The sequence below is a fragment of the Nocardia sp. FDAARGOS_372 genome (genome assembly GCF_002554515.1).
In the GTDB taxonomy this organism is placed as follows: domain Bacteria; phylum Actinomycetota; class Actinomycetes; order Mycobacteriales; family Mycobacteriaceae; genus Nocardia; species Nocardia farcinica.
In genome coordinates, this window is the sequence record NZ_PDDW01000001.1 from 1 (window position 1) to 50704 (window position 50704).

At 67.8% G+C, this 50704-nt stretch carries 91 protein-coding genes (1 of these 91 cut by a window edge); 81 read left to right on the forward strand and 10 right to left on the reverse strand.

Annotation, left to right across the window (positions count from 1 at the left end):
• The coding region (locus tag CRM89_RS30225) for a hypothetical protein (protein WP_216641949.1) at positions 1–470 on the forward strand (470 nt) is incomplete at its 5' end.
• A 389-nt stretch (positions 471–859) separates the two neighbouring features.
• Here the strand turns inward: CRM89_RS30225 and CRM89_RS30230 are convergent.
• Positions 860–1207, reverse strand: a complete 348-nt coding sequence (locus tag CRM89_RS30230) for a hypothetical protein (RefSeq protein ID WP_127515991.1) — start codon at positions 1205–1207, stop codon at positions 860–862.
• Here CRM89_RS30230 and CRM89_RS00005 point away from each other — a divergent pair.
• The 18 genes from CRM89_RS00005 (at position 1206) to CRM89_RS00070 (ending at position 10156) form a co-directional block, all read left to right on the forward strand.
• Positions 1206–1463, forward strand: a complete 258-nt coding sequence (locus CRM89_RS00005; RefSeq protein WP_098082915.1) for a hypothetical protein — start codon at positions 1206–1208, stop codon at positions 1461–1463. The genes CRM89_RS30230 and CRM89_RS00005 overlap by 2 nt on opposite strands.
• Before the next feature lie 416 nt (positions 1464–1879).
• Positions 1880–2056, forward strand: coding sequence for a hypothetical protein (locus CRM89_RS30635; protein WP_172964413.1), 177 nt, complete (start codon positions 1880–1882; stop codon positions 2054–2056).
• 164 nt (positions 2057–2220) lie between these two features.
• Positions 2221–2613 carry a hypothetical protein gene (locus CRM89_RS31465; RefSeq protein ID WP_253805068.1) on the forward strand — a complete coding sequence of 131 codons (393 nt, stop codon included), beginning with the start codon at positions 2221–2223 and terminating at the stop codon, positions 2611–2613.
• A 400-nt stretch (positions 2614–3013) separates the two neighbouring features.
• On the forward strand, positions 3014–3505 hold the full coding sequence (locus tag CRM89_RS31470) for a hypothetical protein (RefSeq protein ID WP_253805069.1): 492 nt from the start codon (positions 3014–3016) through the stop codon (positions 3503–3505).
• 273 nt (positions 3506–3778) lie between these two features.
• Positions 3779–4363, forward strand: coding sequence for a DUF2744 domain-containing protein (locus CRM89_RS00015; protein ID WP_098082916.1), 585 nt, complete (start codon positions 3779–3781; stop codon positions 4361–4363).
• Complete coding sequence (locus tag CRM89_RS31475; RefSeq protein WP_253805070.1) at positions 4363–4656, forward strand: hypothetical protein; 294 nt, start codon at positions 4363–4365, stop codon at positions 4654–4656. The genes CRM89_RS00015 and CRM89_RS31475 overlap by 1 nt, the downstream gene beginning before the upstream one ends.
• Positions 4656–4916 carry a hypothetical protein gene (locus tag CRM89_RS31480; RefSeq protein ID WP_253805071.1) on the forward strand — a complete coding sequence of 87 codons (261 nt, stop codon included), beginning with the start codon at positions 4656–4658 and terminating at the stop codon, positions 4914–4916. The genes CRM89_RS31475 and CRM89_RS31480 overlap by 1 nt, the downstream gene beginning before the upstream one ends.
• Positions 4916–5239 carry a hypothetical protein gene (locus CRM89_RS00025; protein WP_098082917.1) on the forward strand — a complete coding sequence of 108 codons (324 nt, stop codon included), beginning with the start codon at positions 4916–4918 and terminating at the stop codon, positions 5237–5239. Before CRM89_RS31480 ends, CRM89_RS00025 begins: the two co-directional genes overlap by 1 nt.
• Positions 5187–5846: a hypothetical protein gene (locus CRM89_RS00030; RefSeq protein ID WP_172964414.1), complete on the forward strand. Its 660-nt coding sequence runs from the start codon at positions 5187–5189 to the stop codon at positions 5844–5846. The genes CRM89_RS00025 and CRM89_RS00030 overlap by 53 nt, the downstream gene beginning before the upstream one ends.
• The gene (locus CRM89_RS00035; protein ID WP_098082919.1) at positions 5843–6088 is read left to right on the forward strand and encodes a hypothetical protein; all 246 of its coding nucleotides are present in this window, start codon (positions 5843–5845) and stop codon (positions 6086–6088) included. Before CRM89_RS00030 ends, CRM89_RS00035 begins: the two co-directional genes overlap by 4 nt.
• On the forward strand, positions 6085–6378 hold the full coding sequence (locus CRM89_RS00040) for a hypothetical protein (protein ID WP_011208075.1): 294 nt from the start codon (positions 6085–6087) through the stop codon (positions 6376–6378). Before CRM89_RS00035 ends, CRM89_RS00040 begins: the two co-directional genes overlap by 4 nt.
• Positions 6356–6568 carry a hypothetical protein gene (locus CRM89_RS30235; protein ID WP_011208076.1) on the forward strand — a complete coding sequence of 71 codons (213 nt, stop codon included), beginning with the start codon at positions 6356–6358 and terminating at the stop codon, positions 6566–6568. Before CRM89_RS00040 ends, CRM89_RS30235 begins: the two co-directional genes overlap by 23 nt.
• Positions 6565–6933: a hypothetical protein gene (locus CRM89_RS00045; RefSeq protein WP_098082920.1), complete on the forward strand. Its 369-nt coding sequence runs from the start codon at positions 6565–6567 to the stop codon at positions 6931–6933. Before CRM89_RS30235 ends, CRM89_RS00045 begins: the two co-directional genes overlap by 4 nt.
• Positions 6930–7928: a hypothetical protein gene (locus tag CRM89_RS00050; RefSeq protein WP_098082921.1), complete on the forward strand. Its 999-nt coding sequence runs from the start codon at positions 6930–6932 to the stop codon at positions 7926–7928. Before CRM89_RS00045 ends, CRM89_RS00050 begins: the two co-directional genes overlap by 4 nt.
• 205 nt (positions 7929–8133) lie before the next feature.
• Positions 8134–9174 (forward strand): hypothetical protein, encoded by a 1041-nt coding sequence (locus CRM89_RS00055; RefSeq protein ID WP_098082922.1) that lies wholly within the window; start codon positions 8134–8136, stop codon positions 9172–9174.
• Entirely contained in the window at positions 9171–9488 is a 318-nt protein-coding gene (locus CRM89_RS00060; protein WP_098082923.1) for a hypothetical protein, read from the forward strand. Before CRM89_RS00055 ends, CRM89_RS00060 begins: the two co-directional genes overlap by 4 nt.
• Positions 9489–9498: 10 nt before the next feature.
• Positions 9499–9882, forward strand: a complete 384-nt coding sequence (locus CRM89_RS00065; RefSeq protein WP_216641950.1) for a hypothetical protein — start codon at positions 9499–9501, stop codon at positions 9880–9882.
• Between the two features lie 40 nt (positions 9883–9922).
• Positions 9923–10156: a hypothetical protein gene (locus CRM89_RS00070; RefSeq protein WP_127515995.1), complete on the forward strand. Its 234-nt coding sequence runs from the start codon at positions 9923–9925 to the stop codon at positions 10154–10156.
• On the opposite strand, the gene CRM89_RS30240 is transcribed toward CRM89_RS00070, so the two are convergent.
• A complete protein-coding gene (locus CRM89_RS30240) occupies positions 10148–10765 on the reverse strand; it encodes a hypothetical protein (RefSeq protein WP_127515997.1) in 618 nt (205 codons plus the stop codon). The genes CRM89_RS00070 and CRM89_RS30240 overlap by 9 nt on opposite strands.
• A gap of 71 nt (positions 10766–10836) precedes the next feature.
• Here CRM89_RS30240 and CRM89_RS30640 point away from each other — a divergent pair, with 71 nt between their 5' ends.
• Together CRM89_RS30640 and CRM89_RS00080 are read left to right on the forward strand one after the other, a co-directional pair.
• Positions 10837–11013 (forward strand): hypothetical protein, encoded by a 177-nt coding sequence (locus CRM89_RS30640; protein ID WP_172964415.1) that lies wholly within the window; start codon positions 10837–10839, stop codon positions 11011–11013.
• 11 nt (positions 11014–11024) lie between these two features.
• Positions 11025–11345: a hypothetical protein gene (locus CRM89_RS00080; protein WP_011208084.1), complete on the forward strand. Its 321-nt coding sequence runs from the start codon at positions 11025–11027 to the stop codon at positions 11343–11345.
• Here the strand turns inward: CRM89_RS00080 and CRM89_RS00085 are convergent.
• On the reverse strand, positions 11342–11674 hold the full coding sequence (locus tag CRM89_RS00085; RefSeq protein WP_127515999.1) for a hypothetical protein: 333 nt from the start codon (positions 11672–11674) through the stop codon (positions 11342–11344). The genes CRM89_RS00080 and CRM89_RS00085 overlap by 4 nt on opposite strands.
• A 158-nt stretch (positions 11675–11832) precedes the next feature.
• On the opposite strand from CRM89_RS00085, the gene CRM89_RS30245 reads away from it, so the two are divergent.
• Positions 11833–12012 (forward strand): hypothetical protein, encoded by a 180-nt coding sequence (locus tag CRM89_RS30245; protein WP_127516001.1) that lies wholly within the window; start codon positions 11833–11835, stop codon positions 12010–12012.
• 110 nt (positions 12013–12122) lie between these two features.
• Here the strand turns inward: CRM89_RS30245 and CRM89_RS00090 are convergent, their stop codons facing one another.
• Both CRM89_RS00090 and CRM89_RS00095 read right to left on the reverse strand, forming a co-directional pair.
• Complete coding sequence (locus tag CRM89_RS00090; protein ID WP_098082927.1) at positions 12123–12371, reverse strand: hypothetical protein; 249 nt, start codon at positions 12369–12371, stop codon at positions 12123–12125.
• Between the two features lie 159 nt (positions 12372–12530).
• Positions 12531–13706: a helix-turn-helix domain-containing protein gene (locus CRM89_RS00095; protein ID WP_098082928.1), complete on the reverse strand. Its 1176-nt coding sequence runs from the start codon at positions 13704–13706 to the stop codon at positions 12531–12533.
• Positions 13707–13908: 202 nt separating this feature from the next.
• On the opposite strand from CRM89_RS00095, the gene CRM89_RS00100 reads away from it, so the two are divergent.
• On the forward strand, positions 13909–15534 hold the full coding sequence (locus CRM89_RS00100) for a recombinase family protein (RefSeq protein WP_098082929.1): 1626 nt from the start codon (positions 13909–13911) through the stop codon (positions 15532–15534).
• An 11-nt stretch (positions 15535–15545) separates the two neighbouring features.
• Here the strand turns inward: CRM89_RS00100 and CRM89_RS00105 are convergent, their stop codons facing one another.
• The 5 genes from CRM89_RS00105 to CRM89_RS30250 all read right to left on the reverse strand — a co-directional run bounded on the left by CRM89_RS00105 (position 15546) and on the right by CRM89_RS30250 (position 18211).
• Positions 15546–16010 carry a hypothetical protein gene (locus tag CRM89_RS00105; RefSeq protein WP_253805073.1) on the reverse strand — a complete coding sequence of 155 codons (465 nt, stop codon included), beginning with the start codon at positions 16008–16010 and terminating at the stop codon, positions 15546–15548.
• A gap of 62 nt (positions 16011–16072) precedes the next feature.
• Positions 16073–16306, reverse strand: coding sequence for a hypothetical protein (locus CRM89_RS00110; RefSeq protein ID WP_127516003.1), 234 nt, complete (start codon positions 16304–16306; stop codon positions 16073–16075).
• 23 nt (positions 16307–16329) lie between these two features.
• Complete coding sequence (locus CRM89_RS00115; protein ID WP_098082931.1) at positions 16330–16869, reverse strand: hypothetical protein; 540 nt, start codon at positions 16867–16869, stop codon at positions 16330–16332.
• An 11-nt stretch (positions 16870–16880) separates the two neighbouring features.
• On the reverse strand, positions 16881–17657 hold the full coding sequence (locus CRM89_RS00120; RefSeq protein WP_098082932.1) for a hypothetical protein: 777 nt from the start codon (positions 17655–17657) through the stop codon (positions 16881–16883).
• Positions 17654–18211 carry a hypothetical protein gene (locus CRM89_RS30250; RefSeq protein ID WP_153053911.1) on the reverse strand — a complete coding sequence of 186 codons (558 nt, stop codon included), beginning with the start codon at positions 18209–18211 and terminating at the stop codon, positions 17654–17656. The genes CRM89_RS00120 and CRM89_RS30250 overlap by 4 nt, the downstream gene beginning before the upstream one ends.
• 269 nt (positions 18212–18480) lie before the next feature.
• On the opposite strand from CRM89_RS30250, the gene CRM89_RS00130 reads away from it, so the two are divergent.
• From CRM89_RS00130 to CRM89_RS31485, 58 genes are all read left to right on the forward strand, one after another.
• On the forward strand, positions 18481–18738 hold the full coding sequence (locus tag CRM89_RS00130; protein ID WP_098086835.1) for a helix-turn-helix transcriptional regulator: 258 nt from the start codon (positions 18481–18483) through the stop codon (positions 18736–18738).
• A 57-nt stretch (positions 18739–18795) separates the two neighbouring features.
• The gene (locus tag CRM89_RS00135; protein ID WP_098082934.1) at positions 18796–19680 is read left to right on the forward strand and encodes a phage antirepressor KilAC domain-containing protein; all 885 of its coding nucleotides are present in this window, start codon (positions 18796–18798) and stop codon (positions 19678–19680) included.
• The gene (locus CRM89_RS00140; RefSeq protein ID WP_098082935.1) at positions 19677–19943 is read left to right on the forward strand and encodes a hypothetical protein; all 267 of its coding nucleotides are present in this window, start codon (positions 19677–19679) and stop codon (positions 19941–19943) included. The genes CRM89_RS00135 and CRM89_RS00140 overlap by 4 nt, the downstream gene beginning before the upstream one ends.
• Positions 19940–20101: a hypothetical protein gene (locus tag CRM89_RS30645; protein ID WP_172964416.1), complete on the forward strand. Its 162-nt coding sequence runs from the start codon at positions 19940–19942 to the stop codon at positions 20099–20101. The genes CRM89_RS00140 and CRM89_RS30645 overlap by 4 nt, the downstream gene beginning before the upstream one ends.
• Positions 20098–20283, forward strand: coding sequence for a hypothetical protein (locus CRM89_RS00145; RefSeq protein WP_098082936.1), 186 nt, complete (start codon positions 20098–20100; stop codon positions 20281–20283). The genes CRM89_RS30645 and CRM89_RS00145 overlap by 4 nt, the downstream gene beginning before the upstream one ends.
• A complete protein-coding gene (locus CRM89_RS31945) occupies positions 20280–20408 on the forward strand; it encodes a hypothetical protein (protein WP_256385917.1) in 129 nt (42 codons plus the stop codon). Before CRM89_RS00145 ends, CRM89_RS31945 begins: the two co-directional genes overlap by 4 nt.
• A gap of 95 nt (positions 20409–20503) precedes the next feature.
• On the forward strand, positions 20504–21037 hold the full coding sequence (locus tag CRM89_RS00150; RefSeq protein WP_098082937.1) for a hypothetical protein: 534 nt from the start codon (positions 20504–20506) through the stop codon (positions 21035–21037).
• Positions 21038–21571, forward strand: coding sequence for a WhiB family transcriptional regulator (locus CRM89_RS00155; protein ID WP_216641951.1), 534 nt, complete (start codon positions 21038–21040; stop codon positions 21569–21571).
• The gene (locus CRM89_RS00160; protein WP_098082938.1) at positions 21571–22197 is read left to right on the forward strand and encodes a hypothetical protein; all 627 of its coding nucleotides are present in this window, start codon (positions 21571–21573) and stop codon (positions 22195–22197) included. The genes CRM89_RS00155 and CRM89_RS00160 overlap by 1 nt, the downstream gene beginning before the upstream one ends.
• The gene (locus tag CRM89_RS00165; RefSeq protein WP_253805074.1) at positions 22194–23090 is read left to right on the forward strand and encodes a PD-(D/E)XK nuclease-like domain-containing protein; all 897 of its coding nucleotides are present in this window, start codon (positions 22194–22196) and stop codon (positions 23088–23090) included. Before CRM89_RS00160 ends, CRM89_RS00165 begins: the two co-directional genes overlap by 4 nt.
• On the forward strand, positions 23087–24343 hold the full coding sequence (locus CRM89_RS31260) for a hypothetical protein (protein WP_216641952.1): 1257 nt from the start codon (positions 23087–23089) through the stop codon (positions 24341–24343). Before CRM89_RS00165 ends, CRM89_RS31260 begins: the two co-directional genes overlap by 4 nt.
• Positions 24340–24978, forward strand: coding sequence for a hypothetical protein (locus CRM89_RS00175; protein ID WP_098082939.1), 639 nt, complete (start codon positions 24340–24342; stop codon positions 24976–24978). The genes CRM89_RS31260 and CRM89_RS00175 overlap by 4 nt, the downstream gene beginning before the upstream one ends.
• Positions 24975–25199, forward strand: a complete 225-nt coding sequence (locus tag CRM89_RS30650) for a hypothetical protein (RefSeq protein ID WP_098082940.1) — start codon at positions 24975–24977, stop codon at positions 25197–25199. Before CRM89_RS00175 ends, CRM89_RS30650 begins: the two co-directional genes overlap by 4 nt.
• Positions 25196–25954: a PE-PPE domain-containing protein gene (locus tag CRM89_RS00185; RefSeq protein WP_098082941.1), complete on the forward strand. Its 759-nt coding sequence runs from the start codon at positions 25196–25198 to the stop codon at positions 25952–25954. The genes CRM89_RS30650 and CRM89_RS00185 overlap by 4 nt, the downstream gene beginning before the upstream one ends.
• Positions 25951–26280, forward strand: a complete 330-nt coding sequence (locus CRM89_RS00190; RefSeq protein WP_098082942.1) for a hypothetical protein — start codon at positions 25951–25953, stop codon at positions 26278–26280. The genes CRM89_RS00185 and CRM89_RS00190 overlap by 4 nt, the downstream gene beginning before the upstream one ends.
• On the forward strand, positions 26280–26408 hold the full coding sequence (locus CRM89_RS31950; RefSeq protein ID WP_256385918.1) for a hypothetical protein: 129 nt from the start codon (positions 26280–26282) through the stop codon (positions 26406–26408). The genes CRM89_RS00190 and CRM89_RS31950 overlap by 1 nt, the downstream gene beginning before the upstream one ends.
• Before the next feature lie 8 nt (positions 26409–26416).
• Positions 26417–27331, forward strand: coding sequence for a hypothetical protein (locus tag CRM89_RS00195; RefSeq protein WP_098082943.1), 915 nt, complete (start codon positions 26417–26419; stop codon positions 27329–27331).
• A complete protein-coding gene (locus tag CRM89_RS00200; RefSeq protein WP_127516010.1) occupies positions 27312–27920 on the forward strand; it encodes a hypothetical protein in 609 nt (202 codons plus the stop codon). The genes CRM89_RS00195 and CRM89_RS00200 overlap by 20 nt, the downstream gene beginning before the upstream one ends.
• Entirely contained in the window at positions 27913–28242 is a 330-nt protein-coding gene (locus CRM89_RS00205; RefSeq protein WP_098082945.1) for a hypothetical protein, read from the forward strand. The genes CRM89_RS00200 and CRM89_RS00205 overlap by 8 nt, the downstream gene beginning before the upstream one ends.
• Positions 28242–29108 carry a hypothetical protein gene (locus CRM89_RS00210; protein ID WP_098082946.1) on the forward strand — a complete coding sequence of 289 codons (867 nt, stop codon included), beginning with the start codon at positions 28242–28244 and terminating at the stop codon, positions 29106–29108. The genes CRM89_RS00205 and CRM89_RS00210 overlap by 1 nt, the downstream gene beginning before the upstream one ends.
• On the forward strand, positions 29105–29461 hold the full coding sequence (locus tag CRM89_RS00215) for a hypothetical protein (RefSeq protein WP_098082947.1): 357 nt from the start codon (positions 29105–29107) through the stop codon (positions 29459–29461). Before CRM89_RS00210 ends, CRM89_RS00215 begins: the two co-directional genes overlap by 4 nt.
• Positions 29462–29498: 37 nt before the next feature.
• Positions 29499–29666 carry a hypothetical protein gene (locus tag CRM89_RS30655; RefSeq protein ID WP_172964417.1) on the forward strand — a complete coding sequence of 56 codons (168 nt, stop codon included), beginning with the start codon at positions 29499–29501 and terminating at the stop codon, positions 29664–29666.
• Positions 29663–30082 carry a hypothetical protein gene (locus CRM89_RS00220; RefSeq protein ID WP_127516012.1) on the forward strand — a complete coding sequence of 140 codons (420 nt, stop codon included), beginning with the start codon at positions 29663–29665 and terminating at the stop codon, positions 30080–30082. The genes CRM89_RS30655 and CRM89_RS00220 overlap by 4 nt, the downstream gene beginning before the upstream one ends.
• Positions 30083–30208: 126 nt before the next feature.
• Entirely contained in the window at positions 30209–30430 is a 222-nt protein-coding gene (locus CRM89_RS00225; protein ID WP_098082949.1) for a hypothetical protein, read from the forward strand.
• A complete protein-coding gene (locus tag CRM89_RS00230; RefSeq protein ID WP_127516014.1) occupies positions 30412–30708 on the forward strand; it encodes a hypothetical protein in 297 nt (98 codons plus the stop codon). The genes CRM89_RS00225 and CRM89_RS00230 overlap by 19 nt, the downstream gene beginning before the upstream one ends.
• 99 nt (positions 30709–30807) lie before the next feature.
• Positions 30808–31059: a hypothetical protein gene (locus tag CRM89_RS00235; RefSeq protein ID WP_098082951.1), complete on the forward strand. Its 252-nt coding sequence runs from the start codon at positions 30808–30810 to the stop codon at positions 31057–31059.
• Positions 31056–31382 carry a hypothetical protein gene (locus CRM89_RS00240; protein ID WP_098082952.1) on the forward strand — a complete coding sequence of 109 codons (327 nt, stop codon included), beginning with the start codon at positions 31056–31058 and terminating at the stop codon, positions 31380–31382. Before CRM89_RS00235 ends, CRM89_RS00240 begins: the two co-directional genes overlap by 4 nt.
• On the forward strand, positions 31375–31686 hold the full coding sequence (locus tag CRM89_RS00245; protein WP_127516016.1) for a hypothetical protein: 312 nt from the start codon (positions 31375–31377) through the stop codon (positions 31684–31686). The genes CRM89_RS00240 and CRM89_RS00245 overlap by 8 nt, the downstream gene beginning before the upstream one ends.
• Positions 31683–31922 (forward strand): hypothetical protein, encoded by a 240-nt coding sequence (locus CRM89_RS00250; protein WP_098082954.1) that lies wholly within the window; start codon positions 31683–31685, stop codon positions 31920–31922. Before CRM89_RS00245 ends, CRM89_RS00250 begins: the two co-directional genes overlap by 4 nt.
• Positions 31919–32332 carry a hypothetical protein gene (locus CRM89_RS00255; protein WP_098082955.1) on the forward strand — a complete coding sequence of 138 codons (414 nt, stop codon included), beginning with the start codon at positions 31919–31921 and terminating at the stop codon, positions 32330–32332. Before CRM89_RS00250 ends, CRM89_RS00255 begins: the two co-directional genes overlap by 4 nt.
• Complete coding sequence (locus CRM89_RS30660; RefSeq protein ID WP_172964418.1) at positions 32329–32475, forward strand: hypothetical protein; 147 nt, start codon at positions 32329–32331, stop codon at positions 32473–32475. The genes CRM89_RS00255 and CRM89_RS30660 overlap by 4 nt, the downstream gene beginning before the upstream one ends.
• Positions 32476–32928: 453 nt before the next feature.
• The gene (locus CRM89_RS00260) at positions 32929–33456 is read left to right on the forward strand and encodes a hypothetical protein (protein ID WP_253805075.1); all 528 of its coding nucleotides are present in this window, start codon (positions 32929–32931) and stop codon (positions 33454–33456) included.
• 108 nt (positions 33457–33564) lie between these two features.
• The gene (locus CRM89_RS00265) at positions 33565–33783 is read left to right on the forward strand and encodes a hypothetical protein (RefSeq protein WP_041559957.1); all 219 of its coding nucleotides are present in this window, start codon (positions 33565–33567) and stop codon (positions 33781–33783) included.
• A 169-nt stretch (positions 33784–33952) separates the two neighbouring features.
• Positions 33953–34207 (forward strand): hypothetical protein, encoded by a 255-nt coding sequence (locus CRM89_RS00270; protein ID WP_011208043.1) that lies wholly within the window; start codon positions 33953–33955, stop codon positions 34205–34207.
• Between the two features lie 270 nt (positions 34208–34477).
• Positions 34478–34648 (forward strand): hypothetical protein, encoded by a 171-nt coding sequence (locus CRM89_RS30665; protein WP_172964419.1) that lies wholly within the window; start codon positions 34478–34480, stop codon positions 34646–34648.
• Between the two features lie 51 nt (positions 34649–34699).
• Entirely contained in the window at positions 34700–35278 is a 579-nt protein-coding gene (locus CRM89_RS00275; RefSeq protein ID WP_098082956.1) for an IS607 family transposase, read from the forward strand.
• Complete coding sequence (gene tnpB, locus CRM89_RS00280; RefSeq protein WP_172964420.1) at positions 35275–36579, forward strand: IS607 family element RNA-guided endonuclease TnpB; 1305 nt, start codon at positions 35275–35277, stop codon at positions 36577–36579. The genes CRM89_RS00275 and tnpB overlap by 4 nt, the downstream gene beginning before the upstream one ends.
• A gap of 123 nt (positions 36580–36702) precedes the next feature.
• On the forward strand, positions 36703–36972 hold the full coding sequence (locus CRM89_RS00285) for a hypothetical protein (protein WP_098082958.1): 270 nt from the start codon (positions 36703–36705) through the stop codon (positions 36970–36972).
• 109 nt (positions 36973–37081) lie between these two features.
• Positions 37082–37435: a hypothetical protein gene (locus CRM89_RS00290; protein ID WP_127516018.1), complete on the forward strand. Its 354-nt coding sequence runs from the start codon at positions 37082–37084 to the stop codon at positions 37433–37435.
• Positions 37432–37953, forward strand: a complete 522-nt coding sequence (locus CRM89_RS00295) for a hypothetical protein (RefSeq protein WP_098082960.1) — start codon at positions 37432–37434, stop codon at positions 37951–37953. Before CRM89_RS00290 ends, CRM89_RS00295 begins: the two co-directional genes overlap by 4 nt.
• Before the next feature lie 1049 nt (positions 37954–39002).
• Positions 39003–39542 carry a hypothetical protein gene (locus CRM89_RS00305; protein WP_011208051.1) on the forward strand — a complete coding sequence of 180 codons (540 nt, stop codon included), beginning with the start codon at positions 39003–39005 and terminating at the stop codon, positions 39540–39542.
• Positions 39529–40593, forward strand: coding sequence for a terminase (locus CRM89_RS30670; RefSeq protein WP_172964421.1), 1065 nt, complete (start codon positions 39529–39531; stop codon positions 40591–40593). The genes CRM89_RS00305 and CRM89_RS30670 overlap by 14 nt, the downstream gene beginning before the upstream one ends.
• Entirely contained in the window at positions 40571–41173 is a 603-nt protein-coding gene (locus CRM89_RS30675) for a terminase (protein ID WP_011208053.1), read from the forward strand. The genes CRM89_RS30670 and CRM89_RS30675 overlap by 23 nt, the downstream gene beginning before the upstream one ends.
• A gap of 10 nt (positions 41174–41183) precedes the next feature.
• Complete coding sequence (locus CRM89_RS00320) at positions 41184–42626, forward strand: phage portal protein (RefSeq protein WP_106427641.1); 1443 nt, start codon at positions 41184–41186, stop codon at positions 42624–42626.
• Complete coding sequence (locus tag CRM89_RS00325; RefSeq protein ID WP_098082961.1) at positions 42626–44557, forward strand: Hint domain-containing protein; 1932 nt, start codon at positions 42626–42628, stop codon at positions 44555–44557. The genes CRM89_RS00320 and CRM89_RS00325 overlap by 1 nt, the downstream gene beginning before the upstream one ends.
• Positions 44558–44621: 64 nt before the next feature.
• Complete coding sequence (locus CRM89_RS00330) at positions 44622–45161, forward strand: hypothetical protein (protein ID WP_011208056.1); 540 nt, start codon at positions 44622–44624, stop codon at positions 45159–45161.
• A 23-nt stretch (positions 45162–45184) separates the two neighbouring features.
• A complete protein-coding gene (locus CRM89_RS00335; protein ID WP_011208057.1) occupies positions 45185–45553 on the forward strand; it encodes a hypothetical protein in 369 nt (122 codons plus the stop codon).
• Positions 45554–45568: 15 nt separating this feature from the next.
• A complete protein-coding gene (locus tag CRM89_RS00340; protein WP_098082962.1) occupies positions 45569–46597 on the forward strand; it encodes a major capsid protein in 1029 nt (342 codons plus the stop codon).
• Positions 46597–46872 carry a hypothetical protein gene (locus CRM89_RS00345; RefSeq protein ID WP_041559963.1) on the forward strand — a complete coding sequence of 92 codons (276 nt, stop codon included), beginning with the start codon at positions 46597–46599 and terminating at the stop codon, positions 46870–46872. Before CRM89_RS00340 ends, CRM89_RS00345 begins: the two co-directional genes overlap by 1 nt.
• The gene (locus tag CRM89_RS00350; RefSeq protein WP_011208060.1) at positions 46859–47254 is read left to right on the forward strand and encodes a hypothetical protein; all 396 of its coding nucleotides are present in this window, start codon (positions 46859–46861) and stop codon (positions 47252–47254) included. Before CRM89_RS00345 ends, CRM89_RS00350 begins: the two co-directional genes overlap by 14 nt.
• Complete coding sequence (locus CRM89_RS00355; RefSeq protein ID WP_011208061.1) at positions 47251–47643, forward strand: hypothetical protein; 393 nt, start codon at positions 47251–47253, stop codon at positions 47641–47643. The genes CRM89_RS00350 and CRM89_RS00355 overlap by 4 nt, the downstream gene beginning before the upstream one ends.
• 3 nt (positions 47644–47646) lie before the next feature.
• Entirely contained in the window at positions 47647–47844 is a 198-nt protein-coding gene (locus tag CRM89_RS00360) for a hypothetical protein (RefSeq protein ID WP_011208062.1), read from the forward strand.
• Positions 47844–48194: an HK97 gp10 family phage protein gene (locus CRM89_RS00365; protein ID WP_253805076.1), complete on the forward strand. Its 351-nt coding sequence runs from the start codon at positions 47844–47846 to the stop codon at positions 48192–48194. Before CRM89_RS00360 ends, CRM89_RS00365 begins: the two co-directional genes overlap by 1 nt.
• On the forward strand, positions 48191–48622 hold the full coding sequence (locus CRM89_RS00370) for a hypothetical protein (protein ID WP_098082963.1): 432 nt from the start codon (positions 48191–48193) through the stop codon (positions 48620–48622). The genes CRM89_RS00365 and CRM89_RS00370 overlap by 4 nt, the downstream gene beginning before the upstream one ends.
• Positions 48623–48670: 48 nt before the next feature.
• Positions 48671–49489: a hypothetical protein gene (locus tag CRM89_RS00375; protein WP_216641953.1), complete on the forward strand. Its 819-nt coding sequence runs from the start codon at positions 48671–48673 to the stop codon at positions 49487–49489.
• Positions 49489–49923 carry a hypothetical protein gene (locus CRM89_RS00380; protein ID WP_098082964.1) on the forward strand — a complete coding sequence of 145 codons (435 nt, stop codon included), beginning with the start codon at positions 49489–49491 and terminating at the stop codon, positions 49921–49923. The genes CRM89_RS00375 and CRM89_RS00380 overlap by 1 nt, the downstream gene beginning before the upstream one ends.
• Positions 49920–50324, forward strand: coding sequence for a hypothetical protein (locus CRM89_RS00385; protein ID WP_098082965.1), 405 nt, complete (start codon positions 49920–49922; stop codon positions 50322–50324). Before CRM89_RS00380 ends, CRM89_RS00385 begins: the two co-directional genes overlap by 4 nt.
• A 4-nt stretch (positions 50325–50328) precedes the next feature.
• On the forward strand, positions 50329–50704 hold the 5' portion of the coding sequence (locus CRM89_RS31485) for a phage tail tape measure protein (RefSeq protein WP_253805077.1). It continues 4109 nt past the right edge of the window; 376 of the gene's 4485 nt are visible here — the first part of the coding sequence; it begins with the start codon at positions 50329–50331; its stop codon lies off the right edge, out of view.

Genomic DNA, 50704 nt, shown 5'->3' on the forward strand with positions numbered 1-50704 from the left:
AGGACCCGACCGGGCGCGGCTTGGACATCGGGATCTTCCGCGGCGGCGGCGGCCAATATTCGCACATGGCCGGCACCCTCGCCGGTGTCGCGCTCGAGTCGGGCGCCAACGGTGTCCTCGTCGGTGCTGGGGCGCAGAGCGCGGCCAGCCCCGAACTTCCATTGAAGTTCTACCTTCCCGCGTCGGCGTTCAACCCGCCCGACTCCGGCGCCCTCCCGCAGCCGTCGGTCGCGGTCCTCGTCGACCCGCGACACCTGGGACGAGTCCGACGAGCTGGAGTTGGAGTCCGCGCGATCTCGGCCAACCAGCACGAGAGGACCGCGACCGGGATCTGGCGGATGCGAAGAAGACCCGGACGAGAAGCGGCAGCCGAATCCGTGCCCGCCAAGCCAGCTGCGGGTGGAAAGATGGAGCAGCAGAAGGCCGAAGCCAACTCCACCGGCGGGCCGGTCCGGAAGCGCCAGAACTGACCGGGTCGATGTCAGACGACGAGATCCGGTTGGCCGACCTGCAGCAGGCGCTGGAGACCGCCAAGGCCGACCGCACGAGGTCTACGCCGACCCCGACGCTACCGACGAGGACCGGGCCGCGGCCGACCGCGAGGTGTATTCGGCGATGAACGCCATCGTCGCCGAGCAGAAGAAGCAACGCGAATCCCTCGCCGGTGCCAGCGGGTCCAGCTACACCGGGACCAGCCCGATCCAGATGCTCGGCGACGCCATCTCCGAAGCCGTCACCGGGCAGCTCAAGGACGCACTCAACGTCGTCGGACTGGGCGGAGACATCGGGGGAGTCACGGCGCCGCCATCGGTGTCGCCGCCGACCTGGCCAAGCAGTCCCAGGACAAGCCCACACCGGCTCACCCAGTGCGGGCGAGCTGGCCAAGCAGGGTCCGTCGTGCCCGGAAGCCCGGCTGGATCGAGGAGTTGATGAAGACGCTGCGCACCCCGCGGTCGTCCGCGACCAAGGCGGCCCGTTGCCGAACAACACCGTCGCGATCAACACGAGCGGTGAAACCGAGTGGGTGCTCACCGGCGCACAGATGCGCGATGCCGCGACCCGCCGGTCCCGGCCGATGCAGAACATCGACGCCCGCACGATCATCGAGAACCTGCACACCGGCATGAGCGCGGGCGAGTTCCAGCGCGAGTGGAAGATGCTGCAGATCAATCAGCGGGACCGGTGCGCGGATTGGTGCCGCGCGCATGATCGAGCTGCCCGACGAAACACTCATCGAGTTGGAGGGCTGCGACGGCCAATGTGGCCGCTGGCTGGCCCTGGCCAGTGGGGCGAGGGTGTGCCTGGCCGACGAGGATGAGGGCACCGACTTCGACGGCATGTACGAGTCGCCGGTCACCGCGATCTACAACTCGACAGCGTTCGAGGTCGGCGCCCACTTCGGCGGCACCCGGGAGGAGAAGTTCGACTTCATCCTGGCCTGCACGTCAAGGCGAGAAGGGTAGCCGTGGCGGTACATCGACTCCGCGTTCCGAACTCCTGAGCTTCCGCCGGGAGTCGAAACTGTGGTGGCCACCGGTGATTCGCGCCGCCGACTCCCTGTCCGGCTGGGCGCGAAGGTCAACATCAAGGCGGTCAACGACCCGAACTCCGAGCAGTACGGGAAGCTGCTGGTGCCGCTGGTCGGCGCCTACCCGCGCTGGGTCGAAGACCCGCGTGTCGACGTTCATCACCCAGACCGACACCACCGGAGGCGGGACAGAGACCGGGTATGTGACGGTGTCGAACCCGCTGCCGGAGGACTACGAGATCTGGCCGGTCTGGCAGATCCAAGCCTCCGCCGCCGGGATGGTGGTCACTTTGCCCGACTACTCGTGGGCAGCGACCTCTACGACCGCGCCGAAGAAGATGCCCTCCGCAAGTGGTGCTCGCGCCGCTGCTCGCCGGCGAGCATCTCAAGATCAACACCGACAAGATGGCGTGGGGCGGCCAGTTCAACTCCTCCCTGGACACCGAGTTCCCCCAGCGGATGGGCGGCCGGCGCCTGAACTACTCGATCCCGGCCGCACCAAGCCCACTCAAGTCCCCGTCACCGTGACCGGCGCACCCGCTGGGACCGGTATCCGGGTGCTTTGCCCGCGGCCGTGGCCGCGCCCGTGGGAGGTGAAGCGTGACCACCGTCGAAACGATCGACTTCGACCAGGTCTCGGCGAGATCGACGAGCGGCTGCGCAAGGACCAAGAACGGCGTATCCGCAAACCCTTGGTGCGTATCTGGGACGGCGACTGGAACCTGGTCGGCGAAGTCCACAACGAGATCTCCGCGAAGTTCACGCTGCCGGAGAACGAAACCGGCGTCGGCACGATCGAGCTTCCCGCCCAGTACTACCTGTCGAAGTGGTTGACCAACCACGACGACCGCCTCCACAACGTCCACGTCACCGTCGACAAGGACGGCGCCCGGTGGGGCGGAATGCTCGACGACCTCGAAGGCTACAAGGACGACACCGGCCGCCGGGTCGTGAAGGCCAGCTTCAAGTCGGACTACGAGCACCTCAAGAACATCCTCGCCTACAGCAATCCGTTCCTGCCGCCGGAGATCCAGTTCCCCGGCTGTGGATCTTGTTCGGGCCCGCGAAGTGGGCGCTCAAGCTGACGCTTTTCGTCAACCTCCTCCGCCTGCAAGGGCTCGATGGACTGTGGACGCTGCCCGACGACCCGATGGATCCGAGCAGTGGCTCGACCTCGACCAGTCGAATGGCAGATGGTGGTGGCGCCGACCCCGATCGGCACCGACCACTCGCAGTTCGCGATCATCAGCTCCCGCTTCAAGTACATGCACGACGTCGCCAAGCGCGCGGTCGCGGACGCGCAGCTCACATGGCAGCCGCGCCGCTACCTCGACGGTGACGAACCGCCTGGGAGGGCGCGAACCTCAAGCACGGCTGCCTGGTGTGGGACCTCGTCGACAACTCCGGCTGGGACACCGAAACATCCTTCGGCGGCACATCTTCACCGGACTCGTTCGCGCGTTCACCACCATCGGCTCCGACGGCATGACCGAAGGCGTCGACATCATCGACGACCCGACATTCCCGCCGGAGTACTCCATCCCGGGTGGAAGGGCACGATCCTCGGGCACCGGCATCATCCTGCGCGACGGCGAACGCACCGGCATCCAGTCCCACAGCTTCCACTGGAAACCGGCCACGGCCACCGAGTTCGTCACTGGCGGCCACTCGATGCCCGGCGTGAACGAGCTGATCTCGGCCACCATCAACATGGTCGGGGATCTGGTGGCTGCCGCGTTGTTCATCCCGCCCGTCGGCGGCATGGCCGACGCCCTGCTCAAACCGCTCTACACCGACGTCTTCCTGGCGTTCATGAAGTGGCAGGACATCGGCCGCGCTCAGAAGCTGGGCTGGTCGCACTACTTCGAGACCTGGTGCGAGGGCGCCGACCGCGCCTATACCTTGTCCGCGCTGATCGCACTGAGGACGGGATGTGGCGGACCCGGGAGCAGACGTCCACACCGTCACCGTCGCTGACGGCGTGGAGAACCTGCGTATCGGTGAGCGGGGCAAGGGCAACGCCTTCCTCGGAACCCGCATCGGCACCACTGTCCGCGACTGGGGCAAGCCCGGCCGCGTGTACGTCGACCGCATCACCGAACTCGTCCTCGCCTGGACCGCGCCACCACCCCGGCGTGGACGATCACCGTCGGTCACCGCGAACCCGAAGACCCGGTGGCCAAGGCTCTGGAAATGCTGCAAGACGTCATGTCCATCGCCCGCGACCTGGGTGTTCTGTAGGAGGTTGGATTGGGCAAGATCTGGCAGCTCGAGGACATCGACCCCGACGACCCTGAGCAGCGGTTCCTGCCTGTGCTCCAGTACATCCCGGTCGGGTTCGGCACCGACGCCGGCGGCCGCAACCGGATCGTGCTTCCGGAAGCGTTGGCCCGCGCGATTTCCAAACACCTCACCGAGTGCGGTGTCCCCCGGTCGACCCGCGCAGGCGGTGAAGAAGCTCCGCGCCCCTACCGCGGCGAGCAGTCACCGCTCAATCCGCTCGGAGACTGGGTGTCGATCGACGAGCCCGACCCGCCCAAGGTTCGGCTGCAGGACCCGGCGGCGATGACCCCACCGGAACGCACCGCGCTGGTGGAGAAGCTGCGCTACATGGGGTACCGGATCAACGAACCCCTCGCGCCGAAGCCCGTCGCCCAAGTCATCGACGCGATCGACGACCCACCGCGCTTCGACCCGCACACGCACTCGGTGACCGAGGTCAACGCCTACCTGCGCGACCTCGACGACGACGAGGTGGAGAAACGCCGCGTGCTCTACCAGGAGAAACGCGGGCAGGCCCGCCGAGGAATCCTCAAACGCTGGGAAGGAGCCTGATGAGCTTCCGAACCGTGTACGACTACACCCATTCCGAGAACGGGTGGCCGATGTGCGACAGAGACGAATGCGTGATCGCTGACGTCCCGCTGGAGTTCATCGACACCGCGCCGATCCGCCGCGGCGACGCGGCCACGATCCTCGGGCGTGGATGGTCTGGTACGACCGCAACGTTGAGGAGATCGTCTCCCCGGTGTGGGGTGGTCCCGCGAGAACTTGGTGCCCAACAGCAACCACCTGTCGGCACGGCGATCGATCTGAACGCTCCGAAGTACCCGTGGGACGGCGGGTGATGGCCCGTGATCTCGCGGACAAGGTCCGTGCAGGGCTGCAGCTGTTCGAGGGCTGCGTTTTCTGGGGCGCGGACTGGACGAGAGCCGACGAGATGCACTACCAGATCGGCCGGCTCGAAGGCGACCCGGTGCTGGTGAGCTTCGCGCAACGCCTGCGCGCCGGGCACTTGGGCATCTACGGCCCACCTCCACCGCCGGAGTACAGCGAGTTCGTCAGGACCGGGTTCGCGCAGCTGCTGCCGCCGTCGAGGAGGATCTGATGGGCACCACCTGGGCCGACGTCTCGCAGCACCAGCGGATCGCGGTGGATGCGAGCTACCCGCACCCCGTCTTCTGCTTCCGCACCAACTCCGGCGACAAGATCGACACCCTCGCCATCGAGAACGCGGTGCGGGCACAGGATCTGATCAAGGCTGGGCAGATCCAGGCGGTGATCGCCTACTACTTCTTCTGGCCCGGCCAAGCCAACTGCGACCTGCACAAGACCATCCTGGAGCAGGCGGGCTGTGGGGGACCCGCGGCTGGTGACGATGGTCGACGTCGAAGGCGCACCCCTCAACGGCGTGAAGCGGATCCGGGGTGATCAGTCGCCGGAGGTGAATGACGAGGTCGACCGGCTGCGCAAGTGGTACGGCGACCCGCGGCGGGTGATCGGCTACTGGAACCCCGTCGCCGACCCTGAGTTGTGGCCGTCGCGTCTGGACGGGATGCGGCTGGTGGTGCCGTCCTACGGCCGCCCGCCCGGCCAGCCTGCGCAGAAGCCGCGCGGCTACTTCGCCCACCAGTACACCGACCGCGGTCAGTGCGCGCCGTGGCCGGAGGGCGTGGACCTGAATTTCAGCGACCTCGAGTTGCCGGAGCTGCTGGCCTCGTGGGGAATCGATCAAGGAGGAAGACCCGTGGGAGACATCGTCACCGAGGCCGCCGCCCAGCTGCACCCGTGGCCCGGCAAGATCCGCCCGATCCAGCACCCCGAGCACGTCAACGAGTCCACGAAGTCTCCGGCCGAGCCGTGGACCTACGACATGTGGGCCGACGTCTGGAACGAGGTGGTGTGGGACGGCTTCGAGCTGCCCGAATCCACCGACGACGAACCGAAGTCGCTGGTCGGTTGGACGCTCGACACCGCGGCGCGGGTGCGTCGCATCGAGGCCAAGCTGGACCGGCTGCTGGAAGGCGGTGCGAAGTGACCTCGCTCAACCCGCTGCGGTACAAGCCGTCCCAGATCGCGAAGGCGCTCATCGCCGCGCTGACCTCCATCGTGGGCCTGCTCGGTCTGGCGGCGAGCACCTTCGCCGACGGCGCGCTGGCCACCGTTGGACAATGGGCGATCGCAGCCGTCCTGTTCCTCACTCCGATCCTGGTGTTCTTGAAGAAGGCGGAGCCCTGGATCGGGATGCTGGACCAGCTACGCGGTGATGCCCGCGAATGAGCGAGCTGACCGCGCTGCCGTGGGACTCGGTCGGCACCGTTGGCCTGGCCCTCATCGTCATGGCCATGGTCGTGACCGGGCGCCTCGTGCCACGGTCCATGCTCGACAAGCTGACCACCGACCTGGCGCAGCAGAACGAGTACCTGCGCAAGCACATCGACGCCCAGCAGGCCGTGAAAAGCGAGCTGGCGACACAGAACACGGAGCTGTTGAGCACCGCGAAGCTGGCGACGGCGCTGCTCCAGGCGGTCGCTCCGAGGGAGAGCCATGTGGCCCAAGACCAGGAGTGACCGCAAGGAGTCGGCGCCGACCCGGCAGGCACGCGAAGGTGCACAGCGGGCGGAGGCAGAGCTGGCGGCGGTGCGACGGCAACGCAACGTCGTCGACAACCTTGCCGCGTTCATTGCCAGGAAGATCGAGGCCAACCACTTCGGGGAGCAAATCGAGAAGTCCATCGCACTCCGGAGGGGAGCTTCATGAGCGTCCGCGTGAATCACATCGTCCTGGCCGCGGCGACCCTGGCCGGGGGAGCGGCGTACATCTTCGTCCCGAACCGCGAGGCGCTGGCGAACGGGCTGCTGGCGACGATCGCTGTCCTCGGCTGGATCTTCGTGGCCGCCTACGGGATCCGCTCGAGGTGGACTTCTACCGCCGCCGGCCGGGGGGTGATGCGGCTGATGGTGTGCCTGGCGCTGATCTGCACCCACGGCACCGCCACCCTGCTGTGGGGCTACCCCGGACGCGACTTCATCCGGCCGCTGCTCCTGCTGGCCATCGTGCTGGCAGTGCTCGATCTCCTGGCGACCCTGCTCCGTCTGCAGAGGACGAGGAGTGAGGCCGGATGACCACGCCAGGCGGTTCGCCTCCCGACGACGACTATGCGTGGGAGTGGGGCACGGACTTCGGCTCCACCCTAGACGAGGCCACGATCCTCGCGATCTCCACCAACGGCGCCAAGACGAAATTCACCGGCGTGCAGGGCGCGGTCGGATCCGAGATCCGCGAACCCGCTGAGCACACCCGCCTCATCGCCGTGTCAGCGCAGGGCACCGCGGACGAAGCCGTCACCACCGCGCAAGCTGCCGCGAACGCGGCCGCGAACGCGGAGAACCTGGCCGACGCCGCGTACGAGAACAGCCAGGAATGGAGCCTGGAGTTCGTGTGCGCTTCAGCGGAGGTGCTGCTGGGCGTGAACGAGCTGCTGGTGGGGCCCATGCTGAACGTGCGCGACGGCCTGAACGCGATCCTCACCGACATTCACGTCGCGTTGCTCGAACAGCACAACGGCATGACGATCCAGACCCGCAAATGGAACGCCGAGGGCACCGCGTACACGGTGGCGCATGAAGGCTCACTCGGACCCAACACCACTCGGCGCAGCTTCTCCGCGCTGTCAGTCCCGGTCGAAGACCTCGAACGGTTCTTCCCTACGTCACCGCTGTCGTCGGTTCGGTCCCTCCGCAGGTGCTGCAGATCTGCGTGGCCGGCGTCTACGTCCCTGAATGAGGTGGTCTTGATGGCACGAGTATTCGAATGCGTCAGCGCCTCGGGCGCGGCGGTGCGCGACTACGTGATCCAGCCGAACCGGGAAGCCCTGTGGTGCGCGCTGTTCGATGTCGCGTCACTCGACAACCTGTTCGACATGACCCCGGCCGAGCAAGCGGTGTCGGTGGTCGACGCCGCGATCGCTCGGCTGACCGCTGACCCGGAGGCGTTCCGGCCGCTGCTCGCCGACGACGACATCGTGGGACTGCGCGGCAACCGCGGCGTGCTGATGAGCCTGCGCAAGCACCTGGTCACGGTAGGTGGCACGATCTCCGGCGCGGTGGAGTCCGAGTGAGCTTCCTGCTGCGCCGGAACCTACCGTGGGCGTGGGCTGGCTGGCGCGACCTCGACGCCGAGCACGCACGCCCGGACGAGAACCCGATCAAGCCGCCCTGGAAACGCACCAACATGGCCAGGTCGGTGTGGCTGCAAGGCAACGAACTACGCATCGCCGACTACTCCGAAACGGTGTTCCAAGTTGGCGGGTCTCCTACGAGCAGATGTGCTACACCCCGGAGTGGGGCGCCGAGTACGACCTGAACATCGACGGCAACATCATCCAGCTCCAATTCTGGGGCGCGGCGATCTCTTCGTCCTGGTCGAAGGTCGGGTTCAGCGACCTGCTGAACGTGCCCATCGTGGTCGTGTACCGCGATGCCGCCTCCGCGGTGAACACGATCCGGATCATCGTCTACCGCAACGCCTCCACCATCGAGACACTCGCCTCCACGCAGGCGTACTCGGGGCTGATGCAGCGGTCGTGGTGGCGGATGAAGATCCGCATCAGCCTCGACCACCTGGTGCGCGTCTACTACAACGACATCCTGCTCCTGCAGCACTGGCTACCGAACTCACTGGCAGCCGGACCGAACAAGCGGGCACTGAGCTTCCTGAACCAAACCAGCGCCACCTCGTATCAGAAGAACTTCCGCCTCGGCGACTACCCGCCGGAGTACCAGATCCTGCGGCCGTCACAGTGGGCGGAGATCTTCGCTGACGACTTCAACCGCCCGGACGGAGCGGTCGGAAACGGCTGGACCCAGTTCGGTGTCAACGCCGAGATCAGGTCCGGGTCATGGACGACGATCGGCACCACCAACGGCAACCGAGCGATCCTGCGCAACTCCGGCAACGTCAACGGGGTGCAGCGGGTCGAAGGGATCCTCGGCGGGTTCATCGACCCCACCACCGGCTATTCGTCGCTCATCGTGCGCGGGAACGCTGAGGGCACCCTCGGGCTGATCGGGACCTTCGCCGACAACGACCTGCGCATCGCCCGCTACACCAGCATCCTGTCCGGCGGCACCGTCGAGGCCGTCACGTATGTGACCACCGCCGATTACGGAATCCTCGACAACAACCTGCCCGTCGCTTTCTGCGCCAACGGGCAATTCGCGTGGCTGGAAATCGACGGAGAAGTGGTGCTGCTGTGCGAGATCACCAACGGCCCGACCGGCTCGTGGATGGGCGCACGGGTGCAGCGTGACGGCGTGAACTCCGCATCGTGGAACAGCATTCGACTGATGGAGGCAGCCCTGTGAAAAGCTACGGCCTCGGGTGGGCGCCGCACCGCAACCACATCAACCTCTACACCGGCGCCGACTGGATCCTCGAACGCACCAACCCCGACGGGATCTTCCCACCCGGCACCTCGATCGAGATCAAGTGGGAGAACGGGCAGACCTGGCCCGGCAGCATCGACGGCGACACCGTGTCCTGGCGCGTCGAATCCGCCACCGTCGCCCTCGTCCCGGACCAAACCGAGTTCACCATCTGGGTCCGCTACCCCAACGCCGAAACCTCCACCACCGACGACTACCCGTGGATCATCGGCGCCGCCCGATACCAGCAGTGAGGAGCCCTTCATGTCTTCGACCACCGCCGTGAAGAACTCGATGGCCAACGCCTGGGCCGCCCAAGGCAACACCTACTCCCTGCACACCGGCGACCCCGGCGCCGCGGGCACCGCCAACGAAGCGACCGGCGGCGGCTACTCCCGCCAGAACACCACCTGGGGATCAGCATCCGCCGGCACCGTCACCGGATCTCAGATCACCTTCACCGTCGTCGCGGGCAGCTACACACACATGTGCCGCTGGAACGGGTCGACGCTGTTGAACGTGTTCGACACCACCGACGCCATCGTGAACCCCGCCGGAGAAGTGAAGGTCACCCCTCCTACACCTACACCGGCGACTGATGCGCCTACCCGACGCCGACACCGGCGCATTCCCCGCACCACGCCCTGACACCGGCACACTCACGGTGCCGGGCAGGGACACCGCATCGGTGACATTCCCGCCGCGGCCGGTGTTCGCGGTGATCATCACCGCCCCCGCCATGGCCGCCGGTGTCGCGCACGCGGTGATCGTGCACGTCCCCTGGCGTGACGCCGCCGCGGCAGGCGGCGGCACCGGCTCCGCGGTGCTCGTGGCAGCCACAGCGATCACCGTCGACGCCGCCGGGCTGGTGACGGCACCCGACGGTGGTGAAGACCGTCATCGACGCACCCGCTTACGGTGAGGGCGCGGCCTCGCATCTGGTCGCGGTCACCGCTACCGGTCTCGTCTCGGCTGCCGGTTCTGGTGCTGGTGCCGTGGTAACCGGTGTGGCGTCGGTGCTCGCTGCGGCAGCGGCCGGGCAAGGAACCACCGCAGTGGTTGTGGTGGTGACGCCAGCGATCACGGTGCCTGCCGCCGCGACCGGTGCAGGGTCGGCTGCGGTGACCCCGAGCGTGGCGGTGACCGTCGCCGCGGCTGCGGTCGGCGCGGGCTCGGCGGTGGTGTTCACCGGCGCCCAGTACAGCGACGACTTCGACCGCGCCAACGGACCATTGGGCGCGAACTGGGTCACGCTGGGAAGCTTCGCCCCCGTCATCGACGGCAACAAGGCCCAAGCCGGAACCAGCGGCCCGTCCAACACCGGCACCGTGTACCCGGCGCGGTGGGCGCAACCGGTCGCCACCGACACCCACGAAGTGTCCTGCGTCGTCATCACCCCGCCACCGCGCCGAATCTGCAACGCGGCGGTGGGGTGTTCGTTCGCTGCGACAGCGCAGGCAACCGGGTCGAAGCGCTCGTCTCCGACACCGACGCCTACATCTTCACCCGCATCGGCGGCACACTCACCCAACGCGCCACCATTCCCGCCGCCATCCCTCCGGCACCGCGCTGCGGATCCGCGCCTCCGGCAACGTGTACAGCGTGTACCTGGCAGGCAGCTCCACCCCAGCGCTCACCTGGACCGACACCGGCGGAGCCATCAGCATCGGCGCCAACAACCGCTACGTCGGCATCCTCACCGCCGGCACCGAGAACTTCTCCGGCACCCCCACCGGATACGGGTACGCCATCGACAACTGGGTCGGCAAGGACAGCTAAGGAGAGACATCATGGCCGCGGACAGCATCATCGCCGGACCTCTGCTGCTGCAGACGAAATGGGGTCCCGGCGGCCTCGGCCCCGCCCGGCCCGGAGCGATGGGCATGGGCTACGCCTACGACTCGACCACCGGCGAGATCGCCACCGACAACGACGGCAACGCGATCCTGGTGTCCGCCGAGGAGGAGTTCTCCCTGGCCGACTACCCCGACACCACCGCGCTGCGGGCTCGGATCATCGCGAACATGACCAGCCAGTTCAAGGCCGCTGGCCTGATCCCCGCGGAGGCCGAGGTCACCGCCCAGTGGATCGACGTCCCACCTGCGGCCTAGCTGGTCGCGATGTCGATCGTGGCCGCCACAACTACCAGGACGAACAGGCCACCGAGGATGATCCACAGGCCACGCAGCGAACCTCCGCGCCCGGACTTTCGCACGGGCGCGTCGGACGGTGAAAGGGTGGACCAGGCGACGAACGTGCACGCCAGGAACAGCACTGCGCCGCCAGCGATCCAGGCACCGCGGTTCGAGGGGTTCGTACGGCAGCTCTCGTAGCCGAGTATCGAGGTGCTGCACACTTCCTGCGGGTTCGCAAGGTCGAACACCAGCAGTACGACTCCGACAAGCAACGCCACCGCACCGGCTACCGTCAGCGATCGCATCAGCGCCAGCTGAGGTTTGGTCATCATCTCCCCTTCGTCCTTCCGACGGAGGGGACGCTACCTGTACACGAACGCCCCCGCTGATCCTTCACAGGATCGGCGGGGGCGCATTCGGCGTTTCAGCAGTCGAGCGGCCGAGGGAAGAGGACACTCGGGGGATGGTGCGCGACTACGAGGCCGAGATGCATGCGTGGATCGCCAAGCAGCAGGTGGAGAAGTGGCCGCCGCTGTCTGAGCGGCAGAAGCAGGTTATCCGCGCGGCGTTCGCTGAGCTGCATCGTCGGTCAGTCTTCGGCCGGGACCGCGATCATGTCCCCGCCGAGGTCGACGAGGACTGACACGGCACCGTCGGCGTCGACCATCCATCCGCGTGGCCCATCCGAACGCGCGGCTTGCATCTTGGCTTCGTCGTCGGCTTCCCACATCGCCCGCAGCTCGGCGAGATCCATCATTCGAGACCCCGCGTGCTCCGCGGGTCGGGTACGACGTGGCCGGCCTCGACGAGCACCCGGTGCGCGGCGCGCTTGCGGGCGCACGTCTCGATCGGGCAGGAGGCGTGCCGCTGCATCGCGTAGTGCGCAGCATCGACGGTGAAAGGGCGGTCGGGTGCCTCGTGCGGCCAGGCTTGCGGGAGCATCGTGCGGTCGAGTAGTGCGTCCTCGAGCGCGATGTGCTCGGTGATGTCGGGTGCGGCCATGTGTCCCCAGGGCGGCGTGGATTGGTAGGCACCCGACGCCGGGGCGGGAGCACTCCCGGCGCCGGGGCTGCCCTCAGCCTCACCCAGCGGGACACGCTGCCGCACTGACAGATTCAGGCCGTGTCGGCCGCATCTAGTACTTTGCGGGATCCCGCAAAGTCACAGCTCGAGACGCACGGTGTCGGCGAGCTGGCGCATCTCGTCGGTCAGGGTGCGGCGGCGCTCCACCATCTCGCCCACGATGTCGCGGGCGTAACGCTGCTGCGCCAGCCACTGGGGCGCCACCTGCGCGACCGTCAACAGCGCGCCCGTCGCCTCACTCCACTGGCCGAGCTGGGTGTGCGCGTTGGCCATGTCGAGGCGGTGACGCAGGCGGCCGGCCGCGGTGGGAAGCAGCGTGGCCGGCGGCGTGCGTTCGGCGATCGCCAGCGCGAGCGCGGGTTGCTCTGTGATCGCGGCCGTTTCGGCGGCCAGGTGCTCGACGCTGGTCGGCCCGAAGATCCGCGTGGTCGCCAGCTCCGTGCACACCTCGGTGCCGATGCGGGCCGCGGCGGCGCGGGCCAGGCCGAGCGCGTCGTCGTGCTCGTGCGGGCGGTTGTCACGGGCGGCGATCGTGGCGACGTACAGCCACAGCCGCCCCCAGATCGCCAGCGCCGACACGGTCGCCCGCGAGAAACGCGGCTCGATGCGGTCGGCGGTGGACATCGCCAGCGTGCGGGCCTCGGAGAGATTGCCTTGCCGGATCTCCGACCACACGCGGGTGGTGACCGCGCCCGCGGCGAGGATCTCGTCGTCGGCGGCGTCGACGGCCTGGTCGAGCACGACCGCGGCGTCGTCCCACTGCCGATTCTGGACGAGCAGCCAGCCGACCATGCCGAGCGCGGCCGACCGTAGCCCGCGGTCGTCGATCGTCGCGGAGTCGCGCAGGAGCGCCGGCGCGTCGGCGGCCATCTCCGAATACCGGTGCGCGGCCATCAGACCTTGCAGGCGGCGCAGCTCGGCGCGCACCTCGGTGGCGGTGGGCTGGTCGGCCTCGTCGGATTCGGGCGGGGCGGCGAGCGCGTGACGTACAGGCTCCCACAGGTCGAGGGTGGCTGTGTCGGCGGATTCGGCGTCGCTGTGGCTGTCGCCCTGGAGCACGCTGGTCGGCACGCCGAGCGCGGCGGCGAGCTTGCGCAGCGTCGCCAGGCGCGGGGTGCCGTGCTCGTGCTGCTCCAGCTTGCAGACGGTAGAGAGGGAGACGCCGGCCGCGGCGGCGAGTTCGGTTTGAGTGAGGCTGCGCCGCTTCCGTATCGAGGCCAGACGGTCGCCGAGGTCGCGGGTACGATCAGACACGATTCCTCCATCCCAGGAGTCCGGGCCCCCGAGCGGTAGCCGCCGCTGCGGGGGTCATTTCTGCTCAGGGTACGACGATTTCGCCGCGCGCCGCTCGGGAAGCCAGGGCGTAGGTCGGTCGCGCAGCTGCGCAAACAAGTACCGCTAACAAGTAGTGAGCGGACTCATCACTTTTTAGGTGTACTTATGCGACTATTGGTCGATGGGGACAAATGCGCAGCTAGAGGCCATCGTGTACGCCCGAGTGTCCGACAACCGGGGTGGCCGGTCCCGCTCTGTGGATCAGCAGCTCGCGGCCGGCCGCCGGGAGTGCGAGCGTCGCGGCTGGGTGATCGCGAAGGAGATCATCGACGACGACAAGGGCGCCAGCCGCTACAGCCGGGCCAAGCGCACCGGGTACGAGGCGCTGCTCGAGCAGGAATTGCGGCCGGGGCGAGTCCTGGTCACGTGGGAATCGTCGCGCGCGCAACGCGATCTGCGGGCGTACATCCGGCTGCGCGAGATCTGCGAGGAGACCGGGGCGCTGTGGTGCTACGACGGCCAGGTCTACGACATGCGCGACCCGCGAGACCGGCACCGCACCGGACAGGACGCGCTCGACGACGAGCTCGAGGTCGAGAAGACCCGCAAGCGCGTCCTGCGCGACATGCGCGCGAATGCCGAGGCCGGGCGTCCACACGGCAAAGTCGCCTTCGGCTACCGCATCGTGCGAGATCAGCGCTCGGGCCGGGCGATCGACCGGGTGCCCGATGAGCTGACGGCACCGATCGTGCGCGAGATCGCCGAGCGGGTGCTCGCTGGCGAGGCGATCCGCGCGATCGCGACCGACCTCAACCGCAGAGGTATCCCGGCGCCGCGGCCGATTCGGAAGGGCCCGCGGGCAGGGCAGCCTGGCCAGTGGATCACCCAGACCATCACCTCGCTGATCAAATCCCCGACGTATGCCGGCCTGCGCACCGTGCGCGGCGAGGTGGTGCGCGAGGGCACCTGGCAGCCGATCCTCACCCGCGAGCAGCACGAGCGCATCGTCGCGCTGCTGTCGGACCCGAGCCGGCGGACGCAGCGCGGCACCTCGCCGCGGTGGCTGCTGAGCTACATCGCGACCTGTGGTGAGTGCGGCGGCACCATCGCCCGGCTCAAGCCACGCGGGCACGACATGTACACGTGCATCACGAATCAGTGCGTCGGCCGGGCTGTCTCGTACGTCGACAAGCTGGTCGAGGAGGCGATCATTCAGCGGCTCGAATCGCCTGACGTGCTGGCGCTGATGTCGAGCGACGACCAGGCCGCCTCGGAAGCGTACGAGGAGGCGCGGACGCTGCGCGAGCGCCTCGACGCGTTCATCGACCAGGCCGCCGAGGGTGCGTTGTCGGCGCATGCGCTCGCGCGGATCGAGGCGAAGTTGCGGCCGCAGATCGCGGCGGCGGAACGGCGGGCACGAGCGGCGATCTCGTCGCCGCTCGTGGCCGAGCTTGCCGGGCCGCACGCGCGGAGTACCTGGCAGACCCTGACGATGCCGCAGAAGCGCGAGGTCGTGCGAGCCCTGGTCGAGATTCGGATCTGGAAGGCGCGCAAGGGGATGCGACGTGTGAATCCGCGTTACATACACCTGCGGTGGATCGGTTCCGACGAGCCCGTACCGACCGGCCCGGTCCCGCCCCTGCCCCTGGCCGAGGGCGGCGACCCGCTGGACTACACGATCGCCGAGGTGCTCGCGCACATGTCCAGCGCCGACGCCGCCGAGCGGCAGCGCGTACTCGACGCCGAGCGCGCCGGGTACGCCCGCGGCCGGATTCTGCGGCTGAATCCGAATCCGACGCGTCGATGAGCGCCGCCGCTTCAGTCGATATGCCAGGGCCACCGCCGATCGATGGCCCGATTCAGCTCGGCGACCTCGTGGCGGTCGAGGCCGCTCAGGCGGATGCGCAGGGTCGGCACGTCGACCCACAGCTCATCGGCGAGGTCGTGGTGGTTGGTCGGCTTGGCCCACATGAACGCGTCCAGCAGCGACCGCAGTGGGATCAGCCGGCGCGCGGCGATGTCGGCGACGATCCGCTCTTCGGCCGCGGCCAACACGGGGTTGCGGGGCACAGGGCCGCGCTCGAGGTGCACGATCTCGTGGGTGAGCGCGCACCGGCGGGCGGCCTGCCCGAGGGCGCGATCGAGGTAGATCCCGTCTGTCGTCCATGCGGCGCGCAGATCTGGTGGTAGGTGTTCGCGGCAGCTGATGCGGATGTGCGGGTAGGCATCGCGCATATGCCGCCACGGATGCCAGACGTGCGCCACCCCTCGTAGTCTCGGCATACCCGCATTAGAACATGTGTTCGATAGATTTGCCCAGGGGTGTGCTGGACACTAGCCAGTGATCATGCACTTAGGTGCACGAAATGGCGGAGCTGGCCTGCCGCCCGCTCCGGTTCATCGACATCGACGATCTTTGCGTGATTGAAGATGGGCGACAGCATTGAGTCCGAGTTCATTGCTTCCACAGCCTCGCCGGAGTAGAAGGCGATGAAGCTCTCGGACGCGCCCGCGGCCCGAGCCGCAGCGACGCGAGCGTGAAACTCCCTGGCCACGCTCTTGGCACTGTCCACGGTCACCCGATGGAACTGGAGCCTATCCATTAAGTGGACCTGACCGTTGGTGTACCGGTAATCAAACCGGACGGCGTCGTCCGCAGCGACTTGGGGCCCCACACCGCTGGCACCTCGACGTCGGGCTGCGGATGGACTTCGGCGACCTTCAGAACCGTTTCGACTCGTTGTTTCAGTAGCTTCGCCCACGGCTCCGCCGTGGGCGAGTCGTCACCTGCCACGAGTTCGACAAATAGCTGCTCGGCGAACTCGTTCGCTGAACACTGCACCTGGGTCAGGCCGCCGGTGACCATGCGGAACTCGCTCGGTCGCTTCTGTTGGACTCGCAGGACTTGGTCGGGGTCACTTTTGTACTCGATCATGTATGTGTAGTACTCAACCCAGTCCGCGTAGCCCTCCTTGGATACCCCGAACCGTCGTAGGGCCCTGCCGTTGATCTGTCCTTGAGCGTCGACGGCGAAGAACTTGACCGCCCACATCCCGTCCACGAATGCCGCGACGCCGATGTTGCGGGGCTCTTTCCGGCGCATGTCGGCTGTGTACTGGATCAGGTGCCAGGTGGCGTTCATGGGGCACCTCCTCAGGACGGGGGAAACTCAAGCTGGCCGTCGCTTGCGGGCCGGAAGGGTAGTACTTTCGCGCCCTTGGTTGCGCTGCCTTTCGATGCCTTCACCAGTGACTCTATCGCGTCGCGCCGCGAGATCAGGAGCTTCTGGAGTGAGACGACGTTCGTTCTCGCCCCGAGTAGACCTCGCGCATGAGCCTCGTCCAAGGCGAGGTCCACCACCATCGTTGGCAGATGTCGAACACGCCGAATCCAATAGTTGAGATCCTCCTGGGGAAGATCAACATCCTGGAAGGCGTGGTAGCGCAGAGGGGTTGATTGCGCGGTCGAGGAGCTCATGCTCTCGCCTTGGCGCCCGCCGAGACTGTGCTCGTGGTCGATGAGCCAAATTCCGAGCCGCGGATGGAACAAGAAGTTGGATATGTGACGGTCCTCGTTCAGCACCCAACAGTCGAACACGAAGGCGCCTGCGATCGTCGCGCCGTAGAGTCCGAGTATCTGGTCGGTTCTGGCTAACGGCGGAGGGGTGACGCCGTCATGCTTGATTTGCGGCGTGGCCCAGCCCTTCGTGTGATCGTCGAGAGTCGCAACCTCGCCCGGCAGCACGGGCAGGCCCATGGCGGCAGCGAGGCGACTGCAGATGAGCTCGTTGGCGATCATGAATGGGCAGTCGCCGTCCTGCGCCTTGACGTGCATTGTGGCCAGTCCCCACCATGATTGATTCGCGCCACCGAACTCGTCGGGGACCGACTCGAGGCTGTGGACCTGGACGCCGGGCTCGCGGTACCTCATCGCCCCTCGAAATCGTCGTTCGGCGGATCGACCGGGAACTCGTCCTCGGGCTCGCGGTCGCCCTCCGGCTCGGCCATCGCCGCCAGCAGCTGGGAGCGGTCGAACTTGGGTTGTTCGGGCAGTGAGGAGTCCGGTTCTCCTTTTCGCCTGCGGCTCCGTGGCGCGGCGGTGGTCGCATGAAGTTCGGGTGCTCGCTCGTTGATGGCTTTGCGCTGGGCGACCAGCACGCGCAGCATCTCGATCGCGGCCCGTCGTTCTTCTGGCGTGAGGTCATCCACGCCCGGCGGTAGCTGCTGCGCAAACAATGATGCGCCCTCAACGTCGACGCCGAGGCTGCGCGCGAACGCCAGCACAACGGCCCGTTCGCTCAACCCCAATGCCTGGGCAATCCCACGGATTGTCTCAGTGCTCTTCGGCCAAGACCGGGGCGGGCCGCTCTTTAGCTCCTGGAACGTCTGGTGTTTGACGCGGTCGCCGGACGCATGTGTCAGGTCGCGATATGAGCGGCCCGTCGCGGCTATGTGATCAGCGATCAGCTGACTGATTGTCGGCATGGAGGGATCGTCTGAGCCATCACGCGCGGCGGCAACCATGCGGGAACTCCAACCGTCTACCAGCAGGGGACGCGCCCAGGCTAGTCGAACGGCTACCAAAATCAGCGCGCACCCCTTGTCGGATGCCAATGTCGTTGCGTTATTTCGACTCCCTTGGGGTTGACAACCGGCTACCAGTATCCGCACAATCGTCCCGTACTGCTTGACAGATAGCCGTCTACTGGGGGACAGTGATGCGGAAGCGAATCAACTACCCGAAGGGGACCTGGATGAAACTCCGAAGTCCCGACACCCTGCGCGCCTTGATGAACCAGGACGATTTCTCCCTGGCTCGACTGGCGCGTTACGCGGATTGCTCGAAGGGCTTCATCTCGCACCTGCTGATGGGCCGTCGATCGAGTTGCACACCGCAGCTCGCTCAGCGCATCGCGGAGGCGCTTCACGTTCCGGTCGAAGTTCTTTTCGAGCCGCGAGCGTCCCCCAGTGGGGGGCGAAATGTATGCCGTAAGGACTTGGTCTCCGCATGAAAAAGGCCCCCACCTGGGCGAACAGGTGAGGGCCATGACAACGAAAGGAGCTCGTCGATGAACGACTCTACAAACTACCCCACCCCGGTCGACCTGACCACTCCAGACGCGCGGTCGCGGCGTGATGCGCTCGCGGCGCGGGTCGATGTGCTCGGCGAGGTCGGGGTGCTGCGCACCCTGCCCGACGACATGCACGTCACCACCGACATGGTCGCTGACTTCTACGAAGTGGACCGCGAGACCGTACTGAAGGTTGTCCAGCGGAACCGCGACGAGCTGGACGACGACGGCTTCCGGGTGATCGGGCGTCGGGAAGTCGTGGACATCTTGTCCAGGACTCCCGATGAGCTGGGGATGCCGCGCAATGCGCCGACGATGAGCCTCTTCCCGCGCCGGGCCGTCCTCCGTGTCGGGATGCTGCTGCGGGATTCCGCCGTCGCTCGCAGGGTTCGGGACATGCTGCTCGATGTCGAGGCGCAGTCCCGTCCGGCCGAGCTGTCCGAGGACGAGATCGTCCTGCGGGCGCTGGAGATCCAGCAGGGCAAGATCCGCGCCCTCACCGCCGAGAACCAGGCGCTCACCGAGAAGGTCGCCGAGGATGCGCCGAAGGTGCACTACGTCGAGCTGTATGTGGCGGACTCGGACCTGCTGAAGTTTCGCACCGTCGCCGCGGCGAACGACGTGGGCGAGGACTGGCTGCGAGACCTCCTCCTCGAGAAGAACTGGATCTACGTCGAGACCGAGCGCCGCTGGTCGAACACCAAGGGCTGCATGGAGATCCGCCGCCGCTACTCGGCGTACTCGCACAAGCGTCAGTACTTCCGGCCGGTCGAGGTGCATGAGGCCCCGCGCTTCAAGGGCGAGGTCATGCACACCTTGAAGATCACGCCGGCCGGCGCTGAGGCGGTCGCTCGTCTCATCGAGCGGGAGCGTGCGGCATGAGCTCGCTGACCTTCTGGGCCGAGCCCGCCGTGCTCTCCACCAGCGACGCCACGATCACCGTCGGCGCCGGGGAAGTCGACGGCGGACGCCACGACGGTGCCGAGCGCGTCGCTCTCGTCGTCCATACCCGCAGCGCATCCGGCGACATCACCCACGGCTCTGCGCACCTCACCGCCGCCCAGGTCACCGACCTCATCGTGGCGCTGACCGACGCCCGTGACGCGCTGGAGACCGACATCTCGGGAATCGGAGGTGCACGATGACCGACCAGCAGCCACAGCCACCCTTCTCCGCGGCCGAGCGCGCCTGGCTCGACGCCGTGCGCGCCAAGCACCCGCCGCTGTCGGACCGGCAAGCCCAGCTGATCCGCCGCGTGCTCAAGCCGCGTCGTCCCATCGAGCGCACGGGGCTGGCGTCGTGACCGCAAAGCAGGCCGAACCGCGCTACGCGGACGGCACACCCGCCACCTCCGGGGAGCTGGACACGATCGCCCAGGCGTTCGGCTTCCTCTCGGCGCGCCACCTGTGCGAGGTGAGCACCGGCGCCGCGCCGACCGCGCTCGGCCGCACGGTTCGGCCGCGACGGAAGGCGGCCACCCGATGACCGGCCGCCACCGCGCCCCCGCCTCGCGAATCGACTGGGCGTTCTGGCGCGCCTACCTGGTGGTGATCGCGAGTTTCAACGCCCCGCTTGTCGCCGCCTGGCTCATCTACTTCGCCGACCACTGACCCCTTGGGCCCCCGGACCCGAGCGAAAGCCAGTCGCTCGGGGCCAGGGCACCAGCACCCTACCGAAAGGGCACCCGATGCCTACCGACTCCCGCATGGACACCGACCGGAATGAAGCGCTCGGCGACCTGGTCGAGGCGCTCGCCGAGCTGCGATTCAACGGCGCGAGCAAACAGGCCGACCAGATCGCCGGGGCGCTCGTCCGCCTCGGCATCCACCTCTCCGAGTACCGACCCAACGACGAGTACCTGACCCTCGCGCAGCTGCTCGGCATCACCGACGAGGCTCGCCGCTACGACATCGCGGTCCGCCTCGGCGACATCCCCGCCGCCTGCCTGTCCGACCTCATGGACTGGGCCCGCCGTGGATACGTCCTGGTCGAGCACGAGGACGGCTCGTTCGAGCGCAGCCCGATCCCGCGCACCGGCACGGCGCTGCCGTGCATGGTCGAGGCCGTCGAGCAGGCGCGGCCCTGCTACTGCGGTCGTTTCGGCGCCACCCGCGTCCTGCCGGCCGCGGCCCTCGATCCCGTCGACGCCGATGTCGACGAGACCGCGGACGAGTACGACGAGCCCGACCCGGACCTCGCCCACGACCGCCGCGTCGCCGACCAGCTGGGGGTGCTCTGAGTGGACAACCTGACCAGCGACTGGCGCCACAGCGCCGAATGCCGTGACGCCGAAGACCCCGAGCTGTGGTGGCCGGTATCGGCGGACGACCCAGCGACACAAGCGCGCCGCGCATGCCACGGCTGCGTCGTGCGAAAGGAGTGCGCGGTGGCTGCGCTGAGAGAAGGGCACAGCGCCGGCATCTGGGCAGGATTCCGGCTGCCGGAGGAGAAGGGCGCGCTGCGTGCATACGCCGAGGCCGAAGCGCTCCCCACCTCGCACTGCGCATGCGGTCGCACCATCGTCCACGCCGGCAGGCTGCGGCAGTCCAAGTGCGCCGCCTGCCGACTGGGCCTCATCGACGACACCGAAGTGCGAGAGCACATCATCGCGCTGAGCCGTGCCGGTCTCGACCACACACTCATCGGTGAGCTCGCCGATGTAAGCCGCCGGACCGTGGGGCGGATCGCGCGTGGCGAGACCGAGGGTGTGAAGCCCGAGATCGCTCACCGGATCATGTCGATCCACGTCCCCGACCAGCTGGGGGTGTTGTGATGGCGAAGCCTGACGCGATCGACCGGATTCCGGGCCTGCCGCATGACGAGCAGGCGCGCGCCGCGGCGCGCCGGGTGGTGGCCGCCAACTCCGTTGATGTGGCCGACGCGTCCACCCTGCTGGCGATGCTGGGGCTGATCGATGACGAGGTGCACAAGCGCACGCCGGGCACCTGCCCGGCGTGCGGGAAGGAGCTGCCCCTCGAGGCGCACTCCCCGAAGTGGGGCACCGCGGGCTATTGCAGCCGCAAGTGCCGCAGCGCCGGGCCGAGCAAGGCGGCACCGCCGCAGGTCTGCCTCGAGTGCGGGAGCCCGATGGCATACAAACCGGCGGCGGGGGCGGGGCTGCGGCGCACAGGCGCGCACGGCATGTGCGACCTGTGCTATTCGCGGGTCCATCGTCAGGGGGGTGCGCCGCGAGCTGAGTTCGTCTCGCCCGCACGCGCCGCAGATCGCATCGCCAGGATGCGCGACCTGGGCGCGTCGTGGAAGGCCCTCGAGGAGGCGACCGGGCTGGCGCGCAGCTCGCTCATCGGCATCATGCGCGGCAAGGTCCGCCAGATCCGGCCCGAGACCGAGCGGGCAATCCTCGCGGTGGCCGGAATCGGGACGGCGGTGGCGTCGTGAGCGGCCCCAACGACGTTTGCCAGATCTCCGACCTCGACCGTGAGGTGTGCCCGCACTGCCGCCCGGTGACCCGGATCCCCACGGAGCCCGGCCTGTACGCCGACATCCCGGACGAGGTGTATCACTCCGACCGCGACAGCCTGTCGTCGTCGGGGGCGCGCACGATCTTGTTCGACAGCCCGAGCGAGTTTCGGTACGGGCCTCGGGTCGACAAGGCCGAGTACGACTTTGGGCACGCCGCCCACCTGTACGTGCTCGGCAAGGGCTCGCGCATCGCGGTGATCGACGAGCCGAGCTGGCAGACCAAGCGGGCGAAGGAGCATCGGGCCGAGGCCCGCGCGGGCGGGCTCGTGCCGCTGCTGGCGAAGGAGGACGAGCAGGCGCACGCGATGGCGAGGGTCGCGCTCGAGCACGACCTCGTCGGCGCGTACTTCGCCGAAGGCGAGGCCGAGATGTCGGGGTGGTGGGTCGACGAAGAGTTCGGCGTACGCCTGCGCATCCGGGTCGACTGGCTGACCCGTCTGCCCGATGGCCGCATGGTCGCGGTCGATTACAAGACCTCGAGGTCGTCTGGCGCCGGTGCGCTCGCCAAGGCGATGGGTGACTACGGCTACTTCATGCAGAAGCCGTTCTACCTCGCTGTCCTGCGGGCGCTCGGGTTCGACATCGCCGACTTCGTCTTCATCTCCCAGTGCAAGAAGCCGCCTTACCGGCTGACCGTCGCCCGCATCGATCCGCGCGATGTGGAGCTGGGGCACCGGCTCAACCGGCGGGCCATCGAGCTGTTCGCCCAGTGCATGGCCGAGGACCGCTGGCCCGACGACAGCCACCTGATCCACACCCTGTCCATTCCCGCCAATGCCCGCTACCGGGCCGAGGAGCTGCTGTCATGACCCACCCCGACCGCTATCAGCCGACCGAATTCGCCCCGGCGACCCGGATCGCCCCGACCTCACAGGCGACCGCGATCGAGCAGTCCCGCGCCATCGCCGAGGTCCAGGCCGCGGTGCTCGTCGCCCAGCAGCGGCCCCGGAACACCGCCGCCGCGATCGCTGAGATGCGCGACTCCACCGGGCAGCACTCCGTCGCGGCGAAGGCGTACTTCCGGTACTCGCGCGGCGGCGAGAACGTCACGGGCGTCTCCATCCATCTGGCCCGCGAGCTTGCCCGCTGCTGGGGCAACATCGACTACGGCATCAAGGAGATGCGGCGCGACGATGCCAAGGGCGAGTCGGAGATGCTCGCCCACGCCTGGGACATGCAGACCAACGCGCGGGCATCCACGACGTTCATCGTGCCGCACATCCGTGACACAAAGAAGGGCCGCAGGCAGCTCACCGAGACCCGCGACATCTACGAGAACAACGCCAACAACGGCGCACGCAGGTTGCGAGAGCAGATCCTCGCCGTCCTGCCGAGCTGGTTCGTCGAGGAGGCCAAGGCCAACGTCGACGCCACGCTGGAGAAAGGCGGCGGCAAGCCGCTGCCGCAGCGGGTCGCCGACGCCATCCGCGTTTTCGACGAGATCGGCGTGAGCGCCGCCCAGCTCGAGGCGAAGCTCGGCCGCAGCTCGGCAGAGTGGTCCGGGCACGACGTGGGCCAGCTCGGCGTCATCTACTCCTCGATCAAGCGCGGCGAGACCAGCCTCGCCGCCGAGTTCCCGACCGAGAAGGAGCCAGAGCAAGGGGTGTCCGCGGCCGAGATCACCGCAGCCGGGCGCAGCAAGCGCAACCCGGACCGCGACCCCGCCGACGAAACCCCAGCCAGCAGCCCGGCCGGCGACGAGCAGCAGGCCGCGCCCGAAAACCCTGAATCCGATTCCGCGCCCCCGTCCGAGGGCATCGACGAGGCGATTGAGCGGGCCCGCCAGGAGCAGGCCGCCGAGAAGCCGGCCCGCCAGCGCCGCACCCGCGCGAAGGCCGCCGAGCCCGCGCCGGTACCCATCACCGCCGAGCAGCTCGGCGAAGCGCGCCAGCTGCTCGAGCAGCTCGGCGCGGACACCACCGAGACGCGGCTCGCCTACTACCGCGGGTACTTCGACCGGCCCGACCTCGACGACCCGCGCGAGCTGAGCACCGAAGACGGCCGCGACGTGATCGCCGAGCTGCGCCGCCAGGTTGAGGCCGAGACGAAGGCGGACCAGTGAGCACGCCCATAGTGTTTTTGGACTGCGAAACCACCGGCCTGCACGCCGACCGCCGCCCGTGGGAGATCGCCATGATCCGCCGCGAGGGCGACCGGCAGCGGAGCCTGACCATCTACGTCTCCGACGTGGACCTGTCGTCCGCCGAGCTGATCGGGCTGCGGGTCGGCCGCTTCCACGACCGCCACCCGATGTACCGCAAGGATGTCGGCGGCGCGTTCGACATCGACACCGAGTCGGACGACACCGTCGACCCGTGGGCCGCTGACGACCAGCTCGGCGTCGACCACTGCCTGTACCCCGAGCAGCACGCCGCCGTGACCGTCGAGCGCTGGACCCGCGGCGCGCACATCGTCGGCGCCGTCCCGAACTTCGATACCGAGTGCTTGGCCGCGATGCTGCGGCGGCATGGACTGTGCCCGGCCTGGCACCACCACCTGATCGACGTGGAGGCGCTGGCCGTGGGCTACCTCCACGGCACCCGCCAGGTCGGCAGCGTCCCCCTTCCGTGGAAGTCCGACGCCGTGTCGACCTTCCTCGGTGTCCGGCCGCCCAGCGAGGACGAGCGGCACACCGCGATGGGCGATGCCCGCTGGGCCATGCGCCTGTACGACCACATCACCGGAGGAGCCCAGTGAGCACCGACCACCACCGCACCGACGCCGAGCAGCTGCTCGCCGGGATCGCCTGCGGCATCGACGGCATGACAGCGCTGCCGTCCGACCCGATCGCGATGAGCCTCGCCGCACAGGCCGCCACCGCGCACGCGCTGCTCGCCATCGAGGCCAGGCTCGCCGAGCTGGTCGAGCAGGGGATGCGGCTGGACAGCGTGGCCGAGGCGACGGAGATCAGGCAATGAGCGACCAGATCGACGTGCTCTGGCTGGGCGGCACCGGATTCCCGCGCGGCGGTGACGGCGTCTCCGAGACCTTCGCGAGCGCCCTCGACCCCGACCGGTTCCGTTTCCGCATCGTGCCCTACCCGGCCACCTTCGGCGGCGGCCAGCCCTCGTGGGCGGAGAGCCGGGCGGCTGGCCGCGAGGCGCTCATCGGCGCCATGTGCGCCACGGAGAACCGGGTGGTGATCGGCGGCTACTCGCAGGGTGCCGGGATCGCGGGCGGACTTGCCGCCGAGTTCGGACGTGGCGAGCTGACCGGCCTGCGTCGCCAGCTGCTCGCCTGCGCGCTCATCGCCGACCCGGAACGCCCGCGCGGCGCGGGCATCCCTGGCCGCCCGGCCGCGCCCGGGTACGGCATCGTCGGCGAGCGGCCGGTCCACGGCCTGCCGGCGTTCTGGGCCGCCGCCGAGCGAGACCCGATCACCGCGCTGCCCGCGGGCTCGCCGCTGCGCACCCTGCCCGACATCCTCGACTACTACTCCATCCGGTCCCCGGCCGCGGCGCGGGCGTGGGGTGAAGCGCTGATCCAGCGCGCCCGGCAGAACCGGTTCCAGCGGTGGTGGGACCTGCGTCTCGTCCTGGAGTGGGGCGGCGCGGTCCGGCAGGCGCTGGACTACCTGCCGTCCCCGCCCGGCGGCGGCCGCCACGGCCAGGCGTACGTGATCGAAGGGCTGGCCACCGCGCTGGCGCACGTGATCAACGAGGAGGTGCGTTGATCACCTTCCGTCAGTGCCGCACCGGCGTGGCCTCCCCGCCCACGGGCCGGGAGATCGAGGCCCGGTATCGGTGCATCGACGCCCGCCACGAGCCCGTCACCTACAACCCGGTCCATGACAAGACGTGGTGCTTGTGCGGGCGGGTCATCCGCGACGGCGACCACAGCCGCTGGCCGACCCGCTACGAGTACGCCGAGACCGACGCCGCCCGAACCGATCTCGTCGGACGTGAGGCGCGCGCCTACCTGCGCGAGGTCCACGGGGAACCAGAACCCCCTGTCGTCCCGACAGAGTGCGGGGAGCAGTTCGTGTTGGAGGTGGCGTAGTGCCCCGATCCCGCACGATCAAGCCCGGCTTCTGGGACAGCCCCGACACGGCCGCCGCCTACGTCGAGCCCGCCGCGGATGTCCGGTCGCTCAGCGATTCCGAGTCACCCCACGAATCCCCCGGATAGGAGGGCTGATGCGCATCCGCAGCACCAAGCCTGAGTTCTGGCGTTCCGAGCGAATCGCCGCCCTCTCGTGGGACTCGCGGCTGGTTCTCAAGGGCCTGGAGTCCTACGTCGATGACAACGGCGTCGGCAAGGACGACGTGGCTCTGATCGTCGCCGACGTGTTCCCTCGCGACATGCTCGCGAACCCTCGCGAGACCGTCGCGAGGGTTTCCGAAGCCGTTTCCGAGCTTCACCGGCACGGTTTCATCCATCGCTACGAGGTGGATGGGACCCGCCTCCTCTACATCTCGTGGTGGGAGGCGGTACAGCGCATCGACAAGCCCGGCAAAGGACGTTTCCCCAGGCCAGACGGCACAATGGACTATCGCGAGTCCGTCATTCGCGAGAGTGTCGCGAGCCCTCGCGAGGGTGTCGCGAGCCCTCGCGAGGGTGTCGCGCCTGGAACAGGGGAACAGGGGAACAGGGGAACAGATATACGTCCCCCAGTTTTCGACGTAACTCACGACCGCGCGGGCGCGCGCGCGAGCGGGGGTGTGGTCGCGCTGCGTGCGCCGCGCGGTGGCGCACAGGTCGCGGCGCGGCTCAATGCGACCGCGCGCAGCGCACCGGCGCACGCAATCGCGGTCGCGTTCAGCGAAGCGCTGTCGGTGCCACTCGAGGCGGGCGTGCTCGCAAAGGTCGGCGTCGAAATCGACTCGTGCCTCGCGGCCGGTATCCCGCCGCCCGCCATCGCCGCCGGACTCAAGGCGTGGACGGAATCGGATTCGTGGAGTCCCACGCAGATACCGGCGTTCGTCCACAAGGCCGCCAACGCCCGCGGTCGGCGCGGCCGATCGAAACCCACCGAGAAGGCGGTCGACGCCCACGCCGCCGCCGAGGAACTGCTACGGGAGGTGAGAACCCTTGGAGATCGCAGCGAGTGAACGCAGCGTGCGCGCTGCGGCCGCAGCATGGTCCCGGGCACGCATCTACGACGACAAGCTCGGCGACCCGGACAAGGCCCGGCTCGCGGCATGGGCCGAGAGCATCGAGCGGTGGAAGCTCGACGCCCCGGACCTGCTCGAGGGCGTGATTCGCTACTACGAGGGCCAGACCGAGGGCCGCACCATCGGCATCGGCGACCTGCTCCACCACGCCCGCGAGTCCCGCCGTCAGCGCGCCGAACGCGAGACCGCCGCCGAGGTTCACGCCGCAGTCACCGCGGCGCTACCCGTGTCCAGCGCCGGGCTGCCACTCCGAGCCGCCGGTGATCCGGTGTGGGCTGCCTACGAAGTCAACGGCGCCATAGACCGCCCGTGCCCGCGCTGCAAGGCCGAACCGAACTGCGCCTGCGTCACCGAGCGCGACACCCCCCAGAAAATCCCGTGTTTATCGAGAATCTCAGGCCCCACACGCCCCGCACCCTCACCAACACCCACACCCACCCCCGTTCGTCCGTCCACGTGGCGTACAGGCCACGAAAACACCGCGTCCCGTGCGGACGCCCACACCCAGGAGCACGCCCATGCCTGACTACACCGAGGGCGACCTCGTGATCATCGACGGCCGTAGGTGGCGCGTCGCCCGGATCAGTGACGACAGCCGACCGTCCGTCCGCCTGGTCAGGATGCCGAAATACACCCGGATCGGCACCACGGTCTACGCCGACGTGCTGGATCGGATCGGCACCCGCGTCCCGCCCGCGCCTGAGCTGTCGCGTGAGCACCTGGAGGTGTTCGCCGTCGACCCCCACGCCGCAGCCGAGTCGGAAGTCGCGGCGATGGCGCAGGAGCTGCTTGCCGCCCGCGCCCTGGCTCGCCCTGCTCGGCGACCAGCCGACCGAGGACACCGCTGATGCCTGAGCAGACACCCCCCGCGCTCATCCATGCCGGGCGGCGCGGCGGCAAGCTTGCGCGACTGATCGCGGTCGAGACCGCCCGCGGCGGTGAGCTGGAGATCGACGCCGAGCGCGACATGTGGCGCGAGCGCGCCGAGCGCGGTCAGCTCCACCGCGATCAGCTGGTCGACCAGCTCAACGCCGCCCGCGCCCGCGTCGCCGAGCTGGAGGCGCAGCAGCAGCCGCGCGTCATCGAGACCCCCGAGGACGCCGCGGCCCTGGCCGACGCGCTGAGAGCCGCAGTCGATTCCTGGCCGAATCGCGCTTGGCTCGTCCTTCCCGGGCCGACCGACATCGGGTCGGAGCTGGCGGGACATCTCACCAAGGAACTCGCGGGCTGGCGTCCACCCGCCCGGGTCATCGCCGACCCCGAAGAGCTGTCGGCACTGCCGGCTGGTGCTCTCGTGCACGACGGGACCGCGGTCTTCGATCACCTCGGCGCCGGGTGGTGGGTCACGACCGGCAGCGCCGACCCGATCCATAGCGAGGCCATCCTCGAGGCCGAGCCGGACGGGACATGCGGGTGCACGGTCATCGTCCTGTGGACGCCCGAGGCCGATATTCAGTCGGACATACGGATTCTCCTGCTGGGCAAGGAGTTCGAGGCTCGCGCCGCCATCGACCGCGCGCGGAAGCTGCATCAGCCCGAGAACGGGTGCGACAACCCGGTCCACACGGTGCCCGATGCGACATGCCCGCAGTGCTGCGACTACTGCCAGTGCTGCGGCGAGGCGATGCCGTGCGCCACCATCCGCGCGATCGACGGGGAGGATTCACGGTTCCCCACGCCTAAAGCCGGGGACTTCACGGGCGGTGTTCGGTGAGCGGCGGCCGGTACCCGTTCACCCCGGCCGAGGTCGCGTTGATGCGTTACCGCGTCGAGGACATCGGCCCGTTCCTCGCTGACGGAGAGTACGCGGTGGAGGGCTGGCGGCGCAGCGAAGGCTGTGGCGGTGGCCACGGCTTCCACTACGAGCACACCAAGACCGCGCTGGTCGGTCGCCGGTGTGAGTGGCTGGAAGACGCCTGGTACCCGGACGGGCGGGTGCGGCGGTGGCGGGACGGTCGAGTCCTGTGGGAGGCCCGCATCACCTACAGGCGGCTGCTGGCGTGGCGGGAAACCCGGATCAGTGACCGCGCTCGTGCCGCGATCGAAGCAGACGAGGAGAACTCATGACCGAGATCAAAACCTCCCGCGTGTCCGAGGAGGCGTTGTGAGTTTCGTTGTTCGGTCCCCGTCCGGCCGGTGTGTGGTGTCCCTGCCCACCGGCACCGCGGAGGAGATGCGACAGGTGGCTGTGGAGCTGTCGGACATGCTGGCCGTGTTCGCTGCGGCCGGGGCCAAGCCGCAGCTGTCGGTGGTCAGGGAGGCAGGCGCATGAGCGCCGTGACAAACCGACTGGAAGGACCCGGAGCAGTGACCCGCCACGTACTCGACATCCCCCTACCCCGCCCACCTCTCACCTCCAACCAGCAGCGCGGCGCCCACTGGTCCAAAGTGAAAGCCGCCCGCGACGCAGTGGCGTGGCACATCCGATCCGCCGGCGGGGACACGTTGCCCCGCCTGGACCGGTGTCATGTGGCGGTGACCTGGCATGCCCCGGACCGCCGCACCCGCGACGCTGGCAGTCTTCATGCCTTCGGGAAGGCCGCGATCGACGCTCTGGTGGATTTGGGGGTGTTGGCGAAGGATGACGCGGATCATGTGCTGTCGGAGTCGTACTCGGTGCAGCAGGGCAGCGACCATCCACGGATCACCATCACACTCACTCCGGAGATCGTTGAGGAGTCGGCGTGACCGGGCGGTGGATCATGTGCTGGGACCGAACCGAGGGCGTGAAATGTGTTCTGACCTGGTAAAATTGATGGCGGCCGGGGGCTGCACACCACCCGGCCACCGACCGAACCCCCAGGAGGTTCAGCCATGAATAAGACTACCGAGACCGTCACCGACAACGAGTTCGTCCTGCGCCTCGACCTGGGCAACGTGTCGCTGCGGGATCAGCAGGACGCGATCTTCTCCGCGCTGCGTCGGGTCGCCGACATGCTGGAGGACTATCCGATGGTCGAGTCGGGGCAGCGCCGGGAGGTCCGGCGGTCCTTCGACTACCTCGGCATCGACGCGAAATGGACGTGGCAGGCATGAGCGACGCCGACCTGGCCGCGCTGGAGCAGCGTGTCACCGAGAAGCTGGCAGCCGCGCGACCGAAGTGGGATCTGCCTGACATCCCGGCCTTGCCCGCCGAGGCCGTCGAGGCCCCGCCGCTTCCCGACTACTGGCCGCAGTTCCCCTGGGAGCGGTGGGCGATCGCCCCGGCCCGCCGCGCCCAGGCCCTGGTTCTTGCGGACAAGCTGATCGATCAGGGCAAGCTGGCCGAGGCGGGCTGGCTCGTCGGCTACGGCGGGAAGGTGCGAATCTCGTGACCGATCGAATGGTGTGCCAGCAGATCCTCGACCTCCTGAGCGAGGGACTGTGGCCCGGGGAGGCGTCGTGAGCAGCGGACAGCGACCCGAGGAGGACTCGTGACCGTCTACGACGACATCAAGGCTCGCATCGCCGCCGACCGCGCCGCCGCCGAACAGTGTCCGTGCGACGAGACGCTGGAGGGCGCTCGCGCCGAGATCGTCGGCGATTTCCTGGAGGTCGCCGAGCGGTGGCAGCTCAAGGCGCAGGAATGGGGGCCCGAGGAGCAGTTCGTGGCGTACCGGGACATGGTGTGCCAGCAGATCCTGGATCTCCTGAGCGAGGGGCTGTGGCCCGAGGAGGCGTCATGAGCAGCGGACAGCGCCCCAGGCGGCGCGAGTTCTTCCCGCACATGAAGGTTCGCGGCCGGTGGCGCGCTCACCGCCGCCGCGTCCACATCGTGCTGTGGCGCAACGACCCGGAGACTGGGCGGCTGTACGCGCCTTGGCCGCAGGCGTTCGCGTTCCCTGGCCGTCCACCGGTCGACCTCAAGGACTGCACGGTCACCATCGAAACCAGGGGCGATAAGCGGACCTTGGATCGCTGGTCCGGGCGCTGGCAGTCCGCGGGTACGACGGACGACGGCGGCACGGTGCTGCTGGGTGAGCCAGGGGGATGGCTGCCCGGTGCGTGACCCCGAACTCGAGGCCGAGGAGAGCCGCGCCGCCCTCGCAGAGTTGGAGCAGCGGGTCACCGAGAAGTTGCACGCGGCCATGCCGAAGTGGGACTTGCCAGCCGATCTGCCTGCGGTGGTCATACCCGACTATGTTCCGAATGGAGCCGAGCGGCCCGAGTTGGAGTATCCACGCGAGCGGTGGATCACCTACCCGGCGCGGCGGGCGCAGGCTCTCGTCCTGGCGAACAGGCTGATCGATGACGGCAAGCTGTCGGAGGCGGCGCTGTTGGTCAGCCGTGGCGGTAGGGAGCGGATCGCGTGACCGCCTCCGATGCCCTGTCCCGTCTGCGTGCCGGGCTCGACCGAGACGAAGCCATCGCCCGCGAGGCGATCGGCACCCGAGGGCGCGAGACCGGCGCGACTGTGCAGCACTGGCAGTGGGCACGCGAGCGCGACGACACCATCCTCACCGACGGCCGTGACCCGATCGCTGCCGAACACCTCTACTCCGACGACATCGCAAATCCACAACCTGAGCAGACAGGGATTCAGCCATGACAGATTCTATCGAGACCCGCGAGTTCCACATCAGCGACATCCTCAGCGTCCTCACCGAACTGCTCGTGTCCACCCGCAACGTCGAGGGCCTGTACGACCTGCTCGGCTACATGACCGGCGAACCCCTGTGGACCCACCAACTGCCGCGCGCCGCCCGCGAGTGCGAGCCCACGCTGCGCGCACAGTTCCCCGACCTCGCCGCCATCCCGGCACCGGAGGGCATCGACTCGCAGGAGACGCTGCTCGCCTGGCTGGCCCCGATCGAACAGCAGTACGGCGAGACGCGGCAGGTGGCCCCGATGGCGAAGGCGGACCACACCTCCATCGACCCGATCGCGGAGTTCAAGATGATGCGCCCGGACGGCGAGGTCATGCCGGTCGTGATGAGCGATGACGAGGGCCAGTCGTGAGCAGCGACGCACGCAAGCCGTCCCTCGACGAGGCGCTCGACAACCTCCGGCACGACATCGCGCTGGGCTTGCACCCATTGGAGCCAGGGCAGTATCCGCCGGTCCGGATGCTGTGGGAGCTGAGCGAGGAGGGGGCCGCATGAGCGACGGCTACACCCTGTCCGACATCCAACGCATCCGCGAGGAGATCGCGTGCCGGTATCCTGATGCTGTGAGACAGCCGAACCCCTGAGGTCTCGGAGTTCCCGCTCCGGCTTCAACCCGTCGCACACGCTGCGGCAGACCCTACGGCCACCCCAGTCTCGGGGTGGCCGTAGCTGTATCAGCCAGTCTCTGAGCCTGTAGACACCAACTTTGCGGGATCCCGCAAAGTTGCTGGTCCTTGGAACCCCCCTGGTGCGCGGCGGCTCGAGATCTACACCGAAAATCGATACCCTGCTATCTATGAGCAACCGGGAGTGGAGGTCTCAGCCGTGAGTATCAGCCCCTGCACATTCCCCGGCTGCCGCGACTCCGCCGGCGACCCAGCACTCACCTCCCTGGGCATGTGCGATCCCTGCCAATCCCGGTTCTCCCGGCTCCTCGGGTGGCTCACGATGGACTGGGTCAACCTCACCACCACTCTCCCCACGCCAGCCCGCCGCGCCCAGGAACGCGTCTCCCGCGGCCGCCAAGTGTTCGGGCACCCTGCCGAATGGGCATCCGACACCGCCGCCCAGATCGCGGCTGTGCTGAACGAAACACACGACGCTCTCGCTGACCACCTCACCGAAACCCCACCCCCACATCCCGGGGTGGGGGAGAGGTACCGGGTACGGGCGGCTTGGACATACCTGGAGTGCCGCATCGACCGCCTCGCCGCCGCTCCGTTCGGTGGCGACGTCGCCGTGGAGATGCGGGACCTGCACGGGCAAATCCGCTCCCGCCTCGGCCTCACCCGACCCCGCCAGCTGTTACCGACCCCGTGCCCGTCCTGCGAGCTGCGGACCCTGTTCCGCTCCGTCGACGTCGGCGCCGACTCCATCGACTGCGGTTCGTGCGGGCACGTCATCCGCGAGGAGCACTACCCCTTCTACACGCGCATGGTCCTCGACACGCTGCTGTCCAGCGAACGGGCAGCATGACAGTCCGGGGGTCGACCTGGTAGTTTCACACCTGAGCAGTAGTACCCCTATGCCCAAACCCCCTCACATCCTTCGGTGGAGGGGGTTTCGTCGTTTCCGGGAGGCGATATGGCTGCCGTCCTCGTGACCGACGGGTTGGATTCGAAACTCACCGCTGTCGAGGCGTCGGCGATCTTCTCGGTCACCGCGGCGACGATCCGGAAGTGGGCGTCGCTGGGCAAGCTGGCAGCGGTGGGTATGGACGCCAGGAACCGCAAGCTGTATCGGCTCGCTGATATCGCTGCGTGTGAGAAGGCGACCCGTCACGCTGCCGGTCGAGGCCGGTAGCCCTCATTCGTCGCAGCGGTGCACTTGCCGGTGATCGCGCTGCGGCTGTTCTCCCTGCTGGCCGGTACGCCCGGAGTGCTACCACCTCTCCCGTTGAGTCGGTCGGCCCCGGCAGCAGGGAGCCCCCAACCTTTAACCGAGAGTTAATAGTTCCCTTCCGAGGAGCCTCATGCCCCCGCAGCGGTACCGCAAGAAGCCCGTCGAGATCGAAGCCATGCATTTCACCGACGTGTCGGCTGGCTCCCGGATCGCCGAATGGTGCGGCGGGACGAACGTCGACAGCCCGCACGAGATCCGGATCGACACTCTCGAAGGCACCATGACCGCCACGCTCGGCGACTGGGTGATCCGGGGCGTGAAGGGCGAGTTTTACCCGATCAAGGATGAAATCTTCCGAGCGACCTACGAACCCGTGGAGTCCTGATGCCCGACTTCGCTACCTGGTTGCGTGCCCTGTGCACCCCTACCCCGCGGTCTCTGGAGCAGCCGGTGTTCGTGACCCCGGTGCTGTCCTGGCAGCTGTGGGGTCCGCAGTGAGCGACGAGGACGACGAGCCCGGCTACAACCTGGTGATGCCGTTCGTCACCGTCGCCAGCGTCGGTGGGCCGCACGAGGACGGCGCATACGTCGCCGTTCGAGGACACCGAGGTCGAGGGTTGGACGTCGATGACAGTGGACCGGAAGCCGATCGAGGATGCGTAAGCGCCTCGCCAGCGCCCTGATCCGCTTGGCGCACTACATCTACCGCCCCACCGTCACCGACCTCACCGACCAGTTCGACGGCGTGATCCTCGTCGGCGCGGGCGGCTCCTACCGGCACGTCCCCCTGATGCCTCCCGAACGCCGCGAGTCCCGAGGGTCGTGATCTGTTCGACAGAATGAGTAAGGATGCGCCATTCTGTGAGAAAATAGACTCGTGAAGTTGAGTGCATGGGCCAAGGAACAGGGCGTGTCATACCGGACCGCCCTGAACTGGTTCCATGCCGGAACACTTCCCGTTCCCGCGCGGCAGCTGCCGACCGGCACGATCCTGGTCGACCCGCCACAGGCGAACACTGCCGCGGTCGTGGCGTATTGCCGCGTGTCCTCGCGTGACCAGAAGGCGGACCTGGAACGACAGGCCGGGCGAGTATTGACCGGCGCGAGCGGGCGCGGACTGCGGATCGATCGCACCGTCACCGAGATCGGGTCCGGGCTCAATGGCCGCCGCGTCAAGCTTCGCAAGCTGCTCGCTGACCCTACTGTCGGGACGATCGTTGTCGAGCATCGCGACCGACTCGCCCGATTCGGTGTCGAATATTTGGAAGCGGCGATGGCCGCGACTGGCCGCGCGATCGTTGTACTCGATGAGACCGAGGTGCACGACGATCTAGTGCGGGACATGATCGAGATCCTGACCGCCATGTGTGCCCGCTTGTACGGCCGCCGATCGGCTGCCCGTCGAGCCGAAGCCGCTGTGCGTGCCGCGCAAACCGATCCGGGGGGCGAGTCGTGATCCGCGCTTACTTGTTCGCTCTCGACCCCACCGCCGAGCAGGTCGAGAAGTTCCGGTCGCATTGCGGGGCCCAGCGTGTCGCCTACAACTGGTGCCTCGCGAAGGTGAAAGCGAACTGGGCCCAACGCGCCGCTGAACAGTCCTACGGCTTGACCGGGGATCAGCTCACCCCGTGGATCAATACCTCCGCCTACAGTCTGCGCAAGGCATGGAACGCGGCCAAGGATGATGTCGCGCCGTGGTGGCGGGAGAACAGCAAAGAGGCATACGCCACCGGTTGCGCCAACCTCGCTACCGCGCTGGGGAACCGCAAGGCGGGGCGGGCGAAGATGCCGCGCTTCAAGTCGAAGCATCGTTCCCGCTTGTCCTGTCGGTTCACCACCGGTTCGTTCGGTCTCGGTCGCGACCGCCGCCACATTCAGCTTCCCGTAATCGGCATGGTCCGCACAGGGGAGTCCACTCGTAAGCTGGCCCGCCGCGTTGAGAACGGGACGGCCCGTATCCGTTCGGCGACGCTGTCGTTCCAACGGGGGCGTTGGCATGTCAGTTTCTCCGTCGAACTGCCTGACCCCACCCCCGCGCCTCGCGCCACCCGCCGGGTTGTCGGGGTGGACCTGGGTATCAAGTCGTTGGCGATCCTGTCCACCGGGAAGACGGTGCCGAACCCGCGCCACCTGGATCAGGCGCAGAAGTCCCTGCGTCGTCTCCAGCGGCAAGCGGCACGCCGTCGCGGACCGGACCGCCGAACGAACGTGGAGCCGTCGCAGCGTTGGCGTAAGACGCAAGCCCGTGTCGCTCGCCTGCATACTCGTGTCGGGAACCTGCGGCGTGACGGTATCCACCAGTTCACCACTCGGCTTGTTCGCGATCATGACGTGATCGTGATCGAAGATCTCGCGGTGTCGAACATGGTCCGCAACCGGCGACTTGCTCGCCGGATCGCGGACGCCAGCTGGGCGGAGGTCCGCCGACAGCTCACCTACAAGACCGAACAGGCTGGTGTCGAGTTGATCGTCGCCGACCGCTGGTTCGCTTCCTCCAAGACATGTTCGGGATGTGGTGTGGCGAAAGCCAAGCTCGCCCTTTCCGAACGCACCTATGTCTGTATGGAGTGCGGGATCGTCCTGGATCGGGACGTGAACGCCGCAATGAATCTGGCCGCTTTGGCGGTCGACCGCGCACAGTTGGTGCGTGAGCAGCCCGAAGGAACCCATGTCAGACGACCGTTCGCGGGCGCAGTGGGATCGCCTCGGGAAGAGCCTCTGGCTCAACCTCACCATCGCGAGATGGTGAGTCGTTGAAGCGGGACATTTTGTCATGCTTCATCGAACGGTGGAACTGATGGCTGATCTGTGGGATGCGTTCACGTTCGGGGTGACTCGTCTGATCGTGCGCCTGCTCCGCCTGGACCCCTACCGCGACCTGTGACCGCCACCAAGGGTTTCCAGGCGATGTCGGTAGACGTGCTGGTCGAGTCCGAGTCAGACGTTGAGCGGATCATCGACTGGGTCGCCCAGTTCGAGCAGATCAACGCCTACGGTTCGTGGGACGACGGCAAGAAGTTCGGGCGCGTCACCTTCTGTGCCGAATCGGTAGAGCAATACCAGCGGCTCGTGGACTACGTGGCTTCCTGGGACGGCGAGCACGGCCAGCGCCACGATCGGCTCGCATCGCCAGCAATGACCAAGCGGTAACCAGACAGGAGACTCCAATGGGCAGCGTCGACCTCGACACCATCGTCACCGCCGGCAAGGTCGGCCTGATCATCATCAAGGCCATCATCGAGATCGTCGGCGCGCTGTGATGAGCCCCGTCGAGCCCAAGCGCTGCATCCCCCGCGCCCGCGTTCGCCTGTGGGACAGCAACTGGGAGCTGCGCCGCGAGATGAACGACGCCCTCGTCTACCTCACCAGTACCGGCATCGCCTTCATCATCCCCGCCGACAGCGAGGGCGCTCGATTCCTCATTGGCGAGACCGAGCAGCCTCATCCACTCATCCTGGTGACGATCGACGACGAGGGCGTGGAGCGCCGCTACGGCGTCGTGCGAGGCTGGGAGATCCACCGTGCCGGCGACTGCCCGAAGTGCGAGCACTGCCAGACGCCCATGCTCACGGTCAGGGTCGACGAGGGCTTGCCCGGCAGGATGGAGCGATGAGGATCGTCTCCCGCGCCGAGTTGAAGGCCATGCCCATCGGGACGCTCTACAGCGAGTTCCGTGAGGGTGGCAAGAGGGGATGGCCCTTCGGCCCGGAAGCGCTGTTCATCGGCGACTGTGGCTACATCAACGACTTCTTCACGATCGGCATCGACGGCCCCGACGCCGAGAGTTCCGAGGTCCTGTTCGACCGCCAACACGAGATGGAGCAGCAGGGCACCGCCTACCCGGTGGACCTCGCCACGGACCGCGAGGGGCTGCACGACGACACCCTCCGGTATCTCGTATGGGAGCCCGAGGACGTCCGCGACATCGTCGCCCGCACCGCCTGGCTCGCAGCGCACCAGAGCGAGTGGAACCCCGTCCGCCGCTACCGCATCCGCAGGCCGGACGGCACCACTCACAGCGACTTCGAAGACGACGAGCGGGACGCCCGCCAATCCGCTCGACCCGGTGAGGTCGTCGAGCAGTTGTTCGAGCGGCACGAGACCGAGTGGCGGCGAGTGGATAACCCCTGATGGCTCGAGCCCGTCTCCGCGTCTGCTCCGAGCCCGGCTGCCCTAACGCCCAACCCGAAGCCCGCTGCGACGAGCACAGGCGCGAGAGGGAACGCCACTACGCCCGCACGACCCCCACGAAGGCCACACGCGACACCGCGGAGCGGCGACGTAGGGCTGATGCTGTAGCCCGTCACAGGGCCGCACACGGCGACTGGTGCCCAGGATGGCAACGCCCCGCCCACCCGTCCACCGACCTCACCGCCGACCACCGCACCCCGATAGCTGCCGGCGGCGACCCCGCCGGCCCACTCGATGTCCTGTGCCGTGGGTGCAATGCGGCCAGGGGCGCGAGAGTTTCACCGCACTGACCTGCGCAAACGCGCACAAGGCAGCATAACCGCAGGTCAGAGCGGTGCAAACGTACGTCGGTCGACGGCCGATGGTGAAGCCCGCCGGACCGCACGCCTCTGACCTGCGCAAACGCAGCGGAATCGGCATATCCGCAGGTCAAAGCGTTGCAACTCAACACTGAACTCGGTCGAAAGCAGGGACCCGTGCACAGGGTCAGCGCTGGACCAGGCCGGCGAAGGTGCGCTATTCGGCCTATCTCGACCAACGCCCGATTAGCGAGTTATCCACAGGGCGAAGTTATCCACAGGGGTTGACAACCGCCCGCCGGTGTGAGCCGAGCGGGTTCGTTAGCTGACCGGTAGCCACTAATCGAGTCATCCCGACGATCGCCCAATTAGGACCGCCCGGTCCTATTCGAGCGAAGTTCATCAACACCCCATTAGCGCCCTACCCCAGGGGGGTACCCCTCGGGCGGCCGGCCGCGCCACCTTCGGGGAGGGCGCTCGACCGCGCGGAGGGTCCAGAAAGTGAGGCGAAGACCAACATCACCCGATTAGGACCGCTCGGTCTTGTGTGGGTGATGGGCATGAACACCCGGGTAGGACCGGGTGGTTCCATCCCGGCGCGATGCTGGATGGTTGCTGAGCCCTGGCCTGCTGCGACGGCAGGTGGGGGGTGATCCGAGCGCGGCGCGATGCCGGCTGAGGAGGTGTCGGATGAAGGGTGGTGCGAGGAACCGGTCGGGGCCGCAGCCGGACCCGAACTCGGGTCGGTCGGATCGGCGTGGCCTGGAGTTCGTGAGGCTGCCGGCTGAGGGGTATGCCGGGGCGCCGCCAGAGTTCCCGTTGATGCCGAGGCGGATCTACCGCTGGGAGCATGGGGAGAAGGGGGCCCGGTATCAGGTGTTCGATGAGGAGTCGACGGACCTGGTGCGGGATCGGGAAGCTCGGCTGTGGGAGTGGGCGTGGCGGACGCCGCAGGCTGTGGCGTGGTCGCGTGAGCCGTGGCGGTGGCAGGCGGTTGCGCATTGGGTGCGGACGTCGGTGATCTGCGAGTCGGATGAGGCCAACGCCTCTGACCGTGGGAGCTTGCACCGGTTCGCCGATCAGATCGGGTTGACGCCGGCGGGGCTGCGGGAGAACGGCTGGGTGATCGCCGCTGACGAGGTGGCCGCGGCGCGGCAGGAGAAGGTGACGGAGGCTGTGGCTGAGCCGCCGAAGCGCCGGATGCGGGCTGTCTCCGGTGGAGGGAGCTGACGGGTTCCTCGTCGACTTCCCGACTCTTGGGGACATCGGCGAGGCGTGGGTGAAGCGGCACTGCGTCATCCCGGACAAGCAGCACCGCGGTGAGCCGTTCGAGTGGAGCGATTGGCAGTTCTGGTGCGCTGCCAAGCACTACCAGGTCCGGGCGGGTATCGAATGGACTGGCGAGCCGGTGTTCAACCAGGCGTTCGTGTACCGGCGTTCGCAGATCGTGGCACCGCAGAAGACCGGCAAGGGGCCGTGGAGCGCGTCGATCGTGTGCCTAGAAGCTGCCGGCCCGTCACAGTTCGCCGGGTGGGCGGGCAAGGGTGATGGGTGGGCGTGCTCGGAGCACGGCTGCGGGTGCGGCTGGGAGTACGAGTACCTGCCCGGTGAGCCGATGGCTGACCGGCATCCCTCGCCGGTGATCCAGCTGACGGCGAACAACGAGGACCAGGTCGGCAACGTGTATCGGCCGTTGGCGGCGATGATCAAGCTCGGGCGGTTGTCGGACTTGATGGCGGTGCGGGAGAACTTCATCCGCATCCTCGGCTCCGATGGCGGGGAGGACTTCGACCGGATCGACGCGGTCACCTCGAGCGCCCGGGGCCGGGTCGGTAACCCGATCTCGTTCGCGCTGCAGGACGAGTCCGGCCTGTACACCAAGCGGAACAAGATGGTCGAGATCGCTGAGCATCAGCGTCGCGGCGCGGCTGGCATGAACGGTCGCACGATGGAGACCACGAACGCTTGGGATCCGGCGGAGAACTCGACCGCGCAGCGCACCTACGAGTCGCAGCGACCGGACATCTTCAAGTTCTTCCGCATCCCCCCGGCGGGGTTGTCGTGGGGGAACCGGCGGGACCGGCGCAAGATCCTGCGCTACGTCTACGACGGGTCGCCGTGGGTGGACTTGGATTCGATCGAGGCCGAGGCGATGGAGTTGAACGAGACCGATCCCGCTCAGGCGGAACGGTTCTTCGGCAACCGCCTGGTGGCGAGGTCGGGATCGTGGCTGCCGCAAGGGTTGTGGGAGAGCCGGTATGGCGACGCTGTGGCTTCCTAACCCCCCGTCGGGGACGCCGATCTGTGCCGGGTTCGACGGGTCGGAGAACAACGACTGGACCGCGCTGCGGTGCGAAACCCGCGCGGGGTTCCAGTTCACTCCCCGCTACGGACCCGACCGGCGTCCAGCGATCTGGAACCCCGCCGAGTGGGGCGGCCAGATCCCCCGTGGTGAGGTGCACGCCGCCGTCGAGCACGTGTTCACCACCTACGAGCTGGCCCGGTTCTACTTCGACCCCCACGACTGGCGCACCGAGGGTGGGGAGTGGGCTCTGGAGCACGGCGAGGAGCACGTGTTCGAGTGGGCGACGAACCGTCCCCGTCAGATGTACAGCGCGATCCGCCGGTTCGAGGCCGACCTGAAGACCCGTATCACGCATGACGGGTGCCCGATCGCCCAGCAGCACATGGACAACTGCCGCAAGGTGCCCAAGCCGGGTGACACCTACGTCCTCGGCAAACCCAACGACCACCAGAAGATCGACGTCGCGATCGCCTCCATCCTCGCTCACGAAGCCGCCAGCGATGCGCGGGCCGCGGGCTGGGAGGACGTTGACGGTCGGATGTTCTGTTTCAGCTGAGGAGGTGAGCGTGGCGATCGTTCTGCGCACGAAGCTGTCCGACGACGAGCGCGACATGGTCAACAAGCTCACCGGCCAGCTCGGTCGCTTGTCGTACAAGGATCGGCTGTACGACGCCTATTACGAGGGAACCCAGAAGCTGGACCATATCGGTCTGGCGGTTCCGGAGGAACTGCGGATCTTCGAGCTCGTAGCGAACTGGCCGCGCATGTACCTCGATGAGGTGTCTCGCCGGCAGAAGGTGAAGAGCATCTATCGGCCTGGTGTCGACACCGCGGATGCGGCGCTGCAGGAGGCGTTCGAGGCGAACAATCTCGAGGCTGAGGTGCCGATTCTGGCCAAGGAGAACATGATCTTCGGCCGCTGCTTCGTCAGTGTCGGCACGAACGAGGACGACAAGGATCATCCGCTGATCACCGTGGAGTCGCCGCGGCAGATGTCGTGCCTGGTGAATCAGCGCAAACGCCGCATGGATGCTGCGCTGCGCCGGTATCGGGAGCAGGACGGCACGCAGGTAGCGACCCTGTTCCTGCCGGACAGGACGATCCAGCTCGTCGCGAGCAGCAACGGCTGGGATATCGACGTGGTGGGCGACGACAACGGCATCGACGAGCATGGCCTGGGCCGAGTGCCGGTGGTGCTGTTCCTCAACCGCCGCCGCCTCGGTTCATGGACGGGCACAACGGAGATGGCAGACGTCATCCCCCTCACCGATGCGTGCGCTCGTGCGTTGACGGACCTTCAGTACGGCGTGGAGACCGTAGCTGTGCCGAAGCGGTACGCGATCGGTGTGTCGAAGGGTGACTTCGTCGATAAGGACGGCAAGCCGCTGCCGGTGTGGAAGGCCTACTTCGACGCGCTGTGGGCGACACAGAAGTCGTCGAAGGATGTCACCATCGGCCAGCTGCCGGGTGCGGACCTGGCCGGGTTCCACAACACGGTGAAGCTGTACGCCGAACTGGCCAGCTCGGTGACGGGTTTGCCATTCCGGTACTTCGGCGCCAACACCGCAAACCCTGCGGCGGAGGGCGCGATCAGGGCTGATGAGTCTCGCATCGTGTCCAACGCCGAGGAGAAGAATGCCCACCTCGGTGTCGGGCTGGGTTGGGTGCTGGCCCTCTACGAGAGGTTCCGCACTGGGAACTTCCCGCCGGCGGGTGAGCCGATCGCGGTGGAGTGGCGGAACCCGGCCACCCCCACCCGCGCCGAGGAAGCGGACGCGATCCAGAAGCTCAACGGCGGCAACCCGGTTCTTTCCCGCGAGGGGTCGTGGGACGAAATGGGCTGGGACGAGCCCCGCAAGGCGAGAGAGCGTAAGTACTTCGAGAACGAAGGTATGGACCCCGAAGTGTCTCGGGCGATCCGGGAGCAGGAGAGCATCGCCGCCACCCGCGCCCAGGTGCAAGACCAGCTCGAGGCCGACCGCGCCGAACCTGAGGACGACAGCGCCTGATGGCTGGTCTCACCACCCGGCTGATGGACTTGGAGTCTGCGGCCATGTTCGACCGTCTCCAGCGCCAGGCGGCGGTGGACGCGATCGAGGAGATCGCGAAGCGGTGGGCGACCTCCCCGCCGAACGACTTCGGTGTCTGGTTCGACCGCAACATTGCCCGGCTGACCCGGGCAGTGGAGGCAGGGCAGTCCGCCGCGGTGCGTGACGTCGAGCGGTATGTCGACGACGCCCTGGACGAGCAGAACATCCGCGCCCCGAAGGTGGCCACGCCCACGCATGAGCGGCTGGTGGGCGTCACCGCAGACGGTCGGACGATCGAGGGCTTGCTGGCGCAGACGGTGATCGGCGCCCGCGCCGCGATGGCTGAGGGTGTCCCCGCCTACAAGGCATGGCAGGACGCCGGTTACGAGGCTCGCCGGGTGATCTCCAACGAGATCGCCGACGCTGGCCGTGCCGCTACTGGAGTGGGCATCGTCTCGCGTCTCGGCGTCGGCTATGTGCGGATGCTGGTGCCACCGTCCTGCTCGAGATGCGTGATCCTCGCGGGCCGCTACTACCACTGGTCACGAGGCTTCCGTCGGCACCCGAACTGCTTTCCGGCGGGGACTGTGGTCAGCGGACCGTCAGCTGAGGCCGCCACGCGGAGGTGGTTCGAGGGGGAACTCGTCGTCTTCACGACCGCGAGCGGCAAGCAGTTGTCCCTGACCGGTAATCACCCGGTACTGACACGTGGCGGGTGGGTTCCGGCGAACCTCCTCAATGAAGGTGACGAGGTAGTCCGCAGCACCAGGCCCCAAGGTGCTACGCCCCTCGTAGTCCCAGACCATCACCAGGTGCCAGCCCTCATCGAGGATGTATGGGGTTCGTTCGCGGTGAACGGTCTTCACCGCGTGCCAGCCGCCCCCGAGGACTTCCATGGCGACGGGCAGCGCGGCGAGGTCGACATTGTGGGCCCCGATCGCACGTTGTGGTGTGGTCACGATGCCGCGATCGCGCAGCAGCGTGAACAGCAGTTCTTCACCAGGCGAACCGAATCGTCCGGCCTGCTCGTTGCGAAGAGCGTTGCGCAACTTGTCGATTTGTGGCAAGCGCCGCATTCTGGCAGCTCGATTGGCCGCAGCGGCTTGCCGTTTGCGCTCATCGGCGGTCATGGCGGCGGCCCGGTTGAGCGCGGCCTCACTGTGGCTGCGGGGGGTTATCCCGGCCTGCACGAGGCGCTTGCGGATTATCGCCCTGGAGACGCCGTACTGCCGCCCCAGGGCGTATTCGCTGGCTCCAGCGAGATAGGCGGAGACGATTGCGTCATCGGGAAGGTCAACTCCACGCGTTGGGATGCCCCGGCGCTTCCGTTCCTTGTGGAAGGCCGTGCGGGATACGCCAGTCGTGGCAAGGAGTTGTTCGACCGGCTCACCGGCCAGGTAGAGCTGGATCGCATTGTCATATTGCGAAGGGTCCAGTGGAGCGGGCATGTATTCAGCCTGACTTCGTCGGAGGGTTGGCACACAGCTAACAGTCTCATTGTATCAAACTGCAACTGCCGCCATATCCCCTCCCGCGAGGACCGTGCCGACGAGATCACCACCGACCCGAAGAAGTACTTCGAGTCCCTGTCCGAAGCCGACCAGAACAAGACCTTCGGGCAGGCGGGCGCGCAGGCGATCCGCGACGGCGCCGACATGAGCCAGGTGGTGAACGCCCGCCGCGGCCTGACGATCATCGGCGGACGCGCCCAGCGCAGTGAGGTGTACGGCCGTCGACTGCTGACGACCACCGAGGGTGTGACGCGCCGGGGCCAGGCTGGACGGGCTATGCGCGCCCGCGGCCGCAACGCCCGCACCACGCCCCGGTTGATGCCCGAAGCGATCTACGAGATCGCCGAGACCCGCGCGGAAGCGATCGAACTGCTCCGCAAGTACGGCTACGTCGCGTAGCCCCGAAGAGCTTCCCGTCCGGCGCGAGGCCGGTCGGAATTTCCCCCGCGATGGAGGATCAGTAATGACGGCACCTGCCACCGGCACCCCCGCCCCCGCGGACCCCGGAACGACAGAGCCCACGGCACCCCCGGTGTCGACACCGAACGCCGAGCCCGCGACGGGCACCGGTGACGGTGATCTCGGCGAGTCCGGCCTCGCTGCTTTGAAGGCGGAGCGGAAGGCTCGCGCGGCCGCGGAGAAGGCGCAGGCCGCTCTGGAGGCGAAGGTCAAGGCGTTCGAGGACGCCCAGAAGACCGAAGCCGAACGGACGGCGGAGCGCATCGCCGCGCTCGAGAAGGACGCGGCGAAGGCTCTGCGGTACGAGGCGGCCGAGAAGGCGGAGCTGCCGTTGTCCCTCGCTGCCAGGCTCAACGGCTCCACGCTCGAGGAGCTGATCGCCGATGCCGGGCAGCTCAAGCAGCTGATGGGGATCAACGCCCCCGACACCCCCGCACCTGCCCCCACCCCGAAGCCGGACCGCCGGCAGGGCGGCGGCGAGACCAATGCCGGGGGATCGATGACCGCGGGCCGAGATCTCTACCGGCAGCGCAAACGAACCTGACCCCCAGAGAAGGAGGGGAAACAATGCATCTCCAGCTGAAGACCGAGAGCTTCGGCCAGGACGACCAGTCGTGGCTGGCATCGGGTGAGGGCACTGAACGTGCCCGGTCGATCACCCTCGACATGTCCACCTTCGCCGCCGGTGACTACGCCGACGGCTACCTCAAGTCCGGGTGGACGCTGCGCAAGCTCGCTTCCGGCTTGTACGGCAAGCGCAGCAACAGCGACACCGAGGACATCGCGGGTCACCTGCTGACCGCGGTCACTGTTCCGTCCGGTGTAACGAAGGTCGGTGCCGCGCTGCACTGGCATGGCGCCGTCATCGCCGCCAAGGTCCCCAATCCGCCCGATGCTGCAGGCCAGGCGACGGCCAAGCAGATCAGCTACTTCTGAGAGGAGGCGTAAGCCATGGTGGCTCTCGTCATCAACAGTGACTACGTCACTCCCGCCGAGCTGACCGGCTACGTCCGTGAGGCGTTGGCGGACCAGCCGATCAACGACCTCTCACTGGTCGACCAGCTGTTGCCGGACACGATGATCGACGACATCGAGTTCCGCGCCAACATCACCCAGCACGGTCTGCGCCGCGCCGGCCGGTTCCGTGCCTACGACACGGAGGCTCCTATCTCGGGGCGTCGGGGCATTGAACGCATCTCCGGTGAGCTGCCCCCGCTCAGCGAGAAGCGGCTGCTCGGCGAGTACGACCGGCTGCGGATGCGGAAGGTCCCCGACGCGATCCGCAACGTCATCTTCAACGACGCCGTGGAGCTGGCGCAGGCGCTGCGGACCAGGATGGTCCTGGCCAAGGCCGACGCCATCGTCAACGGCGAGGTCGCATTGGAGGAGAACGGTCTCGAGCTCAAGGTCGAGTTCAAGCGCGCCCCAGGGCACACTGTCACCGCGGCGACGCTGTGGAACGTCACCGGTGCCGGTGCGGCTGACCCGATCCTGGATCAGGAGAGCTGGTTCTCCACATTCCGTGTGACCCAGTCCGGTAACCCGGTCCGGGCGATCACCTCCCAGCGGGTGATGTCGGCGCTGATGCGCAATGACAAGATCCGCGCCCACGCGTTGCCCGTTGGCTCCACTCAGGGCATCGTCACCCGAGAAGCGGTGAACGCGCTGTTCACCTCGTTCGGGCACCCGCCATTCGAGATCTTCGACGCGCAGGTGGAGGATTGGGAGGGCAACGCTACCCGTCTGATCCCCGACGACGTGATCGTCTACGTCGGCGCCGCCAAGATCGGTGAGACGCTGTGGGGCACCACCGCCGAAGCGTTGGAGCCGCAGTACGGCATCGACGCCACCGAGGCGCCGGGCATCGTCGTCGGCAGCTTCATCACCCCCGACGCCACCCAACGGTGGACCAAGGCCAGCGGTATCGGCCTGCCGATGCTGTTGAACGGCAACGCCACGATGGTCGCGAAGGTGCTGTGATGGCGCGCCAGCTGATCGCGCACGTCCACGTGTACGACGGCGACGGCAGGGCGCACGTGTTCGGCCCGGGAGACAACGTCCCGGACGAGCTCGCCAAGCGCATCACCAACCCTGCGGTCTGGGAATCGAACCGCGACTCCGACGATGATCCGTCGGAGTCGTGGACGGTGGCCGACCTCAAGGCCTACGCCGAGCTGCACGACATCGACCTCGGCGAGGCCACGAAGAAGGCCGACATCCTCGCAGTGATCGCGCAGGCCGATGACCGCTCCTGACCCGCTGTCGCTGTTCGACATCGGCGACGTCCAGGCCATCGCCGGGGAGACGTTCGAGGAACCCGAAACCACCCAGGTGAAACGGTTCATCGATATCGCCGCTGCGAAGCTACGCACCAAGGTGAGCCGACTCGACGAGCGGATCTCCACCGGTGCCCTCGACCCTGTGCTGGTCAAGGGCGTCGGTGCAGAGATCGTGCTGCGCGCAGTCGCGACGCTGCGCCGCGGTATCGGTGTGCGACGCACCGAATACCCCGAAATCAGCACCGAGTACGAACCCGCCACAGCGGGTGGGTTGGTGCAGGTCACCGACGACGACATCGCCGATCTGATCGACGACGCCGGAAGCGGTGACGCGTTCACGATCCGGGTCAGTGCATGACCCGGCTGCCTGAACGCTGGACCCTGCTGCGTGACGGCGAACCCACCCAGGACCCGTTGACCGGCAACAGGATCGACGGTCCGCCGATCGAGGTGCCGTGGTGGGGGCTGCTCCAGAAACGCAGCCTCACCGACCTGCAGGTGGAGGAGTTCGAGGACGGGCGAGCGAGTCAGCGGTTGATTCTGCTTCTCGACCCCGGACTGCCGGGCGGCACCGACCGCCGTGACCGGTGGCGTTTCGACGGCCCCGCCAGTGTGGCCGATCTGGTGAAGGTCGGCGACATCGTCACCGTGCAGGGCACCCCCCGTAACCGGCGACCGGCTAGGGGATCTCGCCGCCCGGCATACATCGCCGCCGTCGTGCGGCACAGCAGCGATCTCAAGGAGTAGACCATGATCAAGTCGTGGACCGACCCCGCCGGCGTCACCCACTACGCCGACGAGCATTCCAAGGCCTACCGTATCCGCACCGAAGCCAAGCCCGACACCGACACCCGCATCGACCCCGCCGCGGGTCAGACGGTCGAGGATGTGGTGGACAAGGCTGAGAAGCCGCGGCGCGCCGTGACCGTGAAGGCGCCCGAAGCCTGATGGCCGGCAACAACTTCGTCGGTGGCGGGCGGGCGCGGCTGGAGATCTTCGAGGCCGCGGTGTACAGCGAAGCCCGTCGAGGATCGACCCCCTCCCGGATTCAGATGGCCGAGCAGGCTGCCGCGAAGGCACGTCAGCTCGCGCCGGTGGTGTCGGGCGCATACCGCGACGGAGTTGACGTCGAGGTCGACGGCGACCAGGTGTTTCTGGTCGACAACGACCCGCTGGCGTTCATCAAGGAGTTCGGCACCGTCGACACTCCCGCGCACGCGATCCTCGCCGACGCCGCACGTGAACTCGCCCGCTACAACGACCGCGGCGCGTTCCGCGCCCAGACGGGCCTCGGATGATCCCGTTCGCGCCGGGCGCGGTCCGCCTGTTCCTGATCGCGCAGCCTGCCTTCACTGCATTGTGCCCGCCCGAGGCCGTGTCGACGCGCGATGCGCCGGACCCGATCACCGGGCCGTTCGTCACGATCAGGGCACCCGGCAACGTCGGCTCCGACCCGATGCTGCGGTCACCGCTGGTCCAGATCGATGCGTGGGTGCCGAAAGCCGCCCCGGGCGAGAAGGACCCCGAAGAGGTCGCGTGGGACATCGCGGCCATGGCCGGGCAGTTGCTCGGCCGAACCCGCGCCCAACAGTTCCGAGGGTCGGCGTGGACGGCCCGCTGGACCGATGGACCCATCACCAGCGTGGACAAGACCCGCGGCGCGGATCAACCGCTGTACCGCGCGACGGTGCGTGTCGAGCTCAAGATGCGCGCGCCCCGCAACTAACCCCCATCTCCGGCCCGCCTTGGCGGGCACCTCACCAGAGGAGGCATCGTGAGCGATCACGCCGCACCCGAAAAGTCCTACATCTGGCTCGACGGCGACGGTTACCGCGCCCCGGCCCGCACCGCCCGCCCCGAAGACCCGTTCGCGATCGATCCTGTCAGCGGGTCGGTCCGCTGGGATGCCTTCGGCGGCATCGAGGCCGGCTTCGAGTTGACCCCAACCCGGGACGTCAACCCGAAGCGGGTATGGAACCGCAGGTTGGCCCCGTACAAGGTCATCAAGTCCCCGACCGAGGAGCGGATCAAGCTGCGCCCGGTGGACTACTCGGTGGCCACTGTGCTGACCGCGCTGCAGGGCGGCAGCATCGCCGAGGTCCCGCCCGGCTCCGGTGTGTACGAGTGGTCGATGGGCGACGACGAAGAGTTCGCGCTGCTGATGGTGCTGCGCGACGACGCGGCCACCCAAGCGTTCTACTCCCCGCTGGTCACCCTCACCACCCCGCCGCCGCGCACCTTCGGCGGTGAGGATCTGGACGGGTTCGAGCTCGAGCTGCTGGCCCTGGAACCGTTCGTGCCGCTCACCAGCTTCAACCCGCTGCAGACACAGGCGACCGTCACCCTCCCGGCGGGCACCACCGGCGGCACGTTCACCCTGTCGTTCGGTGGGCAGACCACCACCGGCATCGCCTACGACGCGACCGCGGCCACGGTGCAGTCCGCGCTGGAAGCCCTCTCCACTGTGGGCACCGGCAACGCGACGGTCACCGGCCCCACCGGCGGCCCCTACTCGGTGACCATCACCGCGCCCGGCACCCTGTCGGCCAGCGGCGCGAGCCTCACCCCAGCGGGCACGGTGGTCATCTCCTGATGGCCACCACCAAGCGCGCGACCACCCCTCGCACCGCCCGGCCGGCGCGGGCCACCAAGCCCGCGCCGGCCGCGGAGGCCATCGACATCCTCGCCGACTTCGGCACCGACGAGAAGCCGCCCGTTCCCATCCGCCTGGGCGGTGTCGAGGCCGATGTGCGTCGCGGGTTCTCCGGCGATGAGGTGGTGCAGTTCCACAAGCTGCTCAGCCGAGGCGAGTTCGAGCAGATGCTCACCCTCATCACCACCGACGGACCCGGCCTGTGGCAGTTCATCGCCGACCTCAACCCGGACCTGGCGTCGAAGGCGATGAACCGCATCATCAACCTGAGCGAGCTGGCAGAGGGAAACCTGCTCGCGCCCTTGCCGGGCTACGGGATGACCAATCCCGCTGGGGCGCAACCTTCGCCAGAGTCCAGTACTACCACGGGGTGAACTTGCGGGTCGCGCTCGCGACCATGCCCTACACCGATGTGGCGGCACTGATCGAAGACGCCGAAGCCCGCGACGCGCAGCGGGCCCGCGACAGCGAAAACCTCGCCATGCTCGTGGACCGCTGCGACTTCGATACCACCTTCGGCTACGTCTCCGCAGTCACCGACCCCGACGACCCTCAGGTCAAGGCAGAGCGGGCACGGCGCCTCAAGTACGGCATCAAACCACCCCCGACCCCGATCCTGCCGCCGGTCGCACAACGCCCTCCGGAGATCACCGAACAGCTGATCGCCCGGTTCCGGGAAGCGCAGAAGCCCTATCAGATCCCCGACCAACGCTCGTCTGGTCCGAAGTCGAAACTCGCGCAATTGAATCAGGCGCGCGCTCAAGCTGGGAGGTGAGCCTGTGGCCGGTGGCCGGATCGACATCCTCGTTGCACCCGACCTGCGCCAGTTCATCCCTGCCATGCGGGCAGGTCTGGCGCCAGCGGTCGGGGTGGCGGGGGCGATCGGCGCCAGCCTCGGCGTCGCCGTCGGCGGGGCCGCGGTGGCGTTCGGCAAGGTCATCGAGATCGGTAACGACTTCACCACCAGCCTGAACACGATGAAGGCCGTCGCCGGCGCCACCGCCGATCAGATGGCGAAGGTGTCGGAGAAGGCCAAGCAGCTCGGCAACGACGCCCAGCTGCCCGGCACCTCCGCCAACGACGCCGCAGCGGCGATGACCGAACTCGCCAAGGGCGGGTTCACCGTCCAGCAGTCGATGGACGCCGCCCGCGGAT

Bases quoted from the DNA above. Each gene is read 5' to 3' on its own strand.
- CRM89_RS00195 (WP_098082943.1), top strand. From the start codon at position 26,417: ATGCGCATCCGCAGCACCAAGCCTGAGTTCTGGCGTTCCGAGCGAATC.
- CRM89_RS00295 (WP_098082960.1), top strand. From the start codon at position 37,432: ATGAGGATCGTCTCCCGCGCCGAGTTGAAGGCCATGCCCATCGGGACG.
- CRM89_RS31260 (WP_216641952.1), top strand. From the start codon at position 23,087: ATGACCCACCCCGACCGCTATCAGCCGACCGAATTCGCCCCGGCGACC.
- CRM89_RS00150 (WP_098082937.1), top strand. From the start codon at position 20,504: ATGGACACCGACCGGAATGAAGCGCTCGGCGACCTGGTCGAGGCGCTC.
- CRM89_RS00265 (WP_041559957.1), top strand. From the start codon at position 33,565: ATGGCTGCCGTCCTCGTGACCGACGGGTTGGATTCGAAACTCACCGCT.
- CRM89_RS00040 (WP_011208075.1), top strand. From the start codon at position 6,085: ATGAGCGAGCTGACCGCGCTGCCGTGGGACTCGGTCGGCACCGTTGGC.
- CRM89_RS00115 (WP_098082931.1), bottom strand. From the start codon at position 16,869: ATGAACGCCACCTGGCACCTGATCCAGTACACAGCCGACATGCGCCGG.
- CRM89_RS00350 (WP_011208060.1), top strand. From the start codon at position 46,859: ATGACCGCTCCTGACCCGCTGTCGCTGTTCGACATCGGCGACGTCCAG.
- CRM89_RS00135 (WP_098082934.1), top strand. From the start codon at position 18,796: ATGAACGACTCTACAAACTACCCCACCCCGGTCGACCTGACCACTCCA.
- CRM89_RS30250 (WP_153053911.1), bottom strand. From the start codon at position 18,211: ATGCCGACAATCAGTCAGCTGATCGCTGATCACATAGCCGCGACGGGC.
- CRM89_RS00325 (WP_098082961.1), top strand. From the start codon at position 42,626: ATGGCTGGTCTCACCACCCGGCTGATGGACTTGGAGTCTGCGGCCATG.
- CRM89_RS00260 (WP_253805075.1), top strand. From the start codon at position 32,929: ATGGACTGGGTCAACCTCACCACCACTCTCCCCACGCCAGCCCGCCGC.
- CRM89_RS00240 (WP_098082952.1), top strand. From the start codon at position 31,056: ATGAGCAGCGGACAGCGCCCCAGGCGGCGCGAGTTCTTCCCGCACATG.
- CRM89_RS00270 (WP_011208043.1), top strand. From the start codon at position 33,953: ATGCCCCCGCAGCGGTACCGCAAGAAGCCCGTCGAGATCGAAGCCATG.
- CRM89_RS00065 (WP_216641950.1), top strand. From the start codon at position 9,499: ATGTCTTCGACCACCGCCGTGAAGAACTCGATGGCCAACGCCTGGGCC.
- CRM89_RS30645 (WP_172964416.1), top strand. From the start codon at position 19,940: ATGACCGACCAGCAGCCACAGCCACCCTTCTCCGCGGCCGAGCGCGCC.
- CRM89_RS00140 (WP_098082935.1), top strand. From the start codon at position 19,677: ATGAGCTCGCTGACCTTCTGGGCCGAGCCCGCCGTGCTCTCCACCAGC.
- CRM89_RS00025 (WP_098082917.1), top strand. From the start codon at position 4,916: ATGGGCACCACCTGGGCCGACGTCTCGCAGCACCAGCGGATCGCGGTG.
- CRM89_RS00005 (WP_098082915.1), top strand. From the start codon at position 1,206: ATGATCGAGCTGCCCGACGAAACACTCATCGAGTTGGAGGGCTGCGAC.
- CRM89_RS00030 (WP_172964414.1), top strand. From the start codon at position 5,187: ATGGTCGACGTCGAAGGCGCACCCCTCAACGGCGTGAAGCGGATCCGG.
- CRM89_RS00220 (WP_127516012.1), top strand. From the start codon at position 29,663: ATGAGCGCCGTGACAAACCGACTGGAAGGACCCGGAGCAGTGACCCGC.
- CRM89_RS00255 (WP_098082955.1), top strand. From the start codon at position 31,919: ATGACAGATTCTATCGAGACCCGCGAGTTCCACATCAGCGACATCCTC.
- CRM89_RS00210 (WP_098082946.1), top strand. From the start codon at position 28,242: ATGCCTGAGCAGACACCCCCCGCGCTCATCCATGCCGGGCGGCGCGGC.
- CRM89_RS00050 (WP_098082921.1), top strand. From the start codon at position 6,930: ATGACCACGCCAGGCGGTTCGCCTCCCGACGACGACTATGCGTGGGAG.
- CRM89_RS31945 (WP_256385917.1), top strand. From the start codon at position 20,280: ATGACCGGCCGCCACCGCGCCCCCGCCTCGCGAATCGACTGGGCGTTC.
- CRM89_RS00185 (WP_098082941.1), top strand. From the start codon at position 25,196: ATGAGCGACCAGATCGACGTGCTCTGGCTGGGCGGCACCGGATTCCCG.
- CRM89_RS00045 (WP_098082920.1), top strand. From the start codon at position 6,565: ATGAGCGTCCGCGTGAATCACATCGTCCTGGCCGCGGCGACCCTGGCC.
- CRM89_RS00100 (WP_098082929.1), top strand. From the start codon at position 13,909: ATGGGGACAAATGCGCAGCTAGAGGCCATCGTGTACGCCCGAGTGTCC.
- CRM89_RS00080 (WP_011208084.1), top strand. From the start codon at position 11,025: ATGGCCGCGGACAGCATCATCGCCGGACCTCTGCTGCTGCAGACGAAA.
- CRM89_RS31475 (WP_253805070.1), top strand. From the start codon at position 4,363: ATGAGCTTCCGAACCGTGTACGACTACACCCATTCCGAGAACGGGTGG.
- CRM89_RS00365 (WP_253805076.1), top strand. From the start codon at position 47,844: ATGGCCGGCAACAACTTCGTCGGTGGCGGGCGGGCGCGGCTGGAGATC.
- CRM89_RS00340 (WP_098082962.1), top strand. From the start codon at position 45,569: ATGGTGGCTCTCGTCATCAACAGTGACTACGTCACTCCCGCCGAGCTG.
- CRM89_RS31480 (WP_253805071.1), top strand. From the start codon at position 4,656: ATGGCCCGTGATCTCGCGGACAAGGTCCGTGCAGGGCTGCAGCTGTTC.
- CRM89_RS00355 (WP_011208061.1), top strand. From the start codon at position 47,251: ATGACCCGGCTGCCTGAACGCTGGACCCTGCTGCGTGACGGCGAACCC.
- CRM89_RS30245 (WP_127516001.1), top strand. From the start codon at position 11,833: ATGGTGCGCGACTACGAGGCCGAGATGCATGCGTGGATCGCCAAGCAG.
- CRM89_RS00090 (WP_098082927.1), bottom strand. From the start codon at position 12,371: ATGGCCGCACCCGACATCACCGAGCACATCGCGCTCGAGGACGCACTA.
- CRM89_RS00055 (WP_098082922.1), top strand. From the start codon at position 8,134: ATGTGCTACACCCCGGAGTGGGGCGCCGAGTACGACCTGAACATCGAC.
- CRM89_RS00085 (WP_127515999.1), bottom strand. From the start codon at position 11,674: ATGCGATCGCTGACGGTAGCCGGTGCGGTGGCGTTGCTTGTCGGAGTC.
- CRM89_RS30230 (WP_127515991.1), bottom strand. From the start codon at position 1,207: ATGCGCGCGGCACCAATCCGCGCACCGGTCCCGCTGATTGATCTGCAG.
- CRM89_RS00335 (WP_011208057.1), top strand. From the start codon at position 45,185: ATGCATCTCCAGCTGAAGACCGAGAGCTTCGGCCAGGACGACCAGTCG.
- CRM89_RS30665 (WP_172964419.1), top strand. From the start codon at position 34,478: ATGCGTAAGCGCCTCGCCAGCGCCCTGATCCGCTTGGCGCACTACATC.
- CRM89_RS00305 (WP_011208051.1), top strand. From the start codon at position 39,003: ATGAAGGGTGGTGCGAGGAACCGGTCGGGGCCGCAGCCGGACCCGAAC.
- CRM89_RS00160 (WP_098082938.1), top strand. From the start codon at position 21,571: ATGGCGAAGCCTGACGCGATCGACCGGATTCCGGGCCTGCCGCATGAC.
- CRM89_RS00130 (WP_098086835.1), top strand. From the start codon at position 18,481: ATGAAACTCCGAAGTCCCGACACCCTGCGCGCCTTGATGAACCAGGAC.
- CRM89_RS00360 (WP_011208062.1), top strand. From the start codon at position 47,647: ATGATCAAGTCGTGGACCGACCCCGCCGGCGTCACCCACTACGCCGAC.
- CRM89_RS00120 (WP_098082932.1), bottom strand. From the start codon at position 17,657: ATGAGGTACCGCGAGCCCGGCGTCCAGGTCCACAGCCTCGAGTCGGTC.
- CRM89_RS00370 (WP_098082963.1), top strand. From the start codon at position 48,191: ATGATCCCGTTCGCGCCGGGCGCGGTCCGCCTGTTCCTGATCGCGCAG.
- CRM89_RS00330 (WP_011208056.1), top strand. From the start codon at position 44,622: ATGACGGCACCTGCCACCGGCACCCCCGCCCCCGCGGACCCCGGAACG.
- CRM89_RS31470 (WP_253805069.1), top strand. From the start codon at position 3,014: ATGACCGAAGGCGTCGACATCATCGACGACCCGACATTCCCGCCGGAG.
- CRM89_RS00205 (WP_098082945.1), top strand. From the start codon at position 27,913: ATGCCTGACTACACCGAGGGCGACCTCGTGATCATCGACGGCCGTAGG.
- CRM89_RS00225 (WP_098082949.1), top strand. From the start codon at position 30,209: ATGAATAAGACTACCGAGACCGTCACCGACAACGAGTTCGTCCTGCGC.
- CRM89_RS00345 (WP_041559963.1), top strand. From the start codon at position 46,597: ATGGCGCGCCAGCTGATCGCGCACGTCCACGTGTACGACGGCGACGGC.
- CRM89_RS00380 (WP_098082964.1), top strand. From the start codon at position 49,489: ATGGCCACCACCAAGCGCGCGACCACCCCTCGCACCGCCCGGCCGGCG.
- CRM89_RS30675 (WP_011208053.1), top strand. From the start codon at position 40,571: ATGGCGACGCTGTGGCTTCCTAACCCCCCGTCGGGGACGCCGATCTGT.
- CRM89_RS30235 (WP_011208076.1), top strand. From the start codon at position 6,356: ATGTGGCCCAAGACCAGGAGTGACCGCAAGGAGTCGGCGCCGACCCGG.
- CRM89_RS00105 (WP_253805073.1), bottom strand. From the start codon at position 16,010: ATGCCGAGACTACGAGGGGTGGCGCACGTCTGGCATCCGTGGCGGCAT.
- CRM89_RS00230 (WP_127516014.1), top strand. From the start codon at position 30,412: ATGGACGTGGCAGGCATGAGCGACGCCGACCTGGCCGCGCTGGAGCAG.
- CRM89_RS00290 (WP_127516018.1), top strand. From the start codon at position 37,082: ATGAGCCCCGTCGAGCCCAAGCGCTGCATCCCCCGCGCCCGCGTTCGC.